Below are 57,671 nucleotides of genomic sequence, written 5' to 3'. Positions count from 1 at the left end.
CGAATTATCGTATGCACAAGCCGTTCGGCATGGGGAGCTTTTAATTTTGATCCCGCCAAAGCTTTTTACTCAGGCTCCGGTGGTTCTGCCGGTTCGTTTACCGATATTACTTCAACAGTAATTGGCAGCGGACAATTTGCCACACGCATTTGCGCCGCCGTGCAGCCCGGAAATACAACCGATTTTTACGTGGCTTATGCCGACGAAAATGTGGGCGGTAATCCGGTTACTGTAAAACGGATTAACCCTCCTTCGCTGCTTACTGCAAGTGTGGGCACGATGAATGCAAACGGCGTATTCCAGCTTGGTGCAGGTTACTGGAAGCTTGAAATGGAGTTTTCGAAAATCAATGCAAGCCGCATGTATCTGGCAGGAACAACGGTTTATGACATTAATCTCACGGCATCCAACACCTTCACAAGTGCAAACTGGCTGCAAATGTCGCAATACTGGGCTACCTCGGCATGTCTGCCCAATTCAAACACACACGCCGATATCCGCCACATGGTAGTAAGCACCAGCGCAGGAAATGACGTGGTAATAATCGGAAGCGACGGAGGTGTGGGCAAATCCGTATGCAGCCCCACCACGCTTCACAACTACACTTCTGCCAACTGGGTGAATATGAATGGTGCCGGATTAGCCATCAATCAGTTTTATGATTTCAGCGGATCTGAATCAAACTACGGTTTACTTGTGGGTGGTACACAGGATAACGGCACTTTTGAATGGGCCTCGAACGTGTGGCGGCAGAAATCGAATTACGACGGTTGGCAGGGAACAATTAATCCGCTGACCAATAATTACTACGGTTGCTCAAATGCCGGCTCCGTAGGTGGTGCAACCAATACGGGGGCAGGTTGTTACAGCAGCCGTCCGGCTCCTTCGGGCACTACAAACGGGAATTTGCCGGTGGTGAGCGATCCCAATGCGCCGGCCACAATTTATGCCGCATTCAGCCAAACTTCTCCGGCAAATTGTGTGCTTGCACGCTCTACTGATTTTGGCACTACATGGACAATCCTCACCGGATTTCCCGCAAACGGCGATGCCATCAATGCCATACATGTGGCTACGGCAAACTCAAATACAATTTATGTATCAAGAGGAGGCCCCACATGGAATGGTTCAAGTACTGCCGGACGTTTTTACAAATCGGTTGATGGCGGAACTACGTGGACTGATGTAGGCGCAACGGCCATGTCGGTGCTGAGCTGGTCGGCGGTTACAAGTATTACTACCGATGCATTTAATGCCGATGAAGTGTATGTGGGAATGAATGGCTACTGGGCGCAAAGCAGCACGGCTCCTGGTTTGTATGCCGGTGTAAACCGTGTACTGCGTTCGGTAAACGGTGGTGTAAACTGGACTGATATTACCAATAACTCACTTCCTGCATGTCCGGTAATTTCGATGGTTTACCGGAATGGTTCGAATGATGAAGTGTATATCGGGACCGATTTTGGTGTTTACCGCTATAATGCCACAACGGCACTTTGGGAATGTTTCAGTAATCAGCTTCCGGTGGTTATGGTAACCAATCTGGAAATTCAGAACTGTAAGAACATGATTCGGGTATCCACCAACGGACGAGGTATCTGGGAATCGCCGCTGCCGGCTATTAATTCATACGATGTAACTGCAACCACCACCTGGACAGGGCACAAGTATATTGGTACCGACATAACCGTGAAGCCCGGTGCCACGCTTACCGTTACAGGAACGCTTTACATGAGTAAAAACAAGCGTATCATCGTTGAGCGTGGTGCCACACTGAATGTAAATTCCGGTGGCAAAATTACCAACGCCTGCGGCGATATGTGGTATGGAATTGAAGTGTGGGGAACAAGCACTGCCGCTCAAAACACAGCCGGAGCGCAAGGTAAAGTAGTAGTAAACAACGGCACCATCGAAAATGCGTACGAAGCCATTACTACCATTAAAAATGCCAATACAAGCTGGGACTGGGCATTTACAGGCGGCATTGTACAAACTATAAACGCATTTTTCTACAACAACAGGCGTTCGGTACAAATGCTTACCTATCATGCGCCCGGATCGCCGGAGCCGAATAACTATTCGTATTTCAAGAATACGGTATTTGAAACCAACCGTATTTTAAATGATGCTGCTGTGCTTCCCACCACACACATTTCGATGCTGGATTTAAAAGGAGTGAATGTGCAGGGATGTAAATTCAGAAACACCGCAACGGCTTCTTACTCCATCAATAACCGGGGGACAGGAGTAACGGGTTTCGATGCCATTTTTACTGTGAACGATCAGTTCAATTTCTCTTTCCCCCCGTCTGTTATTGCAAGCAGTGAATTTGAAGGCCTTACCAAAGGCGTACAGGCCGATTTCACTTCAGGTGTAACCAAGGCGGCTTACGTGTACAATTCACTTTTCCGGAACGTACAGCGTAGTGTGACATACAACTACTCAAGCGGTTCGGCGGTAAACGGAAATACGATAGATCAGCTGCCTAATGCAGCCACTACCAATTTTAGTGATGCGACCTGGGGCATCCGCATGAACAATGCCACTTCGTTTTTAGTTTCGCAAAACAGTGCTACCGGCATTTCGGCCACACCGCAAAATACGTATGGTGTAATTGCCGACAACTGCCTGAACTCGGTTTCAAACGAAATCAGCTACAACACAATCGGCAATATGTACGTGTGCGTGCAGGCGCAGGGCAATAATGGTTCGGCGGCGTCGGGCTTGCAAATAAAGTGCAATACCTTTAACACGGTGGCCACCTATCAGATAGTGGTATGTCCTACTGTATCGGGCAGCATTGCCGATCAGGGTGCGGGCTGTACTGCACCTGTGAAAAATACGTTTGCCGCACCGGTGGGCGCATTCGGGCATATTTATTCGCCAATAAACAGTTTTGCATATTATGCCGGCAGCGGAAGTGTGCCCACCAACTACTCGTCAACCATTGCCATGGCCTCATGCGGTGTGGCCGGAAGCTGCCCGCCTCCGGGCGACATCGAAAAAGCACTTACTGATCCCGCAGCCGGTCTGCTGCTGCAGCTTCCGCTCTGGGAAGCCAGCGAAACACTCGAAGATCAGGCACTGGCCATTGAAGCCTGTCTGGCACTGGGCCGCTACAACGATGCTGCCCGTAAAATTTCAAACTATCCCGAACCGGCCGGACAGCGTTATTACGAGGTTGTGTCGGCGGTGAAGCAAAATGGCGGTAACTGGTTCCTTGCTACTGACGCACAGCTCTCGGTGCTCGAAGAAGTGGCTTCGGTAAACTGCTACCAGCAACTCTCGGCACAACTCATTCTGCATCTCGTAAAAGGCAAAGCCTACGAGCGCCATGTGGAGCCGATTAACGAAGAAGCACGCCTCTTCCCCTCAGCCGGCCCGCTCGAAAGCATCCTCCTCGATAATATGCCCAACCCGTATTCAGACATGACAGTTATTAACTGCAAAGTGGCCGATAACGCCAGCTCCGCACAACTGAAAGTGATGAATGCCGTTGGTGATGAAGTGGAGAATATTTCCATGCAAACAGGCTTCAACAAAGTACAGTTCAGCAGCGGTACATTGCCTTCAGGCGTGTACTTCTACTCACTGGTAATTGACGGTAAAATTATTGCCACACGGAAAATGCTGATTATCCGCCAGTAATTTTCCTTCATTGAGTAAAGCGCACTTCCATTATGGAAGTGCGCTTTTTTTGCTTTCGACACTTTTATTTATTCATTTCCAGTTAGTTATCTTTGTATTTCTAATAATCCTATAATAATAATAGGAATTATATATATTTGCATTCGTTAAATCAAACCCATGGATTCTTCAGCCCAATATTGCCCTGTACATTCAGATACCGTAAATGAGCGCGTGTTGCGAATAATTGCCGCGTTTGTGGTATCACTTACCGCCGTGTCGTTATTTATTGTTGAACCGTGGATAATGTTTTTTCTGGCGTTTGATTTTGCAGTACGTGCATTTTCTTTCCCGCAGTACAGCCTGCTCCGTTTTCTGTCTTTAAAAATTTCCAATGCACTCGGTCAGCAGCCGGTGCCGGTAAATGCTGGTCCGAAACGCTTTGCGGCTGGTTTGGGCATGTTATTCAGTATGGTTATCGGTGTACTGCTTTTTTCCGATTATTTTTTTCTCACTGCATTAACCGGCGGTATGCTGGTGGCCTGTGCCGTACTCGAATCGGTGGCGGGTTTTTGCGTGGGATGTAAAATCTATATGCTGCAGGAGCAGCTGAAAAACATACGCATTTTTTTAAGGTAGATTAGTTGATTCTGTTTGTATGCAACAACAGAAGAGGGAAGCTTTCGGGCTTCCCTCGTTTTTTATGTTCGACTCAGTGCCAGGGCTTTTTTACGCTCACTGCGGCGGATAAACCAGCGGATAAAAAATGGCGGCAGTTTATATCCTTTTCGCATGCGTTCGCCCATTTCCTTGTACTCGTCGCGGCTTTCGGGCAGTGGTGTGTTTAGTCCGTCCACATAACGGTTATACATACAAAAGGCGGCGGCAATGAGTACGGTATCGTGCAGCTCTTCATCGGTTGCACCGGCTTTACGGGCGTTTTCAATGTGTTCGGGTTCTACGTTTCGCCCGCTTTGTTGCACCTGTGCCGCAATTTTGAGCAAGGCTTTGAGCTTGGTGCTGATCTGCATCTGCTCCGGATCTTTTTTGTAGGCTTCAATATGTGTACTGTTTTCGGCGCTGTGACAAACAGCTGCAGCAGAATGCGAGGTATGACAAAAATCGCAGCGGTTGAGCCAGGAAACATACGAGGCAATAAACTCACGGTCGGCACTGCTCAGCGGCGAGGGCCCCAACAGCAGCGTTTCAGCCAGGTTTGACAATGCCTTGCCGGTTGATGTTTTGTAAAATAACAACGACACAATGCCGGGCATGGTGTTTTCGGTAAGGATATACGGCGTTGCCGATGTGCGTGCTCCAAATTGGTTACTGTGACTCATTTTATGGCTGATTGGATAATATGATGCCTAGTATAACACAAATTCACAAACGAACATAATTAAACTTGCTTTGCAAACCGCCCCGGAATTGGTAAACTTGCAGCACCGGAATTCATGAAACGTATTACCATAGCCATAGACGGATTTTCATCGTGCGGAAAAAGCACAGTAGCCCGTGCGCTTGCTGCCCGTTTAGGCTATAATTATGTGGATTCGGGTGCCATGTACCGCGCAGTGACTCTTTACTGCCTTCAACACGGTATTATTAAAGACGGCGCTTTTGTAGAAGACGAAATTGTGCGCTCGCTCGATCATATCCACCTCACGTTTCAGTTTAACCCGGCTTCACGCTCATCGGATACTTTTCTCAATGGCGAAAACGTGGAGAAACAGATCCGTACCCTCGAAGTATCGAATCTGGTGAGCCCCGTTTCGAAAATTAAAGAAGTGCGCCGCCGCATGGTTGCCCTGCAACGCAGTATGGGCGCTGATAAAGGTGTGGTGATGGACGGTCGCGATATTGGCACCAACGTGTTCCCGGATGCCGAACTGAAACTGTTTATGACAGCCGATGTGGATGTACGTGTGCAGCGCCGTGTGGACGAGCTGCGCGCCAAAGGCCAGCCGGTAAGTTTAGACGATGTGCGCCAGAACCTGCTTATGCGCGATTATGAGGATTCGCACCGCAAGGAAAATCCCCTTACACAGGCGCCCGATGCAGTTGTGCTCGACAACAGCGAGCTGAACCGCGAACAGCAGCTTGATTTTGTATTGAAGCTGATGAAAGATATGAAGCTGGAAGTGCAGGAGTAATTTACGCCCCGCGTTTGCTGCGAAACATCGGATTACCGGCTTTCATACTCAGCCATCCCCACACAGTTAGTGCAGCCAGCCCCGCAAGCAGCGGCAAACGTGCATCGCTGCCGGGGAGAATAATGAGATACAGCCCGCCACGCAGCAAAATCCAGATGAACGTAAATATATAGAGTGCGCGCAGTAAGGGTGTTTTACCGCGCCACAGCAACTGTACAATGCCGGCCACACCGCAGAGCAGCACCAGCAAAGCCAGTACCGGCCCCATCGCCGAACTCAGCGGCATGTCGCTGGGCAATGGTTTAATGGTAAGGTGTGCATATACCTGCATGCGCGCTGCAAATCCATCAAATGCTTCGGGGCTGAACAACATGCCCAGCAAGGGCTGGATAAGAAGAAGGGCTGTAAACAGCAGAAGGCGGTTACGTTCGGTGTGGCTCATATTACTTGGCAGGTTCTTCGCGCAGTGTTTTTATAACATTCATTGCGCGCGTAAGTTCATCGGCATTACGGCCATTACACCATACGTGCAGGTATTGCTTCTTTTTGGTATCGTAATCAATAATTACTTCCTGATGCTGCCAGTTCGTAGTAGAGTAGGTAACCCAGTTTACCGTGCGCCCAAGTAATGATCCCTGCAACTCGCTGCGTGTATGTTTCTGCGTTGGAACATCGCGGTTGGGTGCTGGTCCCAGATAGAGTGAAACTTCCAGAATATCATGCTGGTTTTTGTCTTTGGGGAAAATATTGGCAAATACATACGCGGTATCCTGAGCAATGCTTAGTTCCATGTCGGAAGGAATATCAATACTAAGTCCTGTATTGGCAATAGTGACTGTTTTAACAGCAGGTGCAGCCGGCGCAACGGGTGTTGAATCGCGATCTTGGTTTGGAGGGGAGGAAGGAGAAGCGCAGGCGTGAAGCAGCAAAAAAACAGCAGCAGCAAAAAATATTTTCATGCCGCAAAGATAAGTGTTCGACATGGCCGAATGCATTGACACACGCTGATTTAACCAGAAACCATTCAACCGGTAAAACCCGCAATTGGTCGGAAGTTTGCCCGATGATACGGATAACATGCAGAATATCAGATTAAAAAGCGTACCTTTGCGCCCTGATTCACGTTCTAATGTCATTATTTTCAGAGCTGGGCCTTAAGCCCGAACTCGCCGCTGCTGTAGCCGAACTCGGTTTTACACAGCCCACCCCCATTCAGGAGCAGGCTATTCCGCTCCTCCTTGCTGCAGAATCCGACTTTATCGGACTGGCACGCACAGGAACAGGTAAAACCGCCGCTTTCGGTCTTCCTCTTCTTCACCATATTGATCTTGCCGACCGTGTGCCGCAAGCCATTGTGCTTTGCCCCACACGCGAACTCTGTTTGCAGATTACCGAAGACCTTAAAAAGTTTGCGGTAAATCTCGACGGTTTGCGCATTACGCCTGTATATGGCGGCTCAAGCATCAGTGTGCAGATTAAGGAACTCCGCTATGGCACACACATTATTGTAGGCACTCCCGGCCGCGTGCTCGATCTTATTGAGCGCGGTGCGCTTAAGCTGGGCGATGTACGTTTTGCCGTGCTCGACGAGGCCGACGAGATGCTCGACATGGGCTTCCGCGATGATCTCGACACCATTCTGGCCGAAACACCGGCCGAAAAACGTACCTGGCTTTTCTCTGCCACCATGCCTGCGGGCGTGTCGCGCATTGTGGGCCGGTATATGACAAATCCGCAAACGGTAAAAGTGCAGGGTGTACAAAAAGGCGATGGACTGATCAGTCACTTCCATTGCGTGGTACATGCCCGCGACCGTTACCTGGCGCTTCGTCGTCTGGTGGATGCCAATCCGGGTGTGTATGGCATTGTGTTTTGCCGCACACGTATGGAAACACAGGAAGTGGCCGATCACCTGATCCGCGACGGCTACACGGCCGACTCGCTGCACGGTGATCTTTCGCAGGCCCAGCGCGACCATGTAATGAAACGTTTCCGCGGCCGTGCGCTGCAGCTGCTGGTGGCTACCGACGTGGCTGCACGCGGCATCGACGTGGATGAAATTACGCACGTATTCCACTATCAGTTGCCTGATGAGGTGGAGAGCTATACACACCGTTCGGGCCGCACAGGCCGCGCGGGCCGCAGCGGCTCGTCCATTGTGCTGCTCAACATGAAGGAAACCGGCAAACTGCGTCAGCTGGAGCGCCTTATGGGCAAACCCATTCCGCACATGCCCGTGCCTACAGCTGCCGATGTGGCTGCGGCCCAACTTAAGGCATTTGCCGCCAAACTCCGCGATGCGGAAGTGGACGAAAGCCTCATTGGCGAACATTTGCCTGTGGTGCTCGAAGAGCTTGAAGGCCTGAGCCGCGAAGAACTTGTGTCGCGCATTGTGGGCATGCAGTTCAGCCGTCTGCTTACAGACTACGCCAAAGCGCCCGACCTCAACGCACCCGTGCGTGGCCAGAAAGGCGAACGTGGCGAACGTATGGAGCGCGAGCCGCGCCGCGAGATGGACGGTGCCCGCCACACGTTCTTCTTCAGCCTCGGCCGCATGGATGGCATTGATCCCGGCGAATTCCTGCGCATCCTTTGTGATCAGCTCAATGTGGGCCGCGATCACATCGGCCGCATCGAACTCAAACATAATTTCTCGTTCGTGCAAACCATTGCCCTCGACCCTGATTCGGTGGTGAAGGCGTTTGACCGTTACGCCTACCGCGGCCGAAAGGTGCGTGTAAACGTAGCCGAAAATAAAGAAGACCGCAGCTTCGACGGTGGCAGCGACGACGACGGTGGCGAACGCAAACCCCGCCGCAAAGACTTCGGCAGCGAACGTCCGCCACGCAAAGACTTCGGTACCGAGCGTAAATCGGCCTACGGCAAAAGCCGCGACGACGACCGCAGCAGCCGTTTCGGCGATCGCAAGAGCGGTGGCAGCAGCAGTGGTTTCAGCAAAACAGGCTCGGGCAAAACCGAGAAAAGCTGGGGCAAAAGCTGGGGCGATAAAAAAGACAGCAAACCCGTAGGAAAAGGCTTCGGCGCCGGCAAAAGCAAAGAAGAAGGCGACAGCGGCGACTGGCGCAAGCTGATGGACGGAGGCAAAACGCACGGCGGCAAAAAGTCGGCCGGCGGTGCCAAAAAAAAGAAGTGGTAAGTTTTTTTTGAGATAATTCAGGCGGCATTTTTCGTAAGAGGAATGCCGCTTTTTTTGTTTTTATTCAGGTCGTTTTGAGGTAAGTGGTTGATAATGATATGTTTTATTTTTTATTTATTTTGTAAATAAGGTTTATTAATTTAGTAAATTAGTGGGGTAATTTTAGGCGGCGATGCGATTAATAGATTTAGCAACCAATGAATTTATTCCGGGAGAAATCACATTATTAAGTGCTAAAGAACTTAAAGAGCTGAGAGGAAATAGAGCGTTTGAATTTAAATGGAGAGAAGAAGCAAAATATGAAATTTATAAACTGTCCAGAACAGATACTGCAGAAATTCTGGGGTTAATGTCTGTTGTAAATTCTCCAGAATCCTTTGCAGTTCAAATTCGATTACTTGAAACCGGGAAACCGAACGTAGGGGCAGAAAAAAAAATAGATGGAATTGCTGGTTGTTTAATTGCCTGGGCCTGTAGGTTGTCAATCAAACGGGGATTTGACGGATGGGTTAAACTGGTTGCAAAAACAAGACTGATTCGGCATTATGTAACGAAATACAGAATGATACAGATTGGAAAAAGTCAGGTATGTGCAATAGAACAGGACGAAGCAATTTCACTGATTTATGAATACCTGGAAATGGAAGATATTGTTCAGGGAGAAAATGAATATTTTGATGATGAGTAGCATGCTTTTTCGATAAATATTGATACAGATTAATTTTTGCAACACACGAAGTAGATTCGTTGGTCGAAAAAAAGTTGAGAAATGATGAAACAAAAAAGTAATACAGGTAAGCATACAGCTTCAGCAATTGCCGAAGCTTACATATTACCTTCCGAACTAACCAAAGCGCAAAAAGAAAGTGCAGAGAAGGAATTTCTTGCGTTTCGAAAAAAGAAAATGATTGAATCAAACGATAATCAACGTTTGATATCCCGTTTGCTGCAATTGCGCTACCATATTGAAGATTATATTAACGGGCATGAGTTTACTCCTGATAAAGCGTTTACTTTTTTTCTCAATGAGTATTTGAAAACCATTGATAAAAAGAAAAAAGAATTCGCGCAGGAAATACATATCCATGAAACAAAGTTGAGTCAGATTATCAATGGACGTGTTAAGCCCAATGATCGGTTTATTATCCGGCTTGAGATTCATTCCAATAATATTTTTCCTGCATTATTTTGGTTCAAACTTATTCGTATGGAACAAGAATACGAGCTTGAAAACAACATCGAAATCAGGAAAAAAGAAGCCCGTTTTGTGAAAAATAAACTTGAATTGAGTTTATGATTTGAACTTGCCGCCTTTTTTAAATGCTGCTCCTGATACGAACACTTATTGAATCGAATAACGCACGGCGGCAAAAAATCGGCCGGCGGTGCCAAAAAGAAGAAGTGGTAAGTTTTTTTGAGATAATTCAGGCGGCATTTTTCGTAAGGGGAATGCCGCTTTTTTTGCAGTTAAGCGGACAACATTGTTAAGCATGTCAAAGCATACTTAACAAAATTTATCACCCCAATTAATACCCGTTTGCCGAAACAGTTTCATCTTTGCTCAAAACCCCGTTATGACAAAGAAACTAACCCTTACGCTTTTTTTACTTGTTGGTATTACCATTCCCTGTTTTGCCGGAGGAATAAAAGGCGATCTGATACCCGACGAGTTGCTCTGGGGAGCATTAATCTGGTTTATTCTGGCGCACGTGCTGGGCATAATTGGCTTTATTACACGTACGCTGTGGGTGAGAGTAATTGCCGGTTTACTTTACGGGCCAGTGTTGCTTGTTCCGCTGCTGTTGGGATTTCTTTATCTTCCGTTGGCTTTACTGGCAATTCCGCCCATTCTGTTTTTTGTGTTCTTAATAATCAGGCAAAAGAAATAAGCTACTTAACTCAATAAGCATGTCAACAAAAATCAGGCTTACATTACTTTTGCTGCTGATTTCGGCAATGCCTTGTTTTGCCGGCTTTCCTAAAGGCGGACTTATCCCCGATGCAATTATAATTGGACTATTTGTACTATTAATATGGTTCATTTTAGCTCATGTACTGGGAATAATTTCCTTTTTTGTACAAAAGCAATGGCTTCGTACTACTGCAATTGTACTTTATTCACCCATGTTTATTGTGCCGTTAATGATGGGAGTGAACAGACCATTGTATGGATTTTTGCTTATTCCGATGATTTTGTTTTTTGTGTTCGTCATTATCCGTAAACGCAAATGAGTACACTGAAATGGATCATTACGCTGTTTATTTCGCTCTCTGCTTTGTTTGCGGGTGTGCAGCTATACCTTCATTTCAAAGGTACTTCGGCAGTGGCCGCGAATAAAACGGCTTACCTGAATGCAATTGATTCGCACGAGGAGTTTGCTGCTTTCGAAGGTGCGCCGCTTGATGAGGCTTATCCAGCGGTGACGAGTGTGAAAGCAGTGTATGATCTGAAGCGTAAGGAAATTTACTTCATCAATTCGCACATGTACCGGCTGCATTTCGATTTTTGCAGCAAGGTGCTTGGCTATAATCTCGGGCTGGCTATTTTCAATGTCGAAAACTATGGGAGTGCGCGTAATTATTATCTGGCCAACATCAACTATTTGCGCCGCACCAATCAGTATGTGCTTGAGTTCAGCAGTACCGATGAAATAGACAGTGTGCAGATTGCGGAGATGTACCGCAAGGTGAGTGCGAGTAAATTGTTTGCGGATAATCTTTATTTACTGCTTAACAGCAACACTACGCACAGCTATTTTTCATCCCATCCTTCTATACGCACGCTTACGCCCAATGCGCTCAATGCCGGACTCAGCTACCAGCTTATTCAGCCGGGCAGTTGTACCGGGCGGCTTGTGCTTTGCAACGATCTGAAGGCGCAATTCCTTTCTGTGTTGCCCGATGATATTCTGGTGGTAAAAGGTTCACCAGCTGAAATTCCGTTGTGCAAAGCGGTAGTCAGCGATTGTTTTCAAACGCCGCTCAGTCATATTCAGGTGCTGAGTCACAATAAGAATATGCCTTCAGCTTATTTGCAGAATGTGTTCAGCGATGCGCGTTTTGAAAAACTTAACGGGCAGTATGTGCAGCTTAACGTTACGCCTGATTCGCTCTGGATTACGCCTGCTTTGCCCGGCAACACATTAGGCACACTGCCAAAGAAAATAGCTTTGCCTCTTCACACTTCGCTGCAAAAACTCATTCCGCTTGCACAGTGCAGCAGCCTGAGTAATGCTGATATCGGCACCAAAGCAAAAGGACTCAGCGATTTGCAGCGCATCGCAGAAACGCACAAAGGCCTGTTTCAGATTCCGCAGGGCGCGTTTGTAATTCCGTTTTACTTCTACCGCCAGCATCTGCAAAACGCCAACGTAGCACCTCTGCTGATCCAACTTGAAGCCTGTCCGCTCAACGAAACCGAAAAAATGAATGAGCTGCTCAGGCAAATCCGCGAAGCCATTTTACGCACTCCCGTTTCGCCTGCCTTGCTGCGCGATGTGGAACTGCAAATACGTAAAAACAATTGCGGCAGCAGCTACCGTTTCCGCAGCAGCAGCAATGCCGAAGATCTTGCCAGTTTCAGCGGTGCCGGCCTCTACGAAAGCAAAACCGGCCAGCCCGGCAACGCAAAAAAGCCGCTTGATAAAGCCATCCTGAAAGTGTGGGCCGGAATGTACAACTACCGCGCCTATCAGGAACGCCGCTTCGCCGGTATCGACGAAAGCACCGCCGCCATGAGCATTCTTGCACACCGCAATTTTCCCGATGAAGAAGTAAACGGTGTCATCATCACCAAAAACATATACCGCAAAGATTATCCCGGCATAGTTGTAAACGCACAACTCGGCGATGTATCTACCGTAAGCCCGCCCGACAGTGTGCAATGTGAGCAGTTCATCCTTGTCGAAAACAAATACATGAATCCGCTCAGCGATAAAGTAAGCGCAAAATACATTTGCTTCAGCAGCCTGCATCCGCAAGGCCCGCTGCTCAGCTATGCGCAGTTACTGAAACTCCGGCAAAGCGTGGCAGCCGTGCAGGAGTTTTACACCGACAAAAATGCGGTGTGGGATATTGAATTTAAGTTTGATGGCGAGGTGTTGTATTTTAAGCAGGTGCGGCCTTACCGGTAACCAGATATATTATTTCAGATACAAATAGCGCTTGTTGTTTCAATCATACGCCCGGAGATACTATTCGGGATTATGATCTCTGTTCATCCCGAAAGATTTTATTTATTCTGCATAGGTTCAATTTTCTATATTTACTTGTATCCGTTTTGATTCCATCGGGTTTGCCTGATGGAAATTCCTAGATCGGACAATCTTTATACACTCAATACGTCATTCACATGTCAAACAAATTAGCTCATTTTGCCATACATATCGATGATATTGAACGGGCCAGATCGTTCTATGAAGGCGTCTTTGACTGGGGCTTTAATTCATACGGACAGCGTGATTTTCTGCAAATCAAAGCCGATAAATCAGCACATGGCGAATTGATCGGAGCACTTCAAGCCAGAACATATTCACCCGTGCAGGAAAAAGTAATTGGCTTTGAATGTACCATCGCGGTGGAAAATATGGATGAAATTATTGAAAAGGTGATTGGTTGCGGGGGACAAATAGTGATGCCCAAAACCGCAATACCTTATGTAGGCTGGATTGTTAAGTTTTTGGATACAGAAGGAAATCTTGTATGTGCAATGCAATATGAAAAGCCTGTACGATGAAAAGCAGCAGAGAAATCCACCCCGATTTTCAGCACCTGCTCAAACAAAAGGATGAGTCGCTTATTGATCTGTTCTGCGATCTAAGACAGTACATTTTAGAATTGCATCCCGAAAGCAATGAGCTTCTTTATCATACCCATGCGCTCACTGCTGTTTTTTCTGTTTCAGAAAAACTCTCGGATGCGTTTTGCATGCTGCCGATTTACACCAACCACCTCAATCTCGGATTCAACAAAGGAACTTTACTGAAGGACCCTCATAAATTACTTACCGGAACGGGTAATTTAATCCGGCATATTGATGTGAAAAAAAAAGGTGATTACAGGAATGAAAAAGTAAAGGCCCTTATTATGGAAGCCATTAATTTTTCTATAAAAGATATGGATAAGCCTTCAAAATCCGCAGGCAAAACCATTTCGAAAATCAAGAAATAATTCAATAGTAAGAGGAATAAGCTGTCAGTTCAAACGGACTTTGACGGTTACAACTTCCCCACTTCTTTCACCGTCACCAGCAATTCACTCTCAAACACATCCTGCGGCGAAATCATGTACTCATTCAGCGGCGGTTTGTTGCCGTAGCGCTGCCGCATAATTTTCTTCACTACGGGCGAAGTAAGGTCATAATCCTTCATGCGTTTGCGTGTGCCCACTTCCACGTTTGCACCTTCCTGATACACTTTCCACACTAATTCGGAGCAATACATGCGCTCTTCGTCCCAGCTGAAATAAATATCGTAATCGCGGCCGAGGCGTTGGGTGGCGGCGGCTTTCATGGCTTTTACGTTTGTATCGGTAAGCAACGAATCGGCATTTTTGAGGCGGCGCACGATGTAAAAGCCGTTTTGTCCGTTGGCGGTCCATTGCTCAACCGGTATTTTGCGCACGGGCTGTACAGCTTCATACACCATCCACTTGCCGTTTTCCTGAAACAAAATGCCGCAATGCGTATAAATGGAATGCGTGGCCAGCTGAATCGCCGCGCTTTGCCCTGAATTTGAACTTTGAAAAATAAGATCGCCGTTGTGGTAATTGCTGTCGGTGACAGCGGCTTTTTTTTCAATGCTGCTTACCTGAATGCTGCGTTGGAGTTGAAATGCAAACAGTCCGAGTGCCGTAAGCGAAAGCAGCAAAAACCAGAATCCCTTTTTCATGCGGACAAGATAGCAGCCTTGTCAAAACCACAAAAGCCAAGAAGTGCAAAAAAGGGTGAAAGAATTACAACGCCGTTTCGAGCAGTTGCAGAGCTTCTTCGGCTGTGCGGGTGGTGGCGTAGTAGCTGAGCACTTTATTCATTACCCGCTCCACAATACTGTCGGGGCAGGAGGCACCGCTGGTAATGATGATGCGGGCCGGATTTCCCTGCGGCAGCCAGTTTTCGGTGTGGCGCATGCTGTGCGTGTGCAGGTCGAAGTGGGCGATGGCGGCTGCGCTTTGTATTTCCGTTTCGTCTTTGATGAAATACGTGGCAAACCTGCGCTCGCAGAGTTCCACCAGGTGCGAGGTATTCGAGCTGTTGTAGCCGCCAATCACCAGTGCCACGTCGGCATTCCAGTTCAGCAGGCCGTAGGTGGCATCCTGATTTTCGTTGGTGGCGTAGCAGAGTGTGTCGCGCGTATCGGCAAAATGCTGCTTCTCGTCGGCCTGCCCGAAACGCTGCGTCATAATTTGTTTGAAGTAGTCGGCAATTTCCTGCGTATCGGTGGCCAGCATGGTGGTTTGGTTGATTACGCCCACGCGCTGCAAATCGGTATCGGGATTGAAGCCCTCGCTTACGCGGTTGCCAAAAAGCGCATCGAATTCGGCGCGTGTAAGCTGGCCGAGAATAAATGCGCCCAGCTTTTGCGCTTCGTGTATGTCTTTTACCACAATGGCCGGTCCGTGCGAAGCTGCGCGCGAAAAAGTGGCGCGGGTTTCTTCGTGGCCGGGCTTGCCGTGTATGATGTTGGTGTACGACGAGCCGCCAAGTTCCGACGAGCGTTTCCATACTTTCTCCACAAACGGACAGGTGGTATCGTATTTCTCAGGTGCAATGCCAATTTCGCGCAGGCGTTCTTCAATGTGCAGCGTGGTGCCGAAAGCCGGAATCACCACCACATCGTTTGGCGTGAGTCCGGAAAAAGGCACAAGCTCTTTTCCGTCGGTGCTCATCAGAAAATTCACGCCACGGCTCACCAGGTCGCGGTTTACTTCGGGGTTATGAATCATTTCGCTGAGCAGAAACACGCGCTTGCCCGGATTTTCGTCAACCGCCCGGAAAGCAATTTCCACCGCATTTTTCACCCCGTAGCAAAAACCGAAATGCCGCGCAATGGCAATCTGCACCGAACCAAAATCGAGTATGCCGGGCGTATTGTCTTTGCGGCGCGGATCGCGGGTATTGCGCAGGGCTTTTACCCGGTCGATAACCGGACTGCGGTAAAATTCCGGGATGTTGAAGTTTTTCATCGTTTACAAAGGTAAAACTTCATCATGGAACAAGTGGAATGAAGCTTTGTTTATGCCGGCGTTTCATTCACAAGATCTTTTGACTGCGCCGGAAGTGGTGAATTATTTTGGACTCATCTCAAAATTGTTTTTCGAGATGAGTTCTAATAAAAAACGCCCGCTGCAAAAGCAACAGGCGTTTTGAATTTATTTACTACCAACCGATTAATAATACGTAGCGCGGCGCACTTCGGCAAGCTGCTTCGCAAAGCGGATTACCTGACGGGTATAGCCGTACTCGTTATCATACCACACATACAGCACGATGCTCTTTTTATCGGCCGAAACGATGGTGGCCTGGCTGTCGAATACGGAAGGGCAGGGGTTGCCGATTACATCGCTCGACACGAGTTCATTGGAGAAGGCATACTGAATCTGCTCCACCAGATCGCCTTTGAGGGCATACTGGCGAACGATGTTGTTTACATCGTCCTTGCTCACTTCTTTTTTCACCTCAATGTTGAGGATGGCCAGCGACACGTTGGGGGTAGGTACACGCACCGAGTTGGCGGTGAACTTGCCCGAAAGCTGGGGCAGTACTTTTTTGAGTGCACTTTCGGCACCGGTTTCGGTAATTACCATGTTGAGTGCGGCTGAGCGGCCACGACGGTATTTCTTGTGGTAATTATCGAGCAGGTTCTGGTCGTTGGTGTAGGAGTGCACGGTTTCGATGTGACCTTTTACCACGCCAAGCTCTTTTTCTACTACGTAGAGAATGGGCATAATGGCGTTGGTGGTGCAGGAAGCGGCCGAGAAAATGCTGTCGGTTTTGGTGTCAACCGTATGCTGGTTTACGCCGTGTACCACGTTCGGGATGTCTTTGGCGGGCGCGGTGAGGAGCACTTTAGCTACGCCTTTGGCCTGCAGGTGACGGCTCAGGGCCGCTTTATCGCGGAACACGCCGGTGTTGTCGATGAGCAGTGCGTCGTTGATGCCGAAAGCGGTGTAGTCCACATCTTCCGGGTTGTTGGCGTGTATCATGTAAACGGTGTGGCCGTTCACGATGAGGGCTTTGTTATCAAGGTCTTCGATGATGGTGCCGGGGAACGGGCCGTGAACCGAGTCGTTGCGGAGCAGGTCGGCGCGTTTTACAATTTCTTCGGCCGAGTTGCCACGTGTTACGATGGCGCGCAGGCGGAGCTGTTCGCCTTTTCCGGCCTGTGCTATAAGTTCGCGGGCGGCAAGGCGGCCAATGCGGCCAAAGCCAAACAGAATGACATCTTTAGGAGTAAGTTTATGGCTCTCTGCGCCCATGAGTCCGCCCAGTTTGGCGGTGAGGAACGCGGTCATGTCGCTGTGTTGCTCACGTTCTTCCGTCCACTCGGCGCAAAGGCGGCCAATGTCCATACGCGAAGGAGCCAGATCCATTTTAGTGAGCGCGAGGGCCAGTGCAGCGGTATCTTTTACGCTGATGGGGCGTTTCACAATGTCTTTGGCATACTGGTGGAGGTTCATGATTTCGCTGGCGCTGCGGTCGATCAGCTGGTTGCGGAAGATGATAAGCTCTACCGATTTGTCATACCAGAGTGTACCGATGTGGCTGATGAGTTCGAGCGCGGCGCGTTCCTGACCGATCCATTCGTTAAGTTCGGCTTCATACGATTTCGCAGCAGTGCCTTTGATTGGCTCCATCGTGTCGAGTGTCATTGAGTTAAAGGTCTGTTTGGTAGTTGTTGGTTATTGTAAAAAGAAACAGCCGCAATGAAGCGCGGGCGGGCATGGCCTTACCGGTTCATTGCGGCTGTTTGGATTTCTATGTGTGCATTGTATGACATCGCTCAGAATCTCAAGATTGAGGCGGACGCTGTATTCGGAAAGCGGAGTTTACTGGTGTAAATGAGCATTTCCGAATCAAGTCCAACGAAGAGATTGGGATTCTGAGTGGTGTCATGCTTAGCCGAGATAAGCCTTAAGGAGTTTGCTTCGGCTGCTGTGACGCAGGCGGCGGATAGCTTTTTCCTTGATCTGGCGGACACGTTCGCGGGTAAGATCGAATTTAGCGCCGATTTCTTCGAGCGTAAGTCCGTGCTGGCAGCCAATGCCGAAGAAGAGCTTGATTACATCGCGCTCGCGCTCGGTGAGTGTAGAAAGCGAGCGTTCAATTTCGCGCTGGAGCGACTCGTTCATCAGCAGGCGGTCGGCGCGGGGCGAATCGTGGTTCACCAGTACATCGAGCAGGCTGTTGTCTTCGCCGTTGAGCAGGGGAGCATCCATGGATACGTGGCGGCCGGATACGCGCATGGTATCGGCTACTTTATCTTCCGGAAGGTCAAGCACCTGCGAGAGTTCCTCAGCGGTAGGCTCGCGCTCAAACTCCTGTTCGAGGCGTGAGTAGGCTTTGTTGATTTTGTTGAGCGAGCCAACCTGGTTGAGCGGCAGGCGAACAATACGTGACTGTTCGGCCAGAGCCTGCAGGATTGACTGACGAATCCACCAAACGGCGTAAGAGATGAATTTGAAACCGCGGGTTTCGTCGAAACGGCGGGCGGCTTTGATCAGACCGAGGTTGCCTTCGTTGATAAGGTCAGGAAGGCTGAGACCCTGGTTTTGATACTGTTTGGAAACGGAAACTACGAAGCGGAGGTTTGCTTTCACCAGTTTGGCAAGTGCAATTTCATCACCCTCACGGATTCGCTTGGCCAGCATCACTTCCTCTTCAGCGGTAATCAACTCTTCACGACCAATTTCCTGAAGGTATTTGTCGAGCGAAGCACTTTCACGGTTCGTGATCGACTTGGTGATTTTTAACTGTCTCATGTCAGACGAATAATGTCCCCCCTTGGAACGATTAAATTAAAGTTACCGGTGCCTTATCTGAAAAGACGCGGCAAAATTACACCCTTTTAACGGGAAAGGCAACGATTGGTTATCTAAAGTTTGAAACAAAACGTTGAAACCCCTTTAAAGTTCAATAATTATGGGAATTTGCACGATAAAACACAGTATTTAAACGATAAGTGAAATAAAAAATGAGCACTGTTACACATAAAACAGGTACGGATCAATGTTAATAACTTGTTATGATCCTCAAATTAAAAGGGGCATGCTGCATTTCTTTAAGTAAAACGCAGCATGCCTGAATTTGTTACATACCGAACGCATAATAGGCGCGCATGCCATTGGGATAAACCCCTTCGATAAGAACGCCGCCTTTTTTGTTTTCGAGTATCTGCTTGAGTTCTTCCGGCGAGCCAACCGCTTTTTTGTCGATGGACGTAATAATGAAGCCCTCGCGGATGCCGGCACTTTTCAGTTTACCGTTTTCCAGCTTTGAAATTTTAAGTCCGTTGGTAATGCCGAGGCGTTTCAGGTCTTCGCCGGCCATGGTTTCGAAAGTGCCGCCAAGCGATTCAACGGCAGCGGCCGGATCGTCTTTGGTAATGAGGCGGGTAGAGTTGTTTTTGTTTTTGAGTGTAACAGACGCCGTTTTCTGTTTGCCATTCCGCTCAAAGGTGAGTGGTACTTTATCGCCGGGGCGGAAGCGGTTGATCTGCTCCTGAAGTTCAGGCACATTGTTTACGTTAATATCGCCCACGCGGGTAATCACATCGCCGGGTTCAAGTCCGCCATCGGCGGCGGCGCTGCCGTCGATAAGGCCGGTTACATATACGCCTTTTATTGATTTAAGGCCTTTGTCTTTGGCCAGGGCGGCATCCACATCGCGGATATTTACGCCGAGGTAGCCGCGCTGCACGGTGCCGAATTCGGTGAGGTCAGTTACGACTTTGCGTACCAGATTAACCGGAATGGCAAAGGAGTAGCCTGAAAACGAGCCGGTTTGGGAAGCTATGGCGGTGTTGATACCCACCAGATTGCCCTGCACATCAACAAGGGCCCCGCCGCTGTTTCCGGGATTTACGGCCGCATCGGTCTGGATGAAAGATTCCACCGCTCCGTTTCCGCTGCCGTTTCCGGCAATAATATTAATGTTTCGGGCTTTGGCGCTTACAATGCCGGCGGTTACGGTTGAAGTAAGGTTAAACGGATTGCCCACCGCAAGCACCCATTCGCCCACCTTCACATCGTCTGAATTGCCCCAGGCCACAAACGGCAGTCCTTTTTCCTCAATTTTCAGCAGGGCAAGGTCGGTAGTAGGATCGGTGCCCACCAACGTGGCCGAAAAGGTGCGTTTGTCGTTCAGCACGACTTCAATTTCCTCGGCCTGCTCAATTACGTGGTTGTTGGTTACAATATACCCGTCGGCCGAAATGATTACGCCCGATCCGGAGGCCTGTTGTTCACGCGGCACACTTTGAATACCGCCATTGCCGAAAAACAGCCCCTGAAAGGGATCAATATAGGTTTGCTGGGTGGTGAATTTTGTTTTTACGTGTACCACGGCATGTACGGTTTGCTCGGCAGCCGCGCGAAAATCAACACCGGAAGCACCGGAATAGGAAACAAGGCGGGTAGCCGGCGGTGCCGAATTATAGGCATTGGTTTCGGCCGGCGGAAGAAGCCGGTTGATTCCGAGTGCAGCCGCACCACCTAAAACGGCGCAACTGAAGGCAAGCAGCAAATTACGGTTCATAGGTTAATGATGTTTTAAGAAAAAGATTGCGTTTTCAAATTTCAAAAAATAACCTCAATTTTTATTCCTTTCGTATATCATTCACCCCGATTTAACAAGAATTGGCGGGCGAATACGCCCAAACGACAGGAGGGCTGTCACTACGTCAGCACACTGTCAGTTTTAGGCAGTATATAATATCGTATATTTGAATGCGATTAGCTCATCTGCATGAAAACCTGGTCACGACTCCGGCTCTCACTTGTACGCGATAAACTTCAGGTCTTTTTCCTCGGGCTCTTGCTGGGCCTCGTGCTGGGCGGCGGTTTTTTTCTGCTTAAACTCGATGAGTATGTGCAGAAAATGGAATTCTATAAATCGCTCACCAGCAAAGACGATGATGCGCCGGCCGAAAAAAACAAACCCAAACCGGGCAATCGCGAAAAATCATCACGCAAAAACGAGCGTAACCCTTCAACCGGCAATACAGCTGCCAATATAAATGAAACCGATTCTACAGCCGTTTCAGACGGATCAGAAAGCGGCGGACCGGCGGGCGATGAAGACATTGACCTGCGAACAAATGAAATAATTGGTCAGGCTGTAGTACCACTGCGCAATTTTGATCAGTCTTCGGGTACCGACAGTGTGATGCGCAAGGAAGCCGGTGTACACGAAGAAGCATCGCGAAACATTACTGTGGAGTACTGGCGTTCTCCGTTGAACACAAAATATTACACCCTTACGCGAAGCCGTCTTGTGCTGTTTGGCTTTACCCCCGAAGACAAAATACAGCTTAGTAAAATCGACAATCAGATTTACATGAAAACACCCATTGGTGTGTTCCGGCTTGAGTACACTTCAAAAGATAAACCTTATGAACGGGTGTCTGACGAATCAGTGCTGAGTCGTATTAACGGATAAGCGGCATGCAAATCAGGTTTTATAAATATCAGGGTACGGGAAATGATTTTGTGTTGGTTGACGACAGGGAAAATGTTTTTCCCGAACACGATAAAAAACTTATTGAGCATATTTGCGACAGGCATTTCGGGATCGGAGCCGACGGGCTGATGCTGCTGCGCAATGAGCCGGGCTATGATTTCCGCATGGTATATTTTAATTCCGACGGTGCACAAAGTTCGATGTGTGGCAATGGCGGGCGTTGTATATGCCGTTTTGCGTTTGACCTGGGTATAGTGACCGATTCCGAAATAAAGTTCATTGCTGTGGATGGCCCGCATCATGCATTTATCAATGACGATCAGGTGCAGTTGAAAATGAGCGATGTGCACGAAGCTTCACTTACAGGCGGCGATTATTTTATCGACACCGGTTCGCCGCATGTGGTGCGGTTTATGAGTGATGTTTCGGCTCTGAATGTATTTGCGGCCGGGCGCGAGGTGCGTTACAGTGCGGCATATGCCGAAAAAGGCACCAATGTGAATTTTGTAGAGGTAATGGGACAAAATCTTTTTGTCCGCACCTATGAGCGTGGGGTGGAAAACGAAACGCTTTCGTGCGGCACCGGTGTTACGGCAGCTGCACTGGCGGCTTCGCTGCATGGCTTTGCACCCGATTCGGGCAGCATTGCGGTGGAAACACCCGGCGGAAGTTTGCATGTACACTATCACCGCCGCAATGGCGGTTTTGATGATATCTGGCTGGAAGGTCCGGCCCGATTTGTTTTTCAAGGCGAAATTACCGTATGAGCAGTACTGTTTCATCCATTCCCAACACCGATAAAATTAACTACGTCAATATCGGGTTAATGATTCTGGCACTTGGTGTGGCTTTTTACGTACCTTTTGAACTCTTTCTTTTTTCGTATGCCGTGCTGGGGCCCGGTCATTACCTCACCGAAATTTCGTGGCTGCAGAAACGCGGGTTCTTTTCAAAAGGTAAATACGATTATGTATTCCTCACAGTAGCGGCAGTGGTGTTGTTTCTGATTATCTATCTTATTTCTCCCAAAATAAAAATTGACCCTGAACTGCACAAAGGCATTACTACGTCAATTATCTACGTGGCTTTTGCGGGCGCGCTGGCCATGGTGCTCATCAAATCGGCCTTTTACCGGTTGCTTGTATTTTTAGTGATTGCGCTTACTGCACTCATCTCCAAAGAACTTTTTGTGTTGTTCTCGGTGTTTCTGCCCACGCTGCTGCATGTGTATGTGTTTACCGGAATTTTTATGCTTTACGGCGCACTCAAAGGCCGAAGCCGCAGCGGATATCTTTCAGTAATTGTGTTTGTTCTTTGTCCGCTGCTCATTGTGTTTCTGCATCCCGAATCAATGCCGATTACTGAATATGCCTCGCTGGCCTATGAAAAATTCAGGTTACTGAATCAGGAAACCATGGCGCTTTTTGATGACGATTATAAACTGATGTTCAGCAATACGCCTGAGGCTGTAATGGCTTATGGCGGCACGGTACCTGATTTATTTAAAGCCCGCTCACTTGCCGTTTACAATTCCGACATGGGTGTGGCCATCATGCGTTTTATTGCTTTTGCATACACGTATCATTATCTCAACTGGTTTTCAAAAACAACAGTCATTAAATGGCACGAAGTATCTAAAATGCGTCTTGTACTCATTGGTGTGCTTTGGGCATTGGCTGTGGGGTTATATGTGTGGGATTACAGCATTGGTTTTAATGTGCTGTTTCTGCTCAGTTTTCTGCATGTGTTTCTTGAATTTCCGCTTAACCACGTTACGTTTATCGGGGTTTGGAATGAGTTGTTTAAAGGCGGGGGCAAAGCGGGCAATGCTAAACCGGCGGCTGTGCAGGGGCGCCGGTAATTTGTGTTGCTTTGCATAACTTTGCTGCTGCATGATGAAATTAGCTGTTACACCGCTGCGGCATTGGGACGAACTAAAGGAGGGAAGCTGGATTGTGCTTCTTCGCATACATCGTCCGCCGCCACATCTGCTGCTGCTGCATGAAAATGCCTGTTGGTCGCTGCATACAGGCGGAACCCAGCAGGGCGAAGACAGCTCATCACTTTTCAGGCTTATTGAGCGACGGCAGTTTCCGGCTTTGTTTGTGCGCTGGAATTTACCGCATTCAGCAGATGCAAGGGAGCAGCTGAGTGAAATTTTTGCCGCTTATACACGCATCTGTCCCGGCGGACTGACCTGTCTGGCTCCGCTTCGCAGTTTGGCGGTGGCGCAGGGGGTAGAAGAGGCAGCCGAAGCCGGTTTCATTTTTGAACTGCTGCCATTGTTGCAGAAACAGCAGCAGCTTGGGGCGTGTATAGCAGTGTTTGTGGAGCAGCCGGAGATTGAATTGCCCGTGTACACTGCCGCCGATATCGACCGGGCAATTGCCCGTGAGGTGTTGCAATAAGTTCGCAGCCAAACATTTTGTGTATATTGGCATCATCGTATGTCGCATCAGATCCAGTTATTGCTTGGTGAACGAATCCGCCTGCGTGCTCTTGAGCCGCAGGATGTGGATGCATTATACAAGTGGGAAAACGATCCGGCCATCTGGAAAGCCAGCAACACACTTGCTCCGTTTTCGCGTTTTGTGCTTGAGCAGTACATCGCCAGCTCGCACCTTGATTTGCATACGAACAAACAGCTGCGGCTGATGATTACCACGCGCGACGGGAAGGATGTAGGCTGCATTGACCTGTTCGACTTTGATCCGGCCCACCAGCGCGCAGGCGTGGGCATACTCATTGCACACGAAGAAGACCGCGGAAAAGGTTATGCCTCTGAAGCACTTTCGCTGCTCATTCAGTATTGCTATCACGTGCTGCATCTGCATCAGCTTTACTGCAATGTAACGGTTGACAATGAAGAAAGTGTAATGCTTTTTCAGCGTCACAAATTCCTCATTACCGGTATTAAAAAAGACTGGATCCGTGTGGGCGATAATTTTGTGGATGAACTGCTGATGCAGCTTGTGCGCAAAGGTCACTGAGTACTTTTCCTCTTCAATTCCACATACACGCCAAGCTGCAAAAAGTCGCGGCCGGTTTCGTCGTTTATGCGATAGTCGAACTGATGCAGATAGCCGGCCATGAGTGTAAGTTTGGGTGTGATGCGGTAGTTGAAATTAAACGCCAGCCTGTTTCGCTCGAAATAGGGTTCGCGGTTGGTGAAAAACAATTCGTTGCTTACACTAAGCTGAAAAGGCTTTATGCCGTTTACCGGTTTCCCGAACGGATACAGCAGCGAGAGGCGATATCGGAACCGGTTGCGGTAGCCGTTTGAGGTGAACCGAAACTCGGCGCGGTAGCGCTGCTCAACCGTAAAGCGGCCCAGTTGCTGGCTTAACTGCACCTGCGGCCAGAGGCGGAATTCATCGTTGTTTTTTGGCGTAACAAAATTGCCGCCTTCGCGGTATGTATCGTAATCGCCTGCGCCGAGTGCAAGTCGCAAACCGGGCAGGGCCTTGTATTCGATACCGCCTTTGTATTCGTAGTAATGAAAGTGATTGTAAAAGCGCAACGAACGCAGCTGGGCTTCGGCAAACAAACTGAGTTTGCCGGTGAGGCCGTATTTTACCTGCACAATGTTCCAGCTGCCCAGACTTGCCTGCTGTGCGCGTAAAGCAAAGCCCGGAAACATAATGCACAGCAAAAGGATAAATGATAAACGCATCAGACGCATGGTTTCAAAAGTACGATGCAGGTTTCACGCTTACGGACTTGGCAATGCGGTTTTTAATTCATTACCGGTCAACGCTTTTTTTAATGGGCATTAACATTAAAAAAACAAAACCAGGCTTGCATTTTCCCGGCATATAAACCGTAATTTTAGGGCAACTATTATCCCCGGCATTTCAATCACACGTGAGCAAACGCATTTTCACTTTTCGTTTTTCATGGCCGTTTTTTGCGCTGTGTGTGCTTCTTGCCGCAGTGGCAGCCTGTTCGGGCAGCGATGATAAAAAGCCTGCGGCCGATACGGTTGCCGCCTCAAGTCCCTACCTCAACCACAGCGATTCGGCCAAATACGTGGGCATGAACACCTGCAAAGGCTGCCACCAGAATATTTACGAAACGTTCATTCACACCGGCATGGGCCGCTCGTTTGATACAGCCAACACGGCAAAAACGTCGGCCAGTTTCGGAAACAATTCCACTATTTACGACAAGTACCGCAACCTCTGGTATCACAGCTATTTCAGCGGCGGCAAAATGTTTATCAGCGAATACCGGCTCGATGGGCGTGATACGATTTACAAACGCACCGAGCAGGTGGATTACATTGTAGGTTCGGGGCAACACACCAATTCGCACATTTATTCGGTAAACGGCTATCTGTTTCAAATGCCCATGACGTTTTACACGCAAAAGGGCAAGTGGGATCTGCCGCCGGGTTTTGAAGACGGGCACAACTCGCGGTTTGATCGCAAGATCGGCTTGGAGTGTATGAGTTGCCACAACACCTTGCCCGGTTTTGTAAAAGGTTCGGAGAATAAGTTTACCGAAATTCCCGACGGCATTACCTGCGAGCGTTGCCACGGGCCCGGCTCCATACATGTGCAGCAGAAAATGGCGGGCAATCTGGTAGATACGTCCAAATTCATTGATTACTCCATTGTAAACCCCGGCAAGCTGCAACCTGATTTACAGTTTGATGTGTGTCAGCGTTGCCATTTACAGGGCAATGCGGTGCTGCAGCCGGGCAAATCGTTTTTTGATTTTAAGCCCGGCATGAAACTGAATTCGGTGATGACGGTGTTTATGCCCAAGTACGAGGGTGCCGAAGATGAATTTATAATGGCTTCGCATGCCGAGCGGTTGAAAATGAGCGCCTGCTTTTTGCAGTCGCAGCCCAAAGGCGGTGTGCAGGATGAGTTGCATCCGTACCGCAGCAGCTTTACGTGTGTAACCTGCCACAATCCGCACATTACGGTAAAGCAAACGGGTTCGGCCACATTCAACGCTACTTGTACGGGCTGCCATGCGCCGGGAAGCACAAAGAGTAAGCTGCATGGCTGCAATGCGCCGGTAAAAACGCTAACTGCGGCACAAAACGATTGTGTATCGTGTCACATGCCGCGCTCGGGTTCTATTGATATTCCGCATGTCACTGTGCACGATCACTGGATCAGAAGGCCGGCGGCGGATGCAAAAGCGGAAGGCGCAAAAACGGCAGCTGATGTAAAGAAGTTTCTTGGTTTGTATGCGGTGAATGATCCCAACCCTTCGGCACAAACCAAGGGCCGGGCGTATTTGCAGCAGTACGAGAAATTTACGCCCGATCCGCAGTTTCTGGATTCGGCCAAACGCTTTTTGCCTGATTTACGCAGCAATTTCTGCGAACTTGTGCAGCTTTCTTTTTTGCGCAACGATTTTGCCGGTGTGGTGGCGCTGGTTAACCGCACAGGTGTGCGCACGGCCTTAGACAGTGTGCTGCTGCGCGAAAGCTGGGATAACCATCATGCCTGGGCGGCGTACCGTATCGGCGAATCGTATTACAAAACCGGCAATGCGCAAACCGCCGAACTCTTTTACAAAAAAGCCGCCGACCTTGCGCCGTTTCATCCTGATTTCCGCGCCAAGTACGGCTTGGTGCTGGCCGTAAACAAAAAGAATTTCGAAGCCCGCACACAGCTGCAGATGGTGCTTGATGCCTATCCGAAACATGTGCAGGCCAACACCAACCTCGGCTACCTCTGGCTGCTCGAAGGCAACGACCAGAAAGCCGAGCAATGCTACAAAACCGCGCTCAGGTATGATCCTGACGATGATCAGGCGCTGCTTAACATGGCCGGTTTGCAGCTTTACCGGGGCAACAATGCCGCCGCACTTGCGTTAGTAAATCAATGTCTGAACGTACACCCCGAAAATCAGCAGGCCAAACAGCTGCAGCAACAGCTGAAACAGCCGAACCGGTAAATAGCATGGCATCCAAATCATCTTCACCCGTTAAAAAAATTATCCTTGTTGTGCTGCTGCTTGCACTGGCTGCGGGCGGCTGGATGGGCTGGAATATGTTTCTGCGCGGCAATGTGCAAACCAAAGACCACAGCCCTGAGTTTTTGTATGTGCGCACCGGCAGCACCATGGAAGACCTCATGGCGCTGCTCGAAACAAAGAAGCTGATCAAAGACCGCGCTTCGTTTGAGTGGATGGCCAAACTCAAAAAGTTTGAAACCGTAAAGCCCGGCCGCTACCGCATTAAAGACGGCATGAGCAACCGCGAACTCATTAACCTGCTTGCCGCCGGTTTGCAGGAGCCGGTTACGTTTACGTTTAACAGTGTGCGCACAAAAGAGCACTTAGCCGGCAGGGTAGGAGGCAAGCTCGAAGCCGATTCGGCCGCGCTGCTGGAGTTGCTTAATGATGATTCGTACCTCAGCAAATACGGATTGAACAGCAGCAATGTAATGACGCTGTTCATGCCCGACGAATACAGCTTTAAATGGAACACTTCGGCCGAGGAATTTATGCAAAGCATGGCGGCGGTGTATAAGGATTTCTGGACTGCCGAGCGCAAACAGCTTGCGCGCAGCATTGGCCTTAGTCAGACCGAAGTGATTACACTTGCCGCCATTGTAGAAGCCGAGCAAAGCCGCTATGCCGATGAACGCCCCACCATAGCCGGTCTCTACATGAACCGCCTTAACGAAGGCATGCCGCTGCAATCGGACCCGACTGTGATTTACGCGCTTGGCGATTTCAGTATTCAACGTGTGCTGCGCAGCGATCTGGATGTGAATTCGCCCTACAACACGTATCGCAACAAAGGCTTACCGCCCGGCCCCATCCGCCTGCCGCAGCCCGAAAGTATTGATGCGGTGCTCAGCTACAAACGCAACAATTATATCTACATGTGTGCCGAGTATGGCACCGGCCGCCACAAATTCACCAGCAGCTACGATCAGCATTTAAAAAATGCAGAGGCGTATCAGAAAGCGTTGGATAAAGCGAATATTAACAGGTAATAAAAACTCCCCGCAAGCGAATTGGGTGCGGGGAGTTTTGTTGAATCAGGGTTGAGGAGGTAGCGGGCATAAATTGCCATATACCTGCTTCGCAATTGATGTGGGATTGCCATTTACGCCATCACACTCGCAATTACAGTTGCCACTTGGCGGGCAAAGTGTACCAAAGTTAAATGCTGAAACATAAAAATCAGGAATATCATCACCATCAATATCTATTCCCTCAGGCTCCAATTCAACATAGCAGGGAGGTTCATTCTCTGCTGCTACATTCTTTATTGGAACAAACAAAAAGCAATGTTGATTAGTTGCTGTTAACGCATTGTAGATACGAATTCCGGTAGCATCAGAAAATAAGCTAAAGAATGCTCTGAATTTTCTAATATCAAAATCAGAATAAATGGTTTCAGTACCATTGTAATTTTTCACATTCTTGTAGCCTTGAACCATATTCAGTGCTACTTGTGGAGGAACGGGTGTGCCCGGTGCGATGGTGCGGGCAATTAGCATTTTTAATGTTTTGCTCATCGTTTTTAGTTTTTGTTTGAGCAAAATTGAGTATATGAATCTATGCGATTTAAGCTGTAAGTTTTTGTAACTTCAGTGATAATTGTAACTAGTTGACATATAATAATAAGGGGGAATAACGGCTGTGATTTTTCACCCTATTTATCCGTCAATTATCCTAAAATAAAAGTGTGACTTACCCCCGGAAAAACACCCGCTTCAACATCCTAAAAGTTATCTTTACCTGCATGCGAATCTTAGTAATTCTCCTCATCTGCTCACTTAGCATCGCATTTCAGCAGGCAGAAACAGCAACCCGAAAAGCGGCTGCGTGCTATTTGCACGTAAATGAAGCACTGAAAAAGGATAAACTGCTTAGTCACGAATACATCGGATTGACACACTGCGGCGGGCGATTGAAAGGATACTATTTCCCGAATGATACCAATTATTGTTTGCTGATAGATCGGAATTGTGGTGAGTGTGCATGTACCCAAACAGAAACCTATTATATGAATGGTAAAGTTGTGTTTGTACTTCGGCAAAAAAAGACACATACGAAAACTCAGGAATATTGTCCCGGCTACACGAAAGGTGAAGATGAGCGGTTCTGGTTTTCTAACGGCATGGTGGTACGTTATCAGTTGGGAAGCAAAGTATTTACGGGCGATACATTACGCTACATCAATAACGTGTATGCAGAAGAACAATGTGTAAATGAGCGCATTGCAGACTTGCCCTCCTTAAAGCGTTGAACAAGTATGCCCCGGTGGCTGAGCTTGTCGCGGTGGCTGAGTCCCCGCAATTTCTGCGGGGATCGAAGCCACCGCAGCACATAATCTATTGCTGCATAGTCAGGTGGCTGAGTTTGAAGAAGCCACAGGACGATGCAGCCATGTCGTGATATGCAAATCCGTCGGGAATCGGTATCTTTACCACACCCGAAAACAGCTTAACCCCGCATTAACACGATGTCGGCCGAACACACATCCGAAGCACCTTTTACGCAGTTTCTGCATGGCCTTTTTGAAACGGGCGATGCGGTGCTGAATGATTCGTTGCTGCCGGTGAGTGAAACCGACTGGCAAACGGCCTCTGCCTTGCTGCGCGAAGCTTATACAGCTGATGTGCTGCATGTTCCGGCCGATGCGCCTGCTTTTCACGAAGCAGCGGCCAACTGGGCGGCACTGCATTTTTACCGCGCGGCGCAACTCACTTTGCTGCGGCAGGTGGAAGAGGCCGAAGTGCTTGAACTGCTCAAACCCTTTGCCGATGAACAAACACCCGAAGCACACTACAGCGCCGACCTCGTACTGCGCCACCTGCCCCGGCTGCATCAGCTGGCAGCCGGCCTCGCGCCGGGCGATGTACTTGTAAAATGCATCCGCCACACGGCGCAGCACTGGCCCCTCTCCGGCACAGGCATTGCCACCGAAAGCACGCCCGACCCCGGCAGCATCACCCAACACACCGGCCTGCTTACTTTTTATGCCGACCGCATCATTGCCCTGCACGATAAACAACGTGCCGCGCATCCTGCCCTGCATCAGCACATCAAAGCCGCACTCGGCGATTACGCCCTGCAGCTCTGGCCCGAACTCGATACCGATTTACTTCAACCGCCCGCACCCTTAGCCAATGAACACACTGCCTGACACACTGCCCCAGGCCGAAGCACTGAACCGCGCCCTGCAACACCTCAAAGATACCTTTGTGGGCAAAGACGATATTGCCGACCTCATGGGCATCAGCCTTGTGGCGCGCGAAAATCTTTTTCTGCTCGGCCCGCCCGGCACCGCCAAAAGTGCGCTTGTGCGCGAACTGGCACTCACGCTCAACGGCCGCTCGTTCGAATACCTGCTTACCCGTTTCACCGAGCCCAACGAAATTTTTGGTCCGTTCGACATCCGCAAACTCCGCGAAGGCGAACTGGTCACCAACACCGAAGGCATGCTGCCCGAGGCCAATCTGATTTTTCTCGACGAGCTGCTCAATGCCAACAGCGCCATTCTTAACAGCATGCTTATGGTGCTCAACGAACGCGTGTTCAGGCGCGGACGCGAGCGGCGCGATTTGCCGGCGCTCATGATTGTGGGCGCAAGTAACCACCTGCCCGAAGACGAAGCCCTGCGCGCACTCTTTGACCGTTTCCTGCTGCGCGTACGCTGCGATTATGTGGATCCGCAACAGATGAATGAACTGCTGGATGCCGGCTGGGCCATTGAACAAAAGCAGCCCCGCAAGCCGCGCCCGCAGCTGGATGCAGACGATGTGCTGTTTTTGCAGCAGCAACTGGCTACGGTTGATCTGCAGCCGGTGCGCAGTGCATTTATCCAGCTCATTACACAGCTGCGCAACGCGGGTGTGCCCGTGTCTGACCGCCGCGCGGTGAAACTGCAACGCCTCATTGCGGCCAGTGCGCTGCTTTGCCACCGCCACACGGCGCTGGTGAGCGATTTGTGGGTGATGCGCTACATCTGGGATACCAATGAGCAGCGCGAACTGATTGAAGGCATTGTAAACGCCGTGGTGGAAAACGACCAGAGCGAAGCGGCACACCATCCGCGTGCAAAGCAGCACGAGCGGCCCGATCCCGAAGCGCTTTACGCCGAAGTGGTGCAGCTGGCCGAACAATGGAACAATCCCGACACAAGCTTTTCGGAGCGTGCGGTGATTAAAGACCGCCTGCGTTTCCTCAACGGCCGCACGGCATGGATTGCCAACGACGTGCAGCGCAATTATGTGCAGCAGCCCGTAGATGAGCTGTGGCAGAAAATTATTCAGGCCAGCTGATGAAACGCATTTACCACCTTGCCCAACACCGCAGCCATGAGCTTGGCGCTGTGCGCGTATTGCCGCAGCTGAAGGGCGCATTGCACAACGGTGTGTGGTGGATTGGCGACGAAGCGGAGGAAACCGATGCGCGTTTGCTGCACATTGGTTTTGACGCGCGGCTGGTGGTGGGGCGCGATCATTTCCTTTTTCCCGAAGGGCACATTACGCCCGTGAGCCGTTTGCCTGAGCTTGACTGGAAGCCGCTGGGTGAGTTGTTTCCGCTGGAGTTGCCCGTGTCGGCAATGGCGGGGCAGGTGAATGCGCATGTGGAAGTAAAATTAGCAGCCAGTGAAGTGCCGCGGCAAAGCAGTGTGCTGCTCACCAATTTTTTTCTGTGGAAAGAGTATTGCGAAACGGCGCCGCAGATACGTCTTTCGCGTTTGTTTTTTGCGGCTTCGCAAAGTGGAGAAGTGCTGGTGGGCGGCGATATTCTTCCCGCACTGCCCGGCACCGAATACTGGGCACGCGGCCCGCTGCTGCTGCCTGCGGGTTTTGATCTGGAGCTGCCTGCGCTGGAAAGTTTACTCATCAAAAAATTAGTGCCCGACAATGATGCACTGGTGTTGCTGCACAGCAACGGCAGCATGGAAACCGTGCCGAAGATTATGTGTGTGCCTGCTTCGCGCAGCGGGGTGCGGCGCATGAGTGAGAAAGGAGGGTGGTTGTGAGTGAGGTAATGACAAAAATTACAGCAGCTGATTATTTCGGTGCTTCGCAGCAGTGGTGCTGGCATTGGGCCGAAGGGCTGAAAGTGATAGAGTGGGAAAATAAAGAGACACTTATTTACCGCGAAGATTTGCTGGCGGTAATGAAAGAGATACAACCTTCGGGTTTGCCGCATATAAATACCTTGTTGTTTGTGCTGGCGGCCTGCCGGCTTTCGCCGGAGGAGATGGAATTGAAGAAGGAGTTGTTTACCGGTGGATTAAGGCACTGGAAAGAAGTTTCCTCTTCGCTTGAAGCGATGTATAAAGGGCGTGGTATGGCTGCAGATGCTTTTGTGTTTCTGAAACACATTGCTCTACTTCCCGAAAGCTACCGCACCGGAAAAGCGCGTACGCATTTGCTGCGCAGCCTGCCCGAACTGTTTGCTATTCATGCGGAAGATGCAGCGGGTATTGTGGCTGAGTTTGAATCGGGCAGGTATGATGAACAGATTCTGAAAAAGGGGATTGTGACGCGGGCTGCAGTTGAACATACGTTTACACAACTGGCAGCGCTCGGCAAACGCATCACTTCGCCCAAGCAGCTTGCACACATACTCGACACCGGTCTTGCGCAGTTGCCCGTGCCGTTGCAGGAACTCAGTCCCGAGCCGGTGATAGACCTGCTGGGCAGTTTGCAACACGAACAGGAAACAGAAGGTATTGCCAGCCTCACGCAGGCTATTCTGAAAGTATTCCGCATTCCGCCGTTGAGTGTAAGCAACGATGATCAGCAGCTTGGCGGCGTATCAGACATCAGCAACCGGGGGCCGCTGCATCGTTTGCTGCTCAGCGAACTGGCCAACGACGACGATTTGCTCATGGCGCGTTTAGCCAACAACGAAGCCATGTACCTGCGCCGCGAATCGCCGCCCAATACACCCGAGCGGCGGCGCATCCTGCTTATTGATACTTCGCTGCCGCTTTGGGGCAAGCCGCGCGTGTTTGCCGTGGCGGCGGCATTAGCCTGTGCGCAGCAAAACAAACACATCAGCAGCACCGAGGCTGTTATGCTTGGCGGCACACGCAGCGAGCCTGTGGCCCTGCATACGCCCGAAGGCGTGCGCAACGCACTCACCCGACTGCAACCCGCCCTGCACAGCGGCGATGCATTGCTGCACATACTCCGTCAAACCAGCAAGGCCGACGAAGAATACATCCTCATCACCGCCGAACCTCTGCTGCACGACCCCGATTTTCTGGCGCGGCTGCTGCCCGTGCAGGAAAAACTGGCCTACCTTATTGCCGTAAACCGCAACGGACGTTTTACACTTTACCGCTGCTCGGCATCCGGCCGCGAAGAACTTCTCGCCGCCACCTTTGACCTCGACCAATTACTTTTTCCCGAAAGGAAAATCACGCAGAATACGCCCGCACATTTCCCCAACACCCGCAAAAAGAAACGATCCAACCGCAGTTATCCCGAATACACCAAACAACTCCCGTCATTTTTTGAACAGGAAAAAATACCATTGCTGTTTGCCGCTAAAGGCTGTAAAATAAAAGCACCTGATTTTTACTATGCCCCGGCTTACGGCATTGTGGTAATTAACGATAACCGCCGCATTCTTTTCTTTCCAAACACCACCGGTGTAGCTGGCTACGAACTGCATCCCTGCATGAATGAACACGACAAGCCGCAGGGCAATTTTCATTTGTGGCATTTCTCCGAACACGGTGAACTGGTGCTCGGCTATCACGATAAAGAAAATCAGGTATTCAGACTGCTTTCGTTTTCGCTTACCGGAAATGACACGCAGGAACTCATTATTCCGGGCTTTTACGGCAAGCAGGTGTGGATGTGTGCACAAGGTTTTGCCAATTGGGACGGAAGTATTGCTGAAGTGTATGATGTGCAATCGGGATCGGTTAAGCGAATGGCTTATAACGATGCCCGGCATACCGGTACGCACGGCCATTTAACGGGAATCAACAAAAAAGAGATAAAGAAACGCATCAATCCCGGCTACAGCGCATTTGATACACAGTCGTTTTTTGCGCTTGATGATCTGGGGCGTTTGTTTGCTGATCAGAAAGTACTGGTGTGTGAAAACGATAAGTTGTACTGGCGTGAAGCGCAGGGCTGGGACCGGCAGCAATACAACCGGGTAATGCTTTATGATAAAAAAATAGTATGTACGGCAAACCTGCAGCGCTTTGAAATTGCCCCGCTCCAGGCCTACAACCGCGCCGATACCGGTGTGGCCGAATGGCCCGATGGCAGTGTGATTATTCAGGATCACCGGGGCTTTATTCATTTCAGAAGTGCGAACAGAAGCATTCCTGATTTTTCAATCGTGAGTATTTCGGAAACCGATACAACGGTGTGGATTTCAAACGGCATGTATGCCGGTAATGCACTGTTTGTACCGCCGCAATATCGACATAAACGTATTGATGTGCGCGAATTTATGCGCACCTGTCTCGAACCATTTCTGCAAAACCTCCGCAACCGGTGAAACTGACCTTACATCCCGCTTCGCGTCCGGCAGGACCTGTGGCCGCTGCGTTTATCGGCAGTGCCGATCCGGCTGTGTGGCTGCGCGCGCTGAGCGGCTGGGGACTTGATTCGGAAGAGGTGCGCGCGTATGTGGTGCCGCAATCGCTGCGCACGGCCGAGCCGCTGGGCCTGCTGGTGGTGTTTGGCAGCCGCGTGCCCGATGAAGCCGATATTGCTGCGCCCTACACCTGTGTGGCCGGTAAACTTTTTATTCCGTGTCAGGCCACACTCACACCCGCTTTTACGCCCGATGAACTTGCACAGCGTTTGCTGTATCCGGTGCAGGTGTTTCATCCATCGGCCGGGCTGGTTGGTTTTGATGCAACCGATGCGTTTTCGTTTGCACCGCTGCTGCAATGTACAGCGCCTGCCGAAGGCAACTGGAACGAAGCACTTACACCCGCACCGGAATTTCCGCCGCTGCAAAGTGTGGGCATGCCCCGCGCCAGTGCCGATAATTTTATGCAGCAGGTACAGCAGGAAATTGGCGCAAAGCCCCTGCGGCAGATTTTAAGCAACGAAGAACGCAGCCGGCAAACCGACGGACTGCAAACGCTAAGGCTTGGCCTGCTCGGGTTAGTTAACCGCATGCTGGGTGGTAAAAGCAAAGACAACAATACGGCCGCCGCATTTTTGGTAAAGCTGTTTACGTTTCTGGGCGTGGCTTATCTATCGCTGCTTAGTGTGGCCGGATTAATTGCCAACCGTCCGGGCTGGCGCGATGCGTTTTTATGGATTGTTTCGGCCATTGTGCTGCTGCTGGTGTTTGGCTTTATTGCCACACAGGAAGACAAAGGCAAACGCTGGAAAAATGCAGGCCTTGTGGTGGGGATTATTCTCATTGTGGCGGGGGCTGTTCAGCTTGTATTGCTCATTGTGCAGGTGGCCGTGTATCAGCATCCGGCGGCTATGATAATACTTACGCTGGGTTTATCGGCGGCGCTGTTGCTGGCTTTGTACCGTAAAGTAGTAACAGAAAAAAAATCAGCACTGCAGTCGCTCAACTATCTCCGGCAGCTAAATGCGTTTACCATTTTTATCACCACCGTGTTGTTGTGTGTGGCGCTGATGCAGGTGTTTGTAACGGGAACGATTTCGGGAGGGATGTGGTTTGTGCTGGGTGTATCGGTTGCGGTGATGTTGCTGTATCCGAAAGTGGCCGAACAATTACAGCCCGGCGCTCAGTCTTCTCCGCAGAATGCTGCGGCACAGCCTTCGGGCAGCAGTACTGATTTTCCGTGGCTTATGGCTTTGCTTTGGGCGGGTGGAATTGCGCTGGTGCTTTTACTGGTGTTTAATGTGATTTCGTTTGCCACACTTTGGAAAATGGCGTTGTGGACAGGCGGAATATTGCTCGCTTTTCATCTTATCGGGCGGTTGCGGCGCAATGTGGCTGTGCGCCCGGGGCAAGCAGCAGCAGCAAACAGGCAGGATGGCAGTGCCGATTTTGGTATGTATATTCTGCTTGGGCTGATTGTGGCGGGCGGTATTCTTGCCGTGATTTTATTGCTGCGCAGCGGTGTGGTAAGCATGGGCATTACACCTGTGCTGCTGATTGCATTTTTTGTAATCCGCCTGTTGATGCACGGTGTGATAGAAAACCGGCGAAACCGGGCATCTGCGCCACAACCTGCGCGTGCTGTGCGGCCTTCGTGGTTTTCGCGGTTGATGAACTGGCTGCGCGGCAGTGGCGGTGCGGCGCAACACGCTGCTGCGGTTTCGGACACCAATGCACAACGTGGCTGGTTTAGCCGCTGGCGGCAGCGTGTGCGCGAACGGGTGCAGCGAAGTCTGGAAGAGTTGCAGAAGCGCCGCGAATCGGAGCTCGACCGCTTGGTGCGCATGATGGACGAAAATCCCGACGAAGGTCTGCAGTATGCCGTGCCGCTGAACAGCGATTACTTAGGGCGCGGCGGCGACAATGGCTGGGACAGTCTCTCGCGCGGTTTGCCTGATTTCAGTCTGGGCGGCCTCGGACGTGGCGGCGGCGGTTCGTTTACCTCGGCCGAGCATTACCAGAAACTCCGCGAACGCTACATAAAGCAGGCCAACCTGCTGCTCGAAAAAGGCGATTACCGCAAAGCCGCTTACGTGTATGCACACCTGCTCGGCGATTTGCACAGCGCGGCCAGCGTGCTCGAACAGGGCCGCTATTTCCGCGAAGCTGCTGCATTGTACAAAGACCATATCAAAAACCAGCTGCTGGCCGCACAGTGCCTCGAAAAAGGCGGACTGCTGGCCGAAGCCGCCGAAGAATACCGCGAACTGAAACAGCACGAAAAAGCCGGCGACCTTTACCGCATGCTGGCCCACGAAGAAAAGGCGCAAAGCATGTATCAGCTTTGCGTAGAGCAGGCGCTGGCCCAGCAAAATTACCTCGAAGCCGCCCGCCTGCAGCACGATAAGCAGCACCTCACCGCCGCCGCCGAAGAATCGCTGCTCATGGGCTGGAACAGCATGCACCCGCAGGAAAACTGCCTGCACCGCTATATTGCCCTGCGGGCAGAGCAGGACGAAAGTGCCGCACACACCGCGCAGCGGCTTTATCAGACCGGCCTTAAAGTGCAGCAGGAACAAATTTTCCTCAACCAGCTCAGGCTCATTTACCAGCATGCCGCGCCCGACAGTGCTGATGCCGCCCTGGCGCAGCAACTGGCCCTGCGCCTCATCAGCACACAGGCGCTCGAAGGCAAGCACACCGCACTCAACCAGCTGCCGCATTTCACCCACAGCGACAGCCTCGTGCAGGCCGATGCAAGCCGCTACATTGTTCAGAACCGCATACACACGCCGCAGCCCGCTGCAATGTCGAAAATACAACGCATCAATTTGCCCAAAGGTGTATTGTGGCGCAAACTCATTACCGGCAGCCGCTACTGGGTGGCGCTGGGCGAAGCCGAGCAGAAACTAAGCATGGTGCGCATCAGTGCCTCCGGCGAAACCGAGCAGTTCAACTGGACCGACCCGTTTACCGAAGCCGTCGAAAACCTCGAAATACAGCATCATCCGCTCCTGCCCGATGTAATACAGCTCCGCAACCGCCACACCTTGCAGGTGCTTTGCAACGGCTACATGGCAGCCTCCTCGCCGCATCCGGCTGCGCTGGCAGCCGTATTTTTCGATTACCTGCCCGAAAGGCTGCTGGCTTATTCGGCCGGCGAACACGAAAACTCCTGCTGGGTGCTGCTCTATCATCCCCAGCTTTCGCTGCAATACTGGGAAGAAGGAAAACTTCTCAAACAACTCGACCTGCATTTCGAATACGCCCCGCCCGAAGCACTTACCGAAGGCAGCCAGTTTGCCTCTTACGGCTATTATGCCGATGGATTTTTTTATTGCAATTACCTCAATTATCACCTCAAAATAAACACCACAAACGCACTTGCCGATTTTATTGAATTGCCCGATGCAGCCTACAACCTGCAGTTTTCGGCCTATCACAGTAACCCGATGTGCTGCATGGCCGGCTACCACGATATTTTTGTGGTGCAGCCGGGCACGCAAAAAGTATGGCGCAAAATTTTGGGCGAGTTTGTGAGTGAAATCACCTTCATCAGCTACAAACACATCGCTTATTACCGCGAAGGCCAGCTGGTGGTGTGCAAACTGGACGAAAACGGCGAAATGCCCGTGGTTTTTCGCCGCCCGGTGGGTAAGGAACTTATCAGCCTCAGTGCCGCCGGACGAAACAAAATTGCCTGGCTCGAACAGGGCGGTGTGCTGCATGTGCTTGATGTGCCGCTGGGTTTGTAAACCGCTGCCCAACCAACAGGGCTTTTCGCTATTTTTGCTCTCCTTAAACTGAAACGTATGTACCAGATCAAATTCGGCACCGACGGCTGGCGGGCCATTATAGCGAAAGAATTTACCGTTGAAAATGTAGCCCGCGTTACCGAAGGCACCGTAAAATGGCTTAAGCAGCAAAAGCCCGGCGCCGCTGTGGTAGTTGGACACGACTGCCGTTTTGCCGGCGATCTGTTTGCCGAAACCACCGCCAAAGTGCTGCTTCACCACGGCATCAAAGTGTATCTGGCCAAAGGTTTTGTGAGCACGCCCATGGTATCGCTCGGTGCGCGCAACTACGGTGCCGATTTGGGCATTATCGTAACCGCCAGTCACAACCCGCCGTCGTACAACGGCTATAAACTCAAGGCTTCCTACGGCGGCCCGCTTTCGCCCGAAGGCATTGCCGAAATTGAACCGCTCATTCCCGAAGTGGCCGAAACGCCGCTCGACAGTCTTAAACTGGCTGATTTCGAAGCCTCGGGCCTGCTCAAAATTGTGCCGCTCGAAGACGATTACATCCGCCACGTAGAAGCCAGCTTCGATCTCGATGCCATCCGCAATTCGAACCTCAATCTGGCGTATGATGCCATGTACGGTGCCGGACAAAATGTAATCCGTCGTTTATTCCCCGATGCCACCCTGCTGCATTGCGAGCACAACCCGAGTTTCGACGGACAGGCGCCGGAGCCTATTCTGCGCAACCTCGAAGAGTTTGCCAGCGTGATCCGCGAATCGGGCGATATTGATGTGGGCCTCGCTACCGACGGCGATGCCGACCGTATCGGCCTGTTCGACAGCAAGGGCAATTTTGTCGATTCGCACCACATCATTCTCCTGCTCATTCACTACTTAGCCAAATACAAAGGCATGCGCGGCAAAGTGTGCACCGCGTTCAGCACCACTGTGAAAATTAAGAACATCTGTGAGCACTATGGCTTGCCGCTCGAAGTGGTGAAAATCGGCTTCAAATACATCTGCGGCATCATGGTGAAGGAAGATGTGCTGGTGGGCGGCGAAGAATCGGGCGGTATTGCCATAAAAGGCCATATTCCCGAGCGCGACGGCATCTGGATGGGCCTTGTCATCTGGGAATTCATGGCCAAAAGCGGCAAATCGCTCAACGCCCTCATCGAAGAAGTATATGCCATTACCGGCACCTTCGCCTTCGAACGTATCGACCTGCACCTCGAAGAAGCCGACAAAAACCGCATCGTAGCCAACTGCAAAAACGGCACCTACAAAGCCTTCGGCAACTACACCGTAGCCCGCGTGGACGATCTCGACGGCTGGAAGTTTTTTATCGACGAGAACCGCTGGGTAATGATCCGCGCCTCAGGCACAGAGCCGGTGCTGCGTACCTACGCCGAGGCCGCTACCCGTGAGGAGGCATTTGCTATTCTGGAGGCAGCGCATAAGACGTTGCTGGGGTAGGGGAGTTGGAAGTAGATAGTTTGAAGCCGCTTTTGAGTTTTTTAAGAGCGGCTTTATTTATGTTTGATTTGTACAGTATCATTTATACATTGGTAATTTCAGATATGGAGAAACAAAATCAAATACAGGTTTTTGAAGATAAACACGTGAGGTCTGTTTGGGATGCTGAACAGGAGAAGTGGTATATCTCCATTGTGGATGTGGTGGCTGTATTGACTAACAGCCCAAATCCAAGAAAGTATTGGAGTGTACTGAAAACAAGGCTTAAAGCTGAGGGAAGTCAGTTGGCTACAAATTGTAGTCAACTGAAAATGCCGTCGGCCGACGGTAAATTATATCTTACTGATGTCGCTGATACAGAGCAACTTTTTCGTCTTATTCAGTCTGTTCCCTCGCCAAAAGCAGAGCCGTTTAAACTGTGGCTGGCTCAGGTAGCGGCTGAGCGGTTAGACGAAATGCAGGATCCTGAACTGTCAATCGATAGAGCTTTAGAACAGTACATGAATCTTGGCTACTCTGAAAGTTGGATTAATTAACGACTAAAAAGTATTGAAATTAGAAAAGAACTTACGGATGAATGGAAAAAGCGTGGCTTGAAGGAAGGTATTCAATTTGCCACACTTACTGACATAATTACTAAAGCATGGAGCGATAAAACGACAAAAGAATATAAAATTCTGAAAGGTCTGAAAAAGGAAAATCTGCGCGACAACATGACCAATACAGAGCTTATATTGAACATGCTTGCGGAAGCATCTGCAAAAGACATTTCAGCAGCCATCAGGCCCAACACTTTCGACGAAAGCAAAGAAGTAGCAAAACAAGGTGGCAATGTAGCTAAAGTAGCTCTTTAAAGAACTCGAAGCCAGAACGGGCAAAAAGGTGGTGACTTCTCTTAATGCCAAGACTGCATTGCAATTGGATAAGGGAAGCAAGAAACAAAGTAAAAAGAAGCGATAAAAGTTTCAAGACTAAAACCGCTGGGTGATGATGATCCGCGCCTCAGGCACAGAGCCGGTGCTGCGTACCTACGCCGAGGCCGCTACCCGTGAGGAGGCATTTGCTATTCTGGAGGCAGCGCATAAGACGTTGCTGGGGTAGGGGAGTTGGAAGTTTTGTAAACATTTAAAACCGCTTCTTTTTTGAGGCGGTTTTTTTTGTTGAAAAAATGGGTAATGTTAAGAGGCTGTTTAAATTTTTCCTTCGGCTTTGTGATAAGTGGATTTTTCCCTATCCTGCGTTGTATTTCTTGTCGATACTATCTAAGTATCGCCTGCGAAAAGCGCTTTGTCGGAGAAAAAATTTACTTATCACAAAGTGATGTTTTAAAAACAGGTATTATGAAACATTTTTCGGCAATCCGCATACTAATTCTGCTCGTGTGTATTCCATTATTTACACAGAGTATTCTTTATGATGAAGAAGTGGTTATCAATAACCTGCTTGTTTTTAAAACCGAACTTCATGCACTGCTTACAGCCCGCGAGCTTCCGCCCGGTACCCGTATCATTGTAACCGACCTTAGTTCGCAGCAGGCAAAATCAGACGCATGGACGGTAAACAAAGAGAATGAACTTGTACACCCTTCTACCGCATACGCATGGGTTGACGAGGAGTCGTTTTCAATTTGGCAGTCGGACGAAAAAGTAAATCTGATTCCAATTTATTACCACAGTCAGTTTTTACCTGATACAAACTATGTGGGCACTGACGGAAAAACCACAACGATACGGCACATCAAAACAACCAACCAGTATATCTATACAAAAACAAGATATAGTAACGGCAGACTTACCGATTCGGTTTATTATCACCAGTTTGGTGATACGGCATTCAGGTATGTGAGCTACTTTTCCTTTGATGAACCATTGAGTCTATACGTGAATCAATATATTCATCTTCCTGATCCCGGTTATCTGAAAACCACATCTTCATTTACCGATACTTCGTTCGAGAAGTACCGTAATGATACTGAACGAAAGGTGCATCTGCTGACAAAAGACAAAAAGGGCAGAATTGTGGAAGTGAGAGTTACCAATTACGAACAGTCAACTGATGAGATTACCGCCATACATAAAATGAAAATAATTTATCCGGCTTCACCCAAATAATAGATAGTCAGTTTTTCATCCGCATTGCTTCATCGTTTTATACTGTTGTGTATTTAAACAGCTGGCAAGTGTTTACTTCATTGGCCCGACAAACAAAGCGCAATGCTTTTGCATGAGCAGATATGCAACTTGCAGCCACAATGCCTGAGAGGCTTTGCCCTGTCAAACCGAAGAAGTTTGTTAATTCTGCAATTATGTATTTTTACAAGCCTCTTACAAACCCTGCAAATCAATCTGGTGAAAACTAATTCGCCACAAGAAGAAATAACATGCTTGAATTTCAATTAAAGAAACACAAAGGACGATTAATCACAATAAGTATTTGGTTTACTGTGTCTTTTGCAGTATTTGTACTAGTCATATTTGGAATGATTGTAAAATTTAAGTGGAATTATTTAATTGTATTTGCGGCTTCAATAGTTGGTATTGGGTATTATGGTTATTTCGCATTGGGCTTTTGGTTTGAAAATGCAAAAACAATTTCGTTTTACATGAATAAAGAACGATTGCATTGGATTGCAAAAGATAAAGCGGGGAATAAAGTTTACGAAAACAGTGTGGGGCTTGAGCAAACCGCGTATGTTGAAATAGCAGAATACCGGACAAAAATAATGAACGACCGCTACCTGAACTTACTTGATGCGCGCAAGAATACAATAAGGGAGCAGGAATTCTACAATGAATTTTATGCGTTAAGTCAGAAAGAATGGCAGGAGGTGATTTTATTGATCGTGAATTCAGTAGAACGCATTAATGCATATAATCCCAGTCAGTTTGATACAAAGCAGAAATTGTAAAATGCAAATTTTGATATGCGTAGTATTTTGTATCTGTACCAGTTTGCCCCAACTATTCCCCCAAAACTTCCGCCTCTAAATTTTCAACAGTCTCCACCATACATGCCACTCAGGTTGTATCTTGTCGCCCTAAAATTCACTCAAACACACCCTACACATCCATGCAACCCATTCGCATACTCTCACTCGACGGTGGCGGTATGCGCGGCATTATTCCCGCGCGTTATCTGCAACTGCTTGAAATCCGTTTAAACGAGCAGCGCAAAGCCAAAGGGCTTTCGCCCAAGCCGCTGTACAGTTATTTCGATATTATTGCCGGTACATCTACGGGTGGTCTTATCAGTGCGGCGCTTACGGTGCCGGATGCCACGCGGCCATCGCTGCCGAAGTATAACCTGCAGGACATTATTGATATTTACCTGAAAGACGGGCAGCGTATTTTTCCCAGGCCCGGCCTTTGGCGCAAGGTAAAAGGCTATGTGCTGGGCGGCGAAACACTTTATGCGCCCGATGGCATTGAAGCCGTGCTGCGCGAACGAATGGGCGAGGTGCGTTTAAAGCAAACGCTGAAACCCGTGCTCATTTGCAGCTACGATATTTTCAATAACGAGCCTCGCTTTTTCAAAACCCGCGAAGCGTTTGAAACCGAAGACGAAAACTTTACCTTGTTTCATGCCTGCCGTTCTACCTCGGCCGGGCCTACGTATTTTCCACCCTGCCATTTTAAACACGGCAACCGCGAGTTTAACTGTATTGACGGCGGTGTGTATATAAACAACCCGAGCATAGGCGCACTTGCCGAACTCATAAAACATGCACGCTATTACGTGGGCGACCGCCGCATTGATGATACGCTGAGCAATGTACACGTGCTTTCTGTAGGCACGGGGCGCTACAACGGTCAGCTTTCCATTCGTGAATCGGAGCGCATGAGTGCGGTGAAATGGATACAGCCCCTGCTCGATATTATGATGTATGGCGTGAACCAAACCACTGACTACGTGCAGAAGCAGGTGCTGCTTGAAAAAACAAATTACCTGCGCTTTAACGTGGAAGTAAAAGAACAGAAGTATTCGGCTATGGACAATGCCGCGCCGGATGCACTGAACTACTGGGACACACTTTCGAAAGAAGAGTTTGCCCGCAAAACGGCCGATCTGGATGTGTTTTTGCAGGCCAGCGGTATGCTTGACTAAGCGTTGTATGTAGCAGTATGAATAAACGCCAGCCTTTTGGGCTGGCGTTTAGTTTGCAATTATTTAAACAGGCTTTAAGTTAATTCATCGAAGGATCTTCCGGGAAACCAGCCATAAGGGCATGATCGGCGCTGATACTTCGCATGACACGGCCCCAGTTTTCGTTGAAGTGGCGGTCGAAAATAAGTTCGTGTGAGGCGCGGGCCACGTACCAGGAGCGGTCTTTCATTTCGCGCTCCAGCTGATCGGCTTCCCAGCCGGCATAGCCAATAAAAAAGCGCACGTTGTGCGGGCCCAGCATACCGGCGGAAAGCAGTTCGCGCACCTGTGTAAAATCGCCCAGCCACCAGAGGTTTTTGCTTACCTGTATGCTGCCTTCAATGGTATCGCCAAGGGTGTGTATGTAGTAAAGCTGATCGCGCTGCACGGGGCCGCCAAAATGTACAGGCTCATCGTACTGCGGAAAATCGTCAATCACTTCGTGCAGGCGCAGCTCTACCGGTTTGTTAAGCACAAAACCCAGCGAACCTTTTTCGTTGTGTTCGATGAGCAGCACTACGGCGCGTCGGAAATAATCATCGTCGAGAAACGGATCGGCTACCAGCAGGCGGCCTTGAGTAGGGGTAAATGTATTGGCCGGGAATAATTTCATTACCCCAAAATAAACAAAAACCCTGACCGTATTTTTTTGTTTAACGCTTTGTTTTCCACATTAACCAAACCGATGTCAGTTTTATTTACCACACTGCTCAGCTGTGGAAGCATTGCGGTGTGTAACTTTGGACTCGTTCAGATGAATTGGTTTATGGAAAATTTAAGAGATTACATAAACAAACTACGCCACGATTTCTCCAAGCTTACGCTTGATGAAACGATGGTACACAGCAACCCTGTGCAGCAGTTCGAAACCTGGTTTAAAGCGGCTGTAGAGGCGCAGGTAAACGAACCCAATGCCATGGCGGTTTCAACCGTAAGCCAGGCGGGCCGGCCTTCGTCGCGCATTGTGCTGCTGCGCAATTTCGACGAAAACGGTTTTGTGTTTTACACCAACTACAACAGCCGCAAGGGGCACGAAATAGCGGCCAATCCGCATGCGGCGATGCTTTTTTTCTGGCCCGAGCTTGAGCGGCAGGTGCGCATTGAAGGACGTTTGCTTGTGCAAACCGCCGCCGAAAGCGACAGCTATTTTGCCAGCCGTCCGCGCGGCAGCCGTTTAGGCGCCTGGACATCGCCGCAAAGCAGCAAAATAAGCAGTCGTCTGGTGCTTGATACTGAGCTGGCGGCAATGGATAAACGCTTCGAAAATCAGGAAGTGCCGCGGCCCGAATGGTGGGGCGGTTATGTGTTGCAGCCCGATTATTTCGAGTTCTGGCAGGGCCGTGAAAGCCGCCTGCACGATCGTATCTGCTTCGAGAAAGATGCCGCAGGCCACTGGATTACCGCGCGCCTTGCGCCGTAGCAGCGGTTAACTGCGCTCTGCTTCGCCGGCCTGAAGTCCGGTGTTGAGGATTTTCTGAAACTCTTTCTCCAGCAGTTCAGGCTCACGCACCGATTGCTTTACCCAGGTAAGCAGGATATCTTCTTTTTCGGTTTCCGATAACTGCCACGGCAACGCATCGGTGAGTTTCTGTTTGATTTCGTACAAACAGATAGCGGCTGATACAGAGATGTTGAAGCTCTCGGTAAATCCGAACATCGGAATTTTCACAAACTCATCGGCCTCGTTGCGTACTTCCTCCGAAATTCCTTCAATTTCGGTACCGAAGAACAGCGCAATTTTTCCCTTGCTCACATCCAGATCATAAATCATCTGATCGCGTTCGTGCGGGGTAGTGGCCACAATGCGGTAGCCTTCGTTGCGTAAATGCTGAATGCAGGCCTGCGTGTTGTTTTCGTGCTTGTTGTGGTAGTGCAGGGTGAGCCATTTTTCGGCACCTTTTGCCACTTCGGCACTGGGGCGGTAGCGGTTTCGGTTTTCAATAATGTGTACATCCTGAATACCGAAACACTCGGCACTGCGCAGCACGGCGCTGGCGTTGTGTGTCTGGTAAATATCCTCAACCGCCACGGTTACATAGCGTGTGCGGTTGAGGATGTAATTTTCGAATTTCTCTTTGCGTTGTTCGCTGATGAAGCCGATGAGGTAATCATACAGCGCCTTGTTGTATCGCTGCATGATTAAATCTTTTTCTGCGAACGTGCCATGAGGTGGCACATGCGTTGTAAAAGGCGTGCGCCCACGTTGGCATCCCACTCGTTGAGTCCGTTGGGATCGGGAGCCACTTCGTTCAGGTCGAGTGCAATAATGGTGCGGCCGCTTTCCACTACCTGCTGCATGAGATATACAGCCTGCTCAAACTCAAAGCCTCCGGCCACAGGCGTTCCTGTGTTCGGGCAAAGCTTCGGATCAAGTCCGTCGATATCGAAGCTGATGTAAACTTTTTGCGGAAGCTCGTTTACAATGATGCTGCACTGTTCGGCCCAGCTGCGGCCGGTGTAGGCTGCCTGCTTGATGTCGCGGTCGTAAAACGTAACCACGCGGCCGTTTGAGTTTTCCACCAGTTCGGCTTCGGCCTGGCAATAATCGCGTATGCCCACCTGCACTAATTTGCTGATTTGCGGAATGCGCAGCGCGTTGTACATTATGGACGCATGTGAGAAGATGAAGCCTTCGTATGCTTCGCGCAAATCGGCATGCGCATCAATCTGTAAAATGGCAAAGCTTTCGTTGCGTGCTGCCAGTGCTTCGAAGAAGCCGAAGGGTGTGCTGTGGTCGCCGCCCAGCAGCGCCACGCATTTGCCTTTATCGAGCCAGTGGCCGGTGCGGTCGTTTACATGGCCGTTGAGCTCTACGCAGGCTGCGTTTACAGCGTTGAGAATAGCTTTCAGTTCGGGCTTTTGCCCGGGATCATCGCCGTTGATGATGGCGTCGATATACAGTTTTGCTTTTTCGCGAAGCTCCTCCGATTTTGCTTTTACGCGCACCGGCAGTTCATCAATGGCAATGCCCGATTTCCAGGCATCCTTCACATACGGATCATACAAATCAACCTGAAACGAGGCTTCGAAAATGGCTTCCGGTCCGTTTGCCGTACCGTCGCTGTACGATACGGTTACGTCCCACGGCACGGGCACAACCACGGTGTCGGCTTCGTCGCAGGTAAACGGCAAACCATAAATGGAACTATTGGGATCGCCCGGGCTGTTCGGGTCGAAAGCGGCAATTTTTTCGGCTTTGGTCATAAGGTAAAAATTCAGCCGCAAAGCTACGAAAGCCGTTTCACCTGTGTGCAAAAGAAAACGGCAATGTTCGAAAGCGAACATTGCCGTTTGCAGAAAAGTAATGGAATTACTTGTTGATGGTTTTGTTGAGATCGGTGCCGGCTTTGAATTTGGCTACTTTTTTGGCGGCAATCTTAATTGCTTTGCCGGTTTGCGGATTGCGGCCCATGCGTGCTGCACGTTTGCTCACCGAATACGTACCAAAACCAACGAGGCTGATTTTGTCGCCTTTTTTCAGCGTTTTTGTGATGGTGCCGGTAATCGCGTCGAGTGCGCGACCGGCATCGGCTTTAGACAGGTTGGTTTCTGAGGCAATCGCTTCAATGAGTTCAGCTTTGTTCATGATGTTTTGTTTTTTTGGTGGGATGAATGAACAATACAAAGCTATCCGATCCTGGCAGAAAAGCAAGGATATGCGTACAAACCAGTAATTTTTCTTTGCTACAGTGTGCGTACAAAAAGAAAGGCTGCCTCATTTTCATGAAGCAGCCTTTTTTAGATGTAAACAAGTGCCCTGAGGGCGTTTAATTACTTGTTAACGGTCTTAGCCAGGTCGGCACCAGCTTTGAACTTAGCTACTTTTTTAGCAGCAATTTTGATGGCTTTGCCAGTCTGGGGATTGCGGCCTGTGCGGGCAGCACGCTTGGTTACTGAGAAAGTACCGAAGCCAACGAGGCTCACGCGGTCACCTTTTTTGAGGGCTTTGGTTACAGCACCTACCATTGCATCAAGTGCACGGCCGGCATCAGCCTTAGAAAGTTTTGACTCACCAGCGATAGCGTCGATCAGTTCTGCTTTGTTCATGACGTTTTGTTTTGTTTGGTTAAAGATTGATTGTTACTGAACGTGGCAAAAATAATGGCAGTTCCTTACTGTGCAAGTGTTTCACCTCACAAACCGTCGGATTTGTTGATAAATAGGGTGGTTTGTTAATAAGTGTAGGGGATAATGGCTGCTGTTGCGGCTTTCAAGGCAGCCGAAAGCCGAAAGTGGCGTGAGCGGCTATTTTGCGGCTTGTGTGCCGCTGTATTGTGCTTATAGTATCGGTTTCAACGTTTATGTGTAGAAATTCCGAAGGCGGAAGTATCGCTTCCCTGTAACCGTTACCTCAGTACCGCATCGGGCGGAAGCCTGTATCCGCGCAGGAAATCAACCGTTTGCATACGCTTTTTCCCGGCGGCCTGCAGTTCGTCTATATATAGGTATCCCTGCGCTACAGCTACTTTAAGCGTGTTTGCTTCGCTTACTGCTGTGCCGGTTGGCAACTGGTGTGTGGCCGGCTCAAAACGTGCTTTGAAGAGTTTTAAGCCCAGCGCAGGAGCCTGGCTGCTGTGCAGTTCGGTCCAGGCAGCCGGGTAGGGGCTCAGGCCGCGTATCAGATTGACGATTTGCTGTGCAGGCAGCTGCCAGTTGATGTGAGCATCTTCGCGGAAGAGCTTGGGCGCGTCGGGCAGTATCTCGCCGGGCTTTACAAACTGCTGCTGCGGCACAGCGGGGCAGTTGCCTTCGGCCACGGCGTTTACCGTTTTAAGCACCAGTGCAGCGCCGGTGTGCATGAGCCTGTCGTGCAGCTGACCGGCCGTTTCGTCGTGGCCGATGGGCAATGCCTCGCGGAAGGCAATATTGCCCGTGTCAATTTCGTGCTGCAGGAAAAAGGTTGTTACGCCCGTTTCGGTATCGCCGTTCATAATGGCGCGGTTAATTGGTGCGGCGCCCCGGTAGCGCGGCAGCAGCGAAGCGTGCAGGTTAAACGTGCCCAGCCGCGGCATATTCCACACCACTTCGGGCAGCATGCGAAATGCTACCACAATCTGTAAATCGGCTTTGAGCGCAGAAAGTTCCTGCAAAAATTCAGGGTTCTTCAGTTTCTCCGGCTGTAAAATGTGCAGGTTACGTGTTAAGGCAAACGCCTTCACATCGCTGTGCTGAAGCTGCTGCCCGCGTCCGGCCGGCTTATCGGGCGCAGTAATTACGCCCACCACATTGCAGCCTGCATCAAGCAGTGTTTTCAACGGTTCCACGGCAAAACCGGGTGTGCCCATATATACAATACGGAGCGCGCGTGCTTTTTCTGAAATTTCCAAAATACTAATTGCGGTTATCTTTTTTTAATGTCGATTACCTTAATCGTTTCGCCGGCCATGCAAATGCTTATGCGCTCTTCTTTCTGGTATTTGAGCCACACCGGCAAACTGTCTTTCTGAAATTCGCTGAACAGAAAATCAGGTTCCATTTTCTTGTCATCGTCGTTCGGATCCTCGTTGTCGAGCCTCAGCATCCACCGGCATCCGTCGAGCTCATAATCCACCACAAACGCCTTTACATAACCCTGTGCGGCATAGTCGGTGGTTTTTTCGGTTTCTTTTTTCTTCAGGAAACAACCGCCGGTGGTCAGGGCAATGAAAATGAGGAGCAGAAGATGTTTATGTTTGTACATGGGTCAAATTTTTGTCAAAAGTACATGAATCGTTCCAAACTGCATCTTTTGCTCGGCCCGTTGCTGGCGGTGCTCATTCTGGCCTTTGCCGATATAGACAGCAGCCGCCCCGAAGTAACGCGCATGGTAGCCGTGGTGGCGTGGATGGCCTGGTGGTGGCTTACCGAGCCGGTGCATCTTGCCGTAACTGCGCTGCTGCCCATTGTGCTGCTTCCGCTGCTGGGCATAGCCGCCGTAAAGCCGGTGGCGCAAAGCTACATGGACGATATCATCTTTCTTTTTATAGGCGGTTTTCTGCTGGCCTTTGCGGTTGAACGCTGGCACCTTCACCGGCGCATAGCCGTGCGCATACTGCTGGCGGTGGGCACAAAGCCATCGGGCATTTTGCTGGGCGTAATGCTTACGGCGTTTCTCATTTCCATGTGGATATCAAACACCGCTACGGTAATGATGCTGCTTTCGGCTGTGCTGGCCTTGCTGCATCAGGTAGAAGAGTTTATGACCAGCGAAAAAGAGCGGCAGCGTCTGGCCACCGCGCTGCTTATTGGTCTTGCTTACGCGGCCAGCATTGGCGGCATGGCCACACTGGTAGGCACGCCCACCAACATGATTTTTTACAGCCGCTACCTCAAGGAATTTCCCGGTGCCACCGACATGAATTTTGTGGAATGGATGAAATGGGGGCTCCCTGTAGCGGTGTGTTTGCTGGTGGTGGTGTATTTCATTCTCCGCATGGTATTCATAAAGCGCGATATGAAGCTTGACATTGAGCGGAGTTATTTTCTGGATGTAAAGCAGAAGCTGGGGCCACTAACGTATGAAGAAAAGGTAATTGGCGGCGTATTTGCCGTAACGGTGCTGCTCTGGTTTTTTCGCAGCGATATTGATTTCGGCAGTTTTACGCTGCGGGGCTGGGCCTCGTTGTTTGGCAGCAAGGCCGGGTGGATGCAGGATGCCTTACCGGCTGTGCTGGCGGCGCTGGTGTTGTTTCTCTGGCCCTCGCGCAGCGAGCCGGGGCGCAACCTGCTGCAGTGGAAGGAAGCCGAGCGCATTCCGTTTGATGTGATTTTACTTTTCGGCAGCGGCTTTGCACTTTCGCTCGGCTTTCAGGAATCGGGACTGAATGAGTGGCTGAAGCAAAGCCTTTCGGGCCTGCAGGGTTTTCCGCTGCCGGTGGTGGTGCTGGGCATGTGTATTGTAATCGCTATCATTTCCGAGTTTGCCTCCAACGTGGCCTGCATACAGCTTATTCTGCCCATACTGCTTGCCATGGCCGCACCGCTGGGTGTGCATCCGCTCGAACTGCTTATTCCGGCCACGCTGGCCTCGTCGCTCGGCTTTATGCTGCCGGTGGCCACCGCGCCCAACACCATTGTGTTCAGCAGCCGCCGCATTCGCGGCCGCGACATGTATAAAGCCGGCCTGCCGGCTGATGTGGCGGGTATTGTGCTTATTACGCTGATGACGATGCTGGTGACGATGTTCAGGTGAGGGTTGAGGGAAGGAAAAATTTGTTTTATTTAAATATTATTTGAAACACCTGAAGGATTGAATAATTAGCCCGGATTGTAACGGAAAACGCGCAGGAGTCAATATGTTTTCACATGTACTATTTCCCGAGCATTTGGAGTGGAAAGCCGGAACAGTTGGTAATTTATTGCAGTTAAGGTTCGCTCCTTATTTTTTTGTGCATTATTTTTATTTTCAGGTCGAACTGATTATTTCGATACCATTTCTTTTTTTTCTGAATAATTTAGGAGGACACTAAGAGCCTGTTTATCTATCATCCTTTGGCTTTGTTTCGTCTCATTTTTTCTCATCCTGCGTTCTGTTTTTTGACGATCCTCTCCAAGGAGCGCCTGTAAAACACGCCTTGTCTGAGGAAAAATGCGCTCAAAACAAATCTCAAAAACAAATGATAAGCTGGCTCTAATTGTTTTTTATTTATGATGGTTTCTATGAATTATACTCCAGTATGGGTATAATGTAACAGCCGGAACAACATAACTGCTGTTCCGGCTGTGTGAAAATGCAACTGTCTGATTTTCTCTTTCCCGTTGGCTTCCGCAAGCTGAGCCTCCGTGATGCATTAGATTCCGGTGGCTTCGACAAGCTCAGCCTCCGTGAGGCATTTGATTCCGGTGGCTTCGACAAGCTCAGCCTCCGGGAGGCATTAGATTCCGGTGGCTTCGACAAGCTGAGCCTCCGGGAGGCATTAGATTCCGGTGGCTTCGACAAGCTGAGCCTCCGTGATGCATTTGATTCCGGTGGCTTCGACAAGCTCAGCCTCCGGGAGGCATTAGATTCCGTTGGCTTCGACAAGCTGAGCCTCCGTGATGCATTTGATTCCGGTGGCTTCGACAAGCTGAGCCTCCGGGAGGCATTTGATTCCGGTGGCTTCGACAAGCTGAGCCTCCGTGATGCATTTGCTTGCGGTGGCTTCGACAAGCTCAGCCTCCGGGAGGCATTAGATTCCGTTGGCTTCGACAAGCTGAGCCTCCGGGAGGCATTAGATTCCGGTGGCTTCGACAAGCTGAGCCTCCGTGAGGCATTTGATTCCGGTGGCTTCGACAAGCTGAGCCTCCGGGAGGCATTTGATTCCGGTGGCTTCGACAAGCTCAGCCTCCGTGATGCATTTGATTCCGGTGGCTTCGACAAGCTGAGCCTCCGTGATGCATTTGATTCCGGTGGCTTCGACAAGCTGAGCCTCCGGGAGGCATTAGATTCCGGTGGCTGAGTCCCGCATTTTCTGCGGGGATCGAAGCCACCGGAAAGTACTAATGTGTAATCACCACTTTCTGCTCAAGCAGTTTACGTGTGGCGGTTTGAATGATGCAGAGGTAAATGCCTTCGGGCAAATCACCAACCTGTGTTCCAATGCGGCCGCTCTGGTTGCCGAGTGTTTCGGTTTTCACCACGCGGCCGGTCATGTCGAGCAGCACAAGTTCTGCGGTTTCATTTTCGCCCAGCACAATTTCGGTGATGAGTTGCTGGTTGGCCGGGTTGGGATAGAGCAGGGCTACCTGTGCATTGTCTTCCACAGCTGCAAGGCGGTTGGGGTTTGTGCATTCGTTGAGTGCGGTGGCTGTTTGGCTAATGTTTGCCTGCGCTACAAGTGTGGGGGCAATTGAGGCTTCAAAGAAAGTACAGTTTACTAAGGCTGGTACATAGCTGAAGTTGACAAATCCAAAGTTCTGCGGACAGGTTCCAGCGCCTGCCGGATTGGCGGTTACAACCCAGTTGTATGATGCGCCTGCGGCCGATCCCAGCCAGGCCACGGTGCGCTGATGTGTGCCGCACATAATAGTAGGCGTAGCGGCTACCGAGCCAAGTGAAATATCCACAAGCTCTTCGCTGCCTGCTGCCGGGGGCTGTCCGTAAATACGATAACCCAGCGGGGCGAATGCAGATGTAACGCCCACAACAAATCCGTTTACATTGCCCACGGCATCGGTTTGGCGGCCCACCATGAGGTAATTGCCGCCGATAAGCGCCATGCGGCGCGGAATATTATCGCCGGGCAAACCATTGCAGGGCGTAATTACCGGTGCTGCGCCCGCCACAGTAATGCTGGCAAAAAACGGTGTGTTGGGTGCTCCGCCAATGTAGCCGCCAATGGTGTAATCAGCCACAGCCGGGTTGCGCAGCAAATCAGTAGCAAACTCGCGGCGCATTGGATCGCCAAAGGCGCGGATGTAAGTGATTATGCCGCCTGTGGTTACACGCACCAGCATAATCTGCGAATCGCCGCTTGCAAGGTTGCGGCTGTTACCCAGACACACATATTCGTTTATACTGGTATCGTGAATAACGGTTACCGGTGTATCATCACCCTGACAGCCGTCGAAATAACGGTTAAACACTATGGCGCCTGTGTTGGCATTCACCACTACCAGCTGAATCTGGTTTGTGCCCTGTGTAAAAATCTGTGTGAGGCAGAGGAAGCGTTGCAAAGTAGCATCATACGCCACCGAAGCACCGCGAAGCGGACCAATTTCACGTTTCCAGAGGAAAGTACCGTTGACATCGGTTTTAATGAGCACGGTTTGTGCAGGTGCTGCGCTGGTGTAACAGAGCATACCAAAGCCCGGTGTGGCTGTGTTGGGCGATTCCACAATACTTACCGCTTCGCACACGCTGCCTGCCGGAGCTGCATTGAGCGAGTAAAAACGATGAAACACCGTTGCGCCGGCGTTAGTGTACTTCGCAATAAATGCCGAAGGCACGTTGCCTGCCGAAAACGCCGCACCTGCTACTACCATACCAATCGGGGCCGTGGTAGAAGTGGTCTGAATGATCTCATTTCCCCGGCCACGATCATACGTACCCGGATTGAAATGATAGTAAAACTGAATCTGTGCCTGAAGCGTTCCGCCAAGAAACAGCGCAGCCAGGCCAACCTTAGTTAGCAATTTTGTTTTCATGGGTGAGAGTGTGCGTGTAGAATTACAGCAATAAGGTATGCCGTGATTTCTGGTTAATTGACTAACTGTATGCGCAAACAGTGTGATTTATGCAGCAATGTACATAGCTGATCTTACCAAAGTCAAGCAGAAGATACTAACAGATTTAGTTAACGCAAATTACCGTCATTTTATATCCCAAAAAACAACCGGCAAGCATGCTTACCGGTTGTTTTTATACAATTAATAGAATGATAGTTAAAGGTTATTCCACATAAATTACCAAACCTTTCAGGTATTCGCCTTCGGGATGATAAATATTTACCGGATGATCGGCCGGTTGGGTGAGGTGATGCAACACACGTACATTTCGGCCCGTGGTAATTGCAGCGGCCATAACGGTAGATGCAAACAAATTGCGGTCAACCACCTGCGAGCAGGAGAAGGTGAAAATAATTCCGCCGGGGCGAATTTTTTTAATCGCCTCTGCATTTAAACGTTTGTAGCCCATTACGGCGTTGTGCTTCACATTCACGTGTTTGGCAAACGCAGGCGGATCGAGAATGATCAGGTCATAAACATTCTCCTTATCTTTTAAATATTCGAATGTATCCATGGCCACGGCTTCGTGGTTGGTGATGCCGTTTAATTCCATGTTTCGGTTGGTAAGGTCAATGGCTTTTTTCGACGCATCTACACTGTGTACCAACGTGGCACCGGCTTTGCCTGCATATACTGAAAAGCCGCCGGTGTAGCAAAAGGTATTGAGTACAGCTCTTCCGGCCGAGTAGTGTGCCAGCAGCGCCCGGTTATCGCGCTGATCGACAAAGAAGCCTGTTTTTTGTCCGCTCTCCCAGTCGATGTGAAAGCGGTGGCCGTTTTCGAGCACTTCGGTGCCGCCCTGGCTTTCGCCCAGCAGGTAGCCGTTTGTGGCAGCATAGCCTTCCTGTCGGTGCAGCGATTCGGCGCTTTTATCGTAAATGGTGTGCAGTTCGCTGCCCATGGCTTCGCGCAAGGCGTTGCAGATGGCTTCGCGTTCGCGGTGCATGCCTATGCTGTGCGCCTGCAACACAGCTGTGCCGTTGTAGTAATCCACAATCAGCCCGGGCAGTCCGTCGCCCTCGGCATAAATCAAACGGCATACATTGGTGTGCGCCTGCCCAAGCAGACCGGCCTTGCGGCGGAACTCAACAGCACGATTTATTTTCTGCGACCAGAAATCGGCACCGTATTCGCCCTCGCCAAAACTCAGCATGCGCACGGCAATGGAGCCTTGCTGGTAGTGCCCGCTGCCGAGATATTCATCGTGGTTGGAATACACATCCACCACATCGCCGTCGAACACCGGCCCTTTAATTTTTTTGATGGCGCCCGAAAACACCCAGGGATGAAACCGGCGCAACGACTGGTCTTTGCCCGATCCGAGAATAACAATGCTGCGAGTTGACATAGGCGGCAAAGGTAATCACATTGCGGCAATTGAAAGACTGCCGCCCTTTATCCTGAACCGCCACGGCAGCAACGCATGGTCGGCCGCATAATCAACACCCACACGCGGGCCGGCAATTAGTTGTGCAGGAGCAATACGAAGGCCGGTTTCTTCAAGGCGTATTTCGCCTGTGCGCAGCGACATGCCCGTGTGCGAAGTGTGTATGCCAAGTGCCTGCGAAACCGTGCCCGGCCCGGCCGCCAGCTTGTGCAGCGGACCGTAATTTTTTCGCCGCTGCTGCATGGTTTCAATACCCTGTTCGGGCTGAATGCCGCGTATGAGTATGGCGTGCGGCACACCGCGCACATTGGTCACAATGTTAAACAGGTGATGAATGCCGTAGCAGAGATACACGTACGCCACACCGCCTTCGGCATACATCGGCTCGGTGCGCGCGGTGCGGCGACCGTTCCACGCATGCGAGGCTTTGTCGGTTTCGCCGGCGTAGGCTTCGGCTTCGGTAATGATGCCGCTGGTGAGCTGGCCGTTAAATGTAGTAAGCAGGCGCTTGCCCAGTACTTCCTGCGCCAGCTGCACCACATCGCTGCGCAGATACCAGTTTTTTGCTACGGGTTTGGCCATGTGCTAAATTAGCAGTTATGCGACAAAGGGAAGCTGAATAACCGCAACAGCAATCAGCGAATTACATTTACATGGGTCAGTTTGCGTTCAAACACATTGCCGGCGCAAGGTGTGCGGTATGATACAATTACTGCATACGTATCCTGCTGCACGATTTCGTTATTGAAGCGGCCGTCCCATGCCTCGTTTATCGAATAGCTTTCAAACAAAAGCTGGCCCCAGCGGTTGAAAATGGTAACATGAAATTCGCTCACTTCGCTGGCGGTGGCGCGGAACACATCGTTAACACCATCGCCGTTCGGGGTAAATGAATTGGGAACATACAAGGTGCCTTCGCCGGGTGTGCCGGTAACTTCCACACTGTCTGTAAGCACACAGTACTGATACGTGACCGCTACGTGGTAAATACCGGCTTCGCTGACTGTAATAGAAGGTGTAACAGCACCGGTGTTCCAGAGATAAGCAGAACCGGGTAGCATATTGGCTGGGTTGAGCGTGAGTTGTGAATACGTGCAAAGGCTTTGTGCCGGCCCCAGTTCGGGCTGAGGAGCTATTGTAAACTGTAGCGTATCGGAAGCCGAACAGTTAAGTGCGGTAGCCGTAACATAGTAGCTGCCTGCATTATTTACGGTTATTTGCTGCGTGGTAGCACCTGTGCTCCAAAGCCAGGAGCTGCCGCTGTTTCCCGCATCGAGCGTGAGTGGTTGCGGTGTGCAAAGCAGCGTATCGTTGCCGAGGTTAACTACAGGCAGCGTATTGAATACGACTAAAGCCGTGTCGTGAAACGTGCAGAGGCTGTCGGTAATGATTACACTGTAATTGCCTGTTGTGGTTACGTTGATGCTCTGTGCAGTGGCACTTGTATTCCAAAGCCAGGTTTGTCCGCCTCCGGCATTCAGCGTATTTGACTGACCGGCACATAATACACTGTCGGGCATTGGCGGCGGAGTTGCGATGAGTGAAATCTGCACAGAGTCGGTATGTGTGCAGCTGCCGTTATCGGCCGTAACCCAGTAAAGACCGGGCGTTG

At 50.1% G+C, this 57,671-nt stretch carries 53 protein-coding genes and 1 pseudogene (2 of these 54 cut by a window edge); 33 read left to right on the top strand and 21 right to left on the bottom strand.

Going from position 1 to position 57,671, the window contains the following annotated elements:
• Positions 1 to 3,648, top strand: partial view of a hypothetical protein gene (locus tag IM638_09810; GenBank protein MCA6363323.1) — the 3' portion only. Its footprint begins 996 nt before the window's first position; the window shows 3,648 of its 4,644 coding nt (coding positions 997–4,644); its start codon lies beyond the left edge, outside the window; its stop codon occupies positions 3,646 to 3,648.
• Between the two features lie 159 nt (positions 3,649 to 3,807).
• A complete protein-coding gene (locus IM638_09805; protein MCA6363322.1) occupies positions 3,808 to 4,266 on the top strand; it encodes a DUF4395 domain-containing protein in 459 nt (152 codons plus the stop codon).
• 62 nt (positions 4,267 to 4,328) lie between these two features.
• On the opposite strand, the gene IM638_09800 is transcribed toward IM638_09805, so the two are convergent.
• Entirely contained in the window at positions 4,329 to 4,967 is a 639-nt protein-coding gene (locus tag IM638_09800; protein ID MCA6363321.1) for a carboxymuconolactone decarboxylase family protein, read from the bottom strand.
• A gap of 114 nt (positions 4,968 to 5,081) precedes the next feature.
• Here IM638_09800 and IM638_09795 point away from each other — a divergent pair, with 114 nt between their 5' ends.
• The gene (locus IM638_09795; GenBank protein MCA6363320.1) at positions 5,082 to 5,780 is read left to right on the top strand and encodes a (d)CMP kinase; all 699 of its coding nucleotides are present in this window, start codon (positions 5,082 to 5,084) and stop codon (positions 5,778 to 5,780) included.
• Position 5,781: 1 nt separating this feature from the next.
• Here the strand turns inward: IM638_09795 and IM638_09790 are convergent, their stop codons facing one another.
• Both IM638_09790 and IM638_09785 read right to left on the bottom strand, forming a co-directional pair.
• Positions 5,782 to 6,222, bottom strand: a complete 441-nt coding sequence (locus IM638_09790) for a hypothetical protein (protein ID MCA6363319.1) — start codon at positions 6,220 to 6,222, stop codon at positions 5,782 to 5,784.
• A gap of 1 nt (position 6,223) precedes the next feature.
• Positions 6,224 to 6,739, bottom strand: coding sequence for a hypothetical protein (locus IM638_09785; GenBank protein MCA6363318.1), 516 nt, complete (start codon positions 6,737 to 6,739; stop codon positions 6,224 to 6,226).
• Positions 6,740 to 6,909: 170 nt separating this feature from the next.
• Here IM638_09785 and IM638_09780 point away from each other — a divergent pair, with 170 nt between their 5' ends.
• The 8 genes from IM638_09780 (at position 6,910) to IM638_09745 (ending at position 14,106) form a co-directional block, all read left to right on the top strand.
• On the top strand, positions 6,910 to 8,937 hold the full coding sequence (locus tag IM638_09780; protein ID MCA6363317.1) for a DEAD/DEAH box helicase: 2,028 nt from the start codon (positions 6,910 to 6,912) through the stop codon (positions 8,935 to 8,937).
• A 172-nt stretch (positions 8,938 to 9,109) separates the two neighbouring features.
• On the top strand, positions 9,110 to 9,625 hold the full coding sequence (locus IM638_09775; GenBank protein MCA6363316.1) for a hypothetical protein: 516 nt from the start codon (positions 9,110 to 9,112) through the stop codon (positions 9,623 to 9,625).
• An 81-nt stretch (positions 9,626 to 9,706) separates the two neighbouring features.
• Positions 9,707 to 10,234, top strand: coding sequence for a helix-turn-helix transcriptional regulator (locus tag IM638_09770; GenBank protein MCA6363315.1), 528 nt, complete (start codon positions 9,707 to 9,709; stop codon positions 10,232 to 10,234).
• A 277-nt stretch (positions 10,235 to 10,511) separates the two neighbouring features.
• The gene (locus IM638_09765) at positions 10,512 to 10,826 is read left to right on the top strand and encodes a hypothetical protein (protein ID MCA6363314.1); all 315 of its coding nucleotides are present in this window, start codon (positions 10,512 to 10,514) and stop codon (positions 10,824 to 10,826) included.
• 19 nt (positions 10,827 to 10,845) lie between these two features.
• Positions 10,846 to 11,169, top strand: coding sequence for a hypothetical protein (locus IM638_09760; GenBank protein MCA6363313.1), 324 nt, complete (start codon positions 10,846 to 10,848; stop codon positions 11,167 to 11,169).
• Complete coding sequence (locus IM638_09755; protein MCA6363312.1) at positions 11,166 to 13,070, top strand: hypothetical protein; 1,905 nt, start codon at positions 11,166 to 11,168, stop codon at positions 13,068 to 13,070. The genes IM638_09760 and IM638_09755 overlap by 4 nt, the downstream gene beginning before the upstream one ends.
• Positions 13,071 to 13,288: 218 nt before the next feature.
• On the top strand, positions 13,289 to 13,672 hold the full coding sequence (locus IM638_09750) for a VOC family protein (protein ID MCA6363311.1): 384 nt from the start codon (positions 13,289 to 13,291) through the stop codon (positions 13,670 to 13,672).
• Complete coding sequence (locus tag IM638_09745; GenBank protein MCA6363310.1) at positions 13,669 to 14,106, top strand: DUF1801 domain-containing protein; 438 nt, start codon at positions 13,669 to 13,671, stop codon at positions 14,104 to 14,106. Before IM638_09750 ends, IM638_09745 begins: the two co-directional genes overlap by 4 nt.
• Positions 14,107 to 14,153: 47 nt before the next feature.
• Here the strand turns inward: IM638_09745 and IM638_09740 are convergent, their stop codons facing one another.
• The 5 genes from IM638_09740 to IM638_09720 all read right to left on the bottom strand — a co-directional run bounded on the left by IM638_09740 (position 14,154) and on the right by IM638_09720 (position 20,689).
• Positions 14,154 to 14,825 carry a YiiX family permuted papain-like enzyme gene (locus IM638_09740; protein ID MCA6363309.1) on the bottom strand — a complete coding sequence of 224 codons (672 nt, stop codon included), beginning with the start codon at positions 14,823 to 14,825 and terminating at the stop codon, positions 14,154 to 14,156.
• A 64-nt stretch (positions 14,826 to 14,889) separates the two neighbouring features.
• Complete coding sequence (locus IM638_09735) at positions 14,890 to 16,119, bottom strand: 4-hydroxy-3-methylbut-2-enyl diphosphate reductase (protein ID MCA6363308.1); 1,230 nt, start codon at positions 16,117 to 16,119, stop codon at positions 14,890 to 14,892.
• Between the two features lie 204 nt (positions 16,120 to 16,323).
• Positions 16,324 to 17,790, bottom strand: a complete 1,467-nt coding sequence (locus IM638_09730) for a glyceraldehyde-3-phosphate dehydrogenase (GenBank protein ID MCA6363307.1) — start codon at positions 17,788 to 17,790, stop codon at positions 16,324 to 16,326.
• A 261-nt stretch (positions 17,791 to 18,051) separates the two neighbouring features.
• Positions 18,052 to 18,915, bottom strand: a complete 864-nt coding sequence (locus IM638_09725; GenBank protein ID MCA6363306.1) for an RNA polymerase sigma factor RpoD/SigA — start codon at positions 18,913 to 18,915, stop codon at positions 18,052 to 18,054.
• A gap of 328 nt (positions 18,916 to 19,243) precedes the next feature.
• Positions 19,244 to 20,689 carry a Do family serine endopeptidase gene (locus IM638_09720; protein MCA6363305.1) on the bottom strand — a complete coding sequence of 482 codons (1,446 nt, stop codon included), beginning with the start codon at positions 20,687 to 20,689 and terminating at the stop codon, positions 19,244 to 19,246.
• Between the two features lie 210 nt (positions 20,690 to 20,899).
• Between IM638_09720 and IM638_09715 the strand changes: the two genes are divergently transcribed.
• The 5 genes from IM638_09715 to IM638_09695 are packed head-to-tail and all read left to right on the top strand — an operon-like array spanning position 20,900 to position 24,603.
• Positions 20,900 to 21,592, top strand: a complete 693-nt coding sequence (locus IM638_09715) for a hypothetical protein (protein ID MCA6363304.1) — start codon at positions 20,900 to 20,902, stop codon at positions 21,590 to 21,592.
• Positions 21,593 to 21,597: 5 nt separating this feature from the next.
• Entirely contained in the window at positions 21,598 to 22,380 is a 783-nt protein-coding gene (locus IM638_09710; protein ID MCA6363303.1) for a diaminopimelate epimerase, read from the top strand.
• On the top strand, positions 22,377 to 23,474 hold the full coding sequence (locus tag IM638_09705) for a hypothetical protein (GenBank protein ID MCA6363302.1): 1,098 nt from the start codon (positions 22,377 to 22,379) through the stop codon (positions 23,472 to 23,474). The genes IM638_09710 and IM638_09705 overlap by 4 nt, the downstream gene beginning before the upstream one ends.
• Before the next feature lie 31 nt (positions 23,475 to 23,505).
• Positions 23,506 to 24,021 (top strand): hypothetical protein, encoded by a 516-nt coding sequence (locus tag IM638_09700; GenBank protein ID MCA6363301.1) that lies wholly within the window; start codon positions 23,506 to 23,508, stop codon positions 24,019 to 24,021.
• Between the two features lie 39 nt (positions 24,022 to 24,060).
• The gene (locus IM638_09695) at positions 24,061 to 24,603 is read left to right on the top strand and encodes a GNAT family N-acetyltransferase (protein MCA6363300.1); all 543 of its coding nucleotides are present in this window, start codon (positions 24,061 to 24,063) and stop codon (positions 24,601 to 24,603) included.
• Here IM638_09695 and IM638_09690 read toward each other — a convergent pair.
• Positions 24,597 to 25,286 (bottom strand): DUF2490 domain-containing protein, encoded by a 690-nt coding sequence (locus tag IM638_09690; GenBank protein ID MCA6363299.1) that lies wholly within the window; start codon positions 25,284 to 25,286, stop codon positions 24,597 to 24,599. The genes IM638_09695 and IM638_09690 overlap by 7 nt on opposite strands.
• Positions 25,287 to 25,477: 191 nt before the next feature.
• Between IM638_09690 and IM638_09685 the strand changes: the two genes are divergently transcribed.
• Both IM638_09685 and mltG read left to right on the top strand, forming a co-directional pair.
• Complete coding sequence (locus IM638_09685) at positions 25,478 to 27,532, top strand: tetratricopeptide repeat protein (protein MCA6363298.1); 2,055 nt, start codon at positions 25,478 to 25,480, stop codon at positions 27,530 to 27,532.
• A gap of 5 nt (positions 27,533 to 27,537) precedes the next feature.
• Positions 27,538 to 28,581 (top strand): endolytic transglycosylase MltG, encoded by a 1,044-nt coding sequence (gene mltG, locus IM638_09680; protein MCA6363297.1) that lies wholly within the window; start codon positions 27,538 to 27,540, stop codon positions 28,579 to 28,581.
• A 45-nt stretch (positions 28,582 to 28,626) separates the two neighbouring features.
• On the opposite strand, the gene IM638_09675 is transcribed toward mltG, so the two are convergent.
• Positions 28,627 to 29,109, bottom strand: a complete 483-nt coding sequence (locus tag IM638_09675; protein ID MCA6363296.1) for a hypothetical protein — start codon at positions 29,107 to 29,109, stop codon at positions 28,627 to 28,629.
• 227 nt (positions 29,110 to 29,336) lie between these two features.
• On the opposite strand from IM638_09675, the gene IM638_09670 reads away from it, so the two are divergent.
• The 12 genes and pseudogenes from IM638_09670 (at position 29,337) to IM638_09615 (ending at position 44,448) form a co-directional block, all read left to right on the top strand.
• A complete protein-coding gene (locus IM638_09670; protein MCA6363295.1) occupies positions 29,337 to 29,843 on the top strand; it encodes a hypothetical protein in 507 nt (168 codons plus the stop codon).
• A gap of 216 nt (positions 29,844 to 30,059) precedes the next feature.
• Positions 30,060 to 30,743: a hypothetical protein gene (locus IM638_09665; protein ID MCA6363294.1), complete on the top strand. Its 684-nt coding sequence runs from the start codon at positions 30,060 to 30,062 to the stop codon at positions 30,741 to 30,743.
• A complete protein-coding gene (locus IM638_09660; GenBank protein MCA6363293.1) occupies positions 30,727 to 31,881 on the top strand; it encodes an AAA family ATPase in 1,155 nt (384 codons plus the stop codon). Before IM638_09665 ends, IM638_09660 begins: the two co-directional genes overlap by 17 nt.
• The gene (locus IM638_09655; protein MCA6363292.1) at positions 31,881 to 32,591 is read left to right on the top strand and encodes a hypothetical protein; all 711 of its coding nucleotides are present in this window, start codon (positions 31,881 to 31,883) and stop codon (positions 32,589 to 32,591) included. Before IM638_09660 ends, IM638_09655 begins: the two co-directional genes overlap by 1 nt.
• Before the next feature lie 8 nt (positions 32,592 to 32,599).
• A complete protein-coding gene (locus tag IM638_09650; GenBank protein ID MCA6363291.1) occupies positions 32,600 to 35,086 on the top strand; it encodes a hypothetical protein in 2,487 nt (828 codons plus the stop codon).
• On the top strand, positions 35,083 to 38,880 hold the full coding sequence (locus IM638_09645; GenBank protein ID MCA6363290.1) for a hypothetical protein: 3,798 nt from the start codon (positions 35,083 to 35,085) through the stop codon (positions 38,878 to 38,880). The genes IM638_09650 and IM638_09645 overlap by 4 nt, the downstream gene beginning before the upstream one ends.
• A gap of 57 nt (positions 38,881 to 38,937) precedes the next feature.
• Positions 38,938 to 40,344, top strand: a complete 1,407-nt coding sequence (locus IM638_09640; GenBank protein MCA6363289.1) for a phosphoglucomutase/phosphomannomutase family protein — start codon at positions 38,938 to 38,940, stop codon at positions 40,342 to 40,344.
• A gap of 104 nt (positions 40,345 to 40,448) precedes the next feature.
• Positions 40,449 to 41,304 (top strand): annotated as a pseudogene (locus IM638_09635) (Bro-N domain-containing protein).
• Between the two features lie 27 nt (positions 41,305 to 41,331).
• On the top strand, positions 41,332 to 41,445 hold the full coding sequence (locus tag IM638_09630) for a hypothetical protein (protein ID MCA6363288.1): 114 nt from the start codon (positions 41,332 to 41,334) through the stop codon (positions 41,443 to 41,445).
• A gap of 239 nt (positions 41,446 to 41,684) precedes the next feature.
• Entirely contained in the window at positions 41,685 to 42,455 is a 771-nt protein-coding gene (locus tag IM638_09625) for a hypothetical protein (protein MCA6363287.1), read from the top strand.
• Between the two features lie 269 nt (positions 42,456 to 42,724).
• The gene (locus IM638_09620; protein MCA6363286.1) at positions 42,725 to 43,252 is read left to right on the top strand and encodes a hypothetical protein; all 528 of its coding nucleotides are present in this window, start codon (positions 42,725 to 42,727) and stop codon (positions 43,250 to 43,252) included.
• A gap of 161 nt (positions 43,253 to 43,413) precedes the next feature.
• Positions 43,414 to 44,448: a patatin-like phospholipase family protein gene (locus tag IM638_09615; GenBank protein ID MCA6363285.1), complete on the top strand. Its 1,035-nt coding sequence runs from the start codon at positions 43,414 to 43,416 to the stop codon at positions 44,446 to 44,448.
• A gap of 79 nt (positions 44,449 to 44,527) precedes the next feature.
• On the opposite strand, the gene IM638_09610 is transcribed toward IM638_09615, so the two are convergent.
• The gene (locus tag IM638_09610) at positions 44,528 to 45,100 is read right to left on the bottom strand and encodes a YqgE/AlgH family protein (GenBank protein ID MCA6363284.1); all 573 of its coding nucleotides are present in this window, start codon (positions 45,098 to 45,100) and stop codon (positions 44,528 to 44,530) included.
• Between the two features lie 153 nt (positions 45,101 to 45,253).
• Here IM638_09610 and pdxH point away from each other — a divergent pair, with 153 nt between their 5' ends.
• Complete coding sequence (gene pdxH / locus IM638_09605) at positions 45,254 to 45,907, top strand: pyridoxamine 5'-phosphate oxidase (GenBank protein MCA6363283.1); 654 nt, start codon at positions 45,254 to 45,256, stop codon at positions 45,905 to 45,907.
• A 6-nt stretch (positions 45,908 to 45,913) separates the two neighbouring features.
• Here the strand turns inward: pdxH and IM638_09600 are convergent, their stop codons facing one another.
• The 6 genes from IM638_09600 to IM638_09575 all read right to left on the bottom strand — a co-directional run bounded on the left by IM638_09600 (position 45,914) and on the right by IM638_09575 (position 50,167).
• Positions 45,914 to 46,624 carry an RNA methyltransferase gene (locus IM638_09600; protein ID MCA6363282.1) on the bottom strand — a complete coding sequence of 237 codons (711 nt, stop codon included), beginning with the start codon at positions 46,622 to 46,624 and terminating at the stop codon, positions 45,914 to 45,916.
• A 2-nt stretch (positions 46,625 to 46,626) separates the two neighbouring features.
• Entirely contained in the window at positions 46,627 to 47,691 is a 1,065-nt protein-coding gene (locus tag IM638_09595) for an agmatinase family protein (protein ID MCA6363281.1), read from the bottom strand.
• Positions 47,692 to 47,797: 106 nt separating this feature from the next.
• Complete coding sequence (locus IM638_09590) at positions 47,798 to 48,073, bottom strand: HU family DNA-binding protein (protein MCA6363280.1); 276 nt, start codon at positions 48,071 to 48,073, stop codon at positions 47,798 to 47,800.
• 185 nt (positions 48,074 to 48,258) lie between these two features.
• Positions 48,259 to 48,534, bottom strand: a complete 276-nt coding sequence (locus tag IM638_09585) for an HU family DNA-binding protein (protein MCA6363279.1) — start codon at positions 48,532 to 48,534, stop codon at positions 48,259 to 48,261.
• 299 nt (positions 48,535 to 48,833) lie between these two features.
• Positions 48,834 to 49,772 carry a methionyl-tRNA formyltransferase gene (locus IM638_09580; protein ID MCA6363278.1) on the bottom strand — a complete coding sequence of 313 codons (939 nt, stop codon included), beginning with the start codon at positions 49,770 to 49,772 and terminating at the stop codon, positions 48,834 to 48,836.
• A gap of 56 nt (positions 49,773 to 49,828) precedes the next feature.
• A complete protein-coding gene (locus IM638_09575; GenBank protein ID MCA6363277.1) occupies positions 49,829 to 50,167 on the bottom strand; it encodes a hypothetical protein in 339 nt (112 codons plus the stop codon).
• A 24-nt stretch (positions 50,168 to 50,191) separates the two neighbouring features.
• Between IM638_09575 and IM638_09570 the strand changes: the two genes are divergently transcribed.
• Complete coding sequence (locus IM638_09570; GenBank protein ID MCA6363276.1) at positions 50,192 to 51,658, top strand: SLC13/DASS family transporter; 1,467 nt, start codon at positions 50,192 to 50,194, stop codon at positions 51,656 to 51,658.
• Positions 51,659 to 52,190: 532 nt separating this feature from the next.
• Positions 52,191 to 52,904, top strand: coding sequence for a hypothetical protein (locus tag IM638_09565; protein ID MCA6363275.1), 714 nt, complete (start codon positions 52,191 to 52,193; stop codon positions 52,902 to 52,904).
• A 40-nt stretch (positions 52,905 to 52,944) separates the two neighbouring features.
• Here IM638_09565 and IM638_09560 read toward each other — a convergent pair whose 3' ends face one another.
• The 4 genes from IM638_09560 to IM638_09545 all read right to left on the bottom strand — a co-directional run.
• Complete coding sequence (locus tag IM638_09560) at positions 52,945 to 54,591, bottom strand: T9SS type A sorting domain-containing protein (protein MCA6363274.1); 1,647 nt, start codon at positions 54,589 to 54,591, stop codon at positions 52,945 to 52,947.
• Positions 54,592 to 54,835: 244 nt separating this feature from the next.
• Positions 54,836 to 56,020: a class I SAM-dependent rRNA methyltransferase gene (locus IM638_09555; GenBank protein MCA6363273.1), complete on the bottom strand. Its 1,185-nt coding sequence runs from the start codon at positions 56,018 to 56,020 to the stop codon at positions 54,836 to 54,838.
• 15 nt (positions 56,021 to 56,035) lie between these two features.
• Positions 56,036 to 56,641, bottom strand: coding sequence for a DNA-3-methyladenine glycosylase (locus IM638_09550; GenBank protein ID MCA6363272.1), 606 nt, complete (start codon positions 56,639 to 56,641; stop codon positions 56,036 to 56,038).
• Between the two features lie 53 nt (positions 56,642 to 56,694).
• Positions 56,695 to 57,671 carry the 3' portion of a gliding motility-associated C-terminal domain-containing protein gene (locus IM638_09545; GenBank protein ID MCA6363271.1) on the bottom strand. Its footprint extends 2,518 nt past the window's final position, so only the last 977 of its 3,495 coding nucleotides appear in the window; the start codon falls outside the window, past its right edge; the stop codon is at positions 56,695 to 56,697.

This window comes from Bacteroidota bacterium (assembly GCA_020402865.1).
Classification (GTDB): domain Bacteria; phylum Bacteroidota; class Bacteroidia; order Palsa-965; family Palsa-965.
Note: the sequence above shows the minus strand (reverse complement) of the source record. Positions and strands in the feature narration are given on the sequence as shown.

What these genes read in the sequence shown, in the direction of transcription:
- IM638_09805 (MCA6363322.1), top strand. Translation starts at nt 3,808, where the DNA reads ATGGATTCTTCAGCCCAATATTGCCCTGTACATTCAGATACCGTAAAT.
- IM638_09800 (MCA6363321.1), bottom strand. Translation starts at nt 4,967, where the DNA reads ATGAGTCACAGTAACCAATTTGGAGCACGCACATCGGCAACGCCGTAT.
- IM638_09795 (MCA6363320.1), top strand. Translation starts at nt 5,082, where the DNA reads ATGAAACGTATTACCATAGCCATAGACGGATTTTCATCGTGCGGAAAA.
- IM638_09790 (MCA6363319.1), bottom strand. Translation starts at nt 6,222, where the DNA reads ATGAGCCACACCGAACGTAACCGCCTTCTGCTGTTTACAGCCCTTCTT.
- IM638_09785 (MCA6363318.1), bottom strand. Translation starts at nt 6,739, where the DNA reads ATGAAAATATTTTTTGCTGCTGCTGTTTTTTTGCTGCTTCACGCCTGC.
- IM638_09780 (MCA6363317.1), top strand. Translation starts at nt 6,910, where the DNA reads ATGTCATTATTTTCAGAGCTGGGCCTTAAGCCCGAACTCGCCGCTGCT.
- IM638_09775 (MCA6363316.1), top strand. Translation starts at nt 9,110, where the DNA reads ATGCGATTAATAGATTTAGCAACCAATGAATTTATTCCGGGAGAAATC.
- IM638_09770 (MCA6363315.1), top strand. Translation starts at nt 9,707, where the DNA reads ATGATGAAACAAAAAAGTAATACAGGTAAGCATACAGCTTCAGCAATT.
- IM638_09765 (MCA6363314.1), top strand. Translation starts at nt 10,512, where the DNA reads ATGACAAAGAAACTAACCCTTACGCTTTTTTTACTTGTTGGTATTACC.
- IM638_09760 (MCA6363313.1), top strand. Translation starts at nt 10,846, where the DNA reads ATGTCAACAAAAATCAGGCTTACATTACTTTTGCTGCTGATTTCGGCA.
- IM638_09755 (MCA6363312.1), top strand. Translation starts at nt 11,166, where the DNA reads ATGAGTACACTGAAATGGATCATTACGCTGTTTATTTCGCTCTCTGCT.
- IM638_09750 (MCA6363311.1), top strand. Translation starts at nt 13,289, where the DNA reads ATGTCAAACAAATTAGCTCATTTTGCCATACATATCGATGATATTGAA.
- IM638_09745 (MCA6363310.1), top strand. Translation starts at nt 13,669, where the DNA reads ATGAAAAGCAGCAGAGAAATCCACCCCGATTTTCAGCACCTGCTCAAA.
- IM638_09740 (MCA6363309.1), bottom strand. Translation starts at nt 14,825, where the DNA reads ATGAAAAAGGGATTCTGGTTTTTGCTGCTTTCGCTTACGGCACTCGGA.
- IM638_09735 (MCA6363308.1), bottom strand. Translation starts at nt 16,119, where the DNA reads ATGAAAAACTTCAACATCCCGGAATTTTACCGCAGTCCGGTTATCGAC.
- IM638_09730 (MCA6363307.1), bottom strand. Translation starts at nt 17,790, where the DNA reads ATGGAGCCAATCAAAGGCACTGCTGCGAAATCGTATGAAGCCGAACTT.
- IM638_09725 (MCA6363306.1), bottom strand. Translation starts at nt 18,915, where the DNA reads ATGAGACAGTTAAAAATCACCAAGTCGATCACGAACCGTGAAAGTGCT.
- IM638_09720 (MCA6363305.1), bottom strand. Translation starts at nt 20,689, where the DNA reads ATGAACCGTAATTTGCTGCTTGCCTTCAGTTGCGCCGTTTTAGGTGGT.
- IM638_09715 (MCA6363304.1), top strand. Translation starts at nt 20,900, where the DNA reads ATGAAAACCTGGTCACGACTCCGGCTCTCACTTGTACGCGATAAACTT.
- IM638_09710 (MCA6363303.1), top strand. Translation starts at nt 21,598, where the DNA reads ATGCAAATCAGGTTTTATAAATATCAGGGTACGGGAAATGATTTTGTG.
- IM638_09705 (MCA6363302.1), top strand. Translation starts at nt 22,377, where the DNA reads ATGAGCAGTACTGTTTCATCCATTCCCAACACCGATAAAATTAACTAC.
- IM638_09700 (MCA6363301.1), top strand. Translation starts at nt 23,506, where the DNA reads ATGATGAAATTAGCTGTTACACCGCTGCGGCATTGGGACGAACTAAAG.
- IM638_09695 (MCA6363300.1), top strand. Translation starts at nt 24,061, where the DNA reads ATGTCGCATCAGATCCAGTTATTGCTTGGTGAACGAATCCGCCTGCGT.
- IM638_09690 (MCA6363299.1), bottom strand. Translation starts at nt 25,286, where the DNA reads ATGCGTTTATCATTTATCCTTTTGCTGTGCATTATGTTTCCGGGCTTT.
- mltG (MCA6363297.1), top strand. Translation starts at nt 27,538, where the DNA reads ATGGCATCCAAATCATCTTCACCCGTTAAAAAAATTATCCTTGTTGTG.
- IM638_09675 (MCA6363296.1), bottom strand. Translation starts at nt 29,109, where the DNA reads ATGAGCAAAACATTAAAAATGCTAATTGCCCGCACCATCGCACCGGGC.
- IM638_09670 (MCA6363295.1), top strand. Translation starts at nt 29,337, where the DNA reads ATGCGAATCTTAGTAATTCTCCTCATCTGCTCACTTAGCATCGCATTT.
- IM638_09665 (MCA6363294.1), top strand. Translation starts at nt 30,060, where the DNA reads ATGTCGGCCGAACACACATCCGAAGCACCTTTTACGCAGTTTCTGCAT.
- IM638_09660 (MCA6363293.1), top strand. Translation starts at nt 30,727, where the DNA reads ATGAACACACTGCCTGACACACTGCCCCAGGCCGAAGCACTGAACCGC.
- IM638_09655 (MCA6363292.1), top strand. Translation starts at nt 31,881, where the DNA reads ATGAAACGCATTTACCACCTTGCCCAACACCGCAGCCATGAGCTTGGC.
- IM638_09650 (MCA6363291.1), top strand. Translation starts at nt 32,600, where the DNA reads ATGACAAAAATTACAGCAGCTGATTATTTCGGTGCTTCGCAGCAGTGG.
- IM638_09640 (MCA6363289.1), top strand. Translation starts at nt 38,938, where the DNA reads ATGTACCAGATCAAATTCGGCACCGACGGCTGGCGGGCCATTATAGCG.
- IM638_09630 (MCA6363288.1), top strand. Translation starts at nt 41,332, where the DNA reads ATGATGATCCGCGCCTCAGGCACAGAGCCGGTGCTGCGTACCTACGCC.
- IM638_09625 (MCA6363287.1), top strand. Translation starts at nt 41,685, where the DNA reads ATGAAACATTTTTCGGCAATCCGCATACTAATTCTGCTCGTGTGTATT.
- IM638_09620 (MCA6363286.1), top strand. Translation starts at nt 42,725, where the DNA reads ATGCTTGAATTTCAATTAAAGAAACACAAAGGACGATTAATCACAATA.
- IM638_09615 (MCA6363285.1), top strand. Translation starts at nt 43,414, where the DNA reads ATGCAACCCATTCGCATACTCTCACTCGACGGTGGCGGTATGCGCGGC.
- IM638_09610 (MCA6363284.1), bottom strand. Translation starts at nt 45,100, where the DNA reads ATGAAATTATTCCCGGCCAATACATTTACCCCTACTCAAGGCCGCCTG.
- pdxH (MCA6363283.1), top strand. Translation starts at nt 45,254, where the DNA reads ATGGAAAATTTAAGAGATTACATAAACAAACTACGCCACGATTTCTCC.
- IM638_09600 (MCA6363282.1), bottom strand. Translation starts at nt 46,624, where the DNA reads ATGCAGCGATACAACAAGGCGCTGTATGATTACCTCATCGGCTTCATC.
- IM638_09595 (MCA6363281.1), bottom strand. Translation starts at nt 47,691, where the DNA reads ATGACCAAAGCCGAAAAAATTGCCGCTTTCGACCCGAACAGCCCGGGC.
- IM638_09590 (MCA6363280.1), bottom strand. Translation starts at nt 48,073, where the DNA reads ATGAACAAAGCTGAACTCATTGAAGCGATTGCCTCAGAAACCAACCTG.
- IM638_09585 (MCA6363279.1), bottom strand. Translation starts at nt 48,534, where the DNA reads ATGAACAAAGCAGAACTGATCGACGCTATCGCTGGTGAGTCAAAACTT.
- IM638_09580 (MCA6363278.1), bottom strand. Translation starts at nt 49,772, where the DNA reads ATGGGCACACCCGGTTTTGCCGTGGAACCGTTGAAAACACTGCTTGAT.
- IM638_09575 (MCA6363277.1), bottom strand. Translation starts at nt 50,167, where the DNA reads ATGTACAAACATAAACATCTTCTGCTCCTCATTTTCATTGCCCTGACC.
- IM638_09570 (MCA6363276.1), top strand. Translation starts at nt 50,192, where the DNA reads ATGAATCGTTCCAAACTGCATCTTTTGCTCGGCCCGTTGCTGGCGGTG.
- IM638_09560 (MCA6363274.1), bottom strand. Translation starts at nt 54,591, where the DNA reads ATGAAAACAAAATTGCTAACTAAGGTTGGCCTGGCTGCGCTGTTTCTT.
- IM638_09555 (MCA6363273.1), bottom strand. Translation starts at nt 56,020, where the DNA reads ATGTCAACTCGCAGCATTGTTATTCTCGGATCGGGCAAAGACCAGTCG.
- IM638_09550 (MCA6363272.1), bottom strand. Translation starts at nt 56,641, where the DNA reads ATGGCCAAACCCGTAGCAAAAAACTGGTATCTGCGCAGCGATGTGGTG.